Source organism: Bradyrhizobium sp. HKCCYLRH3099 (assembly GCF_051167855.1).
In the GTDB taxonomy this organism is placed as follows: Bacteria; Pseudomonadota; Alphaproteobacteria; order Rhizobiales; family Xanthobacteraceae; genus Bradyrhizobium.
This window is the reverse complement of the sequence record NZ_JBNPTW010000025.1, coordinates 1-50,000: the sequence shown is the minus strand read 5'-3', so window position 1 is coordinate 50,000 and position 50,000 is coordinate 1. Positions and strand designations below refer to the sequence as shown.

Here is a 50,000-nt window from a genome sequence, read left to right as displayed (position 1 = left end):
ACGGCTTTTTGAGATTTGCGAAGGGTCACCCCTTAGCTTCCCACTGTCACCGCCATTGTAGCACGTGTGTAGCCCAGCCCGTAAGGGCCATGAGGACTTGACGTCATCCCCACCTTCCTCGCGGCTTATCACCGGCAGTCTCCTTAGAGTGCTCAACTAAATGGTAGCAACTAAGGACGGGGGTTGCGCTCGTTGCGGGACTTAACCCAACATCTCACGACACGAGCTGACGACAGCCATGCAGCACCTGTGTTTCGGGCTCCGAAGAGAAGGTCACGTCTCTGCGACCGGTCCCAAACATGTCAAGGGCTGGTAAGGTTCTGCGCGTTGCGTCGAATTAAACCACATGCTCCACCGCTTGTGCGGGCCCCCGTCAATTCCTTTGAGTTTTAATCTTGCGACCGTACTCCCCAGGCGGAATGCTTAAAGCGTTAGCTGCGCCACTAGTGAGTAAACCCACTAACGGCTGGCATTCATCGTTTACGGCGTGGACTACCAGGGTATCTAATCCTGTTTGCTCCCCACGCTTTCGTGCCTCAGCGTCAGTATCGGGCCAGTGAGCCGCCTTCGCCACTGGTGTTCTTGCGAATATCTACGAATTTCACCTCTACACTCGCAGTTCCACTCACCTCTCCCGAACTCAAGATCTTCAGTATCAAAGGCAGTTCTGGAGTTGAGCTCCAGGATTTCACCCCTGACTTAAAGACCCGCCTACGCACCCTTTACGCCCAGTGATTCCGAGCAACGCTAGCCCCCTTCGTATTACCGCGGCTGCTGGCACGAAGTTAGCCGGGGCTTATTCTTGCGGTACCGTCATTATCTTCCCGCACAAAAGAGCTTTACAACCCTAGGGCCTTCATCACTCACGCGGCATGGCTGGATCAGGCTTGCGCCCATTGTCCAATATTCCCCACTGCTGCCTCCCGTAGGAGTTTGGGCCGTGTCTCAGTCCCAATGTGGCTGATCATCCTCTCAGACCAGCTACTGATCGTCGCCTTGGTGGGCCATTACCCCACCAACTAGCTAATCAGACGCGGGCCGATCTTTCGGCGATAAATCTTTCCCCGTAAGGGCTTATCCGGTATTAGCACAAGTTTCCCTGTGTTGTTCCGAACCAAAAGGTACGTTCCCACGCGTTACTCACCCGTCTGCCGCTGACATATTGCTATGCCCGCTCGACTTGCATGTGTTAAGCCTGCCGCCAGCGTTCGCTCTGAGCCAGGATCAAACTCTCAAGTTGAACTTGAAGCTTTGAACCGGCTGATCACAACGTTTGACGAGGTCCCACCAATCGATCCCGCGCTTCACAGCGCTAAGACCATGGTGTTACCTTTGAAACATTGTCCGCCGAAGTCTTCTCGTCCGATCTCAGAACCAAAAGCCGAAGCCCTCAATCCCGAGACCCGCAAGGACTCCGCCGTCCACGTTTCTCTTTCTTCATCTTCACTTGTCAAACAGCCCGGGACCTCAGTCCCACCCTCTCTTGGAGGGGTTCCGCAACCTTATTCGACGGCGATGTGCAACCGGGTTCTACCGGTTGTGCACCACTCAACGAAGTGAGGAGCAGTATTGGCGCGAATGCTCGCCTCGGTGTGTCCCGAAGCGGCGCCGCGCTCAGTGATCGGGTGTATAGGGGGAGCCGATCGGGGTGTCAACGACGAATTTCATGAAATCGTCGCATCGGGTGATTTTTTCCGTAGCCACCCGGATGCCCGATTTCTTGCGGACATCGTGCCCCACTTGGGCCACAATCCTGCGACGATTTGTTAAGCATCGACCTGAGCTGATTTGGCTCCAGCGGGGAGCGCCATCGGCTCACGGATGATCCAGATCAAGGAATTGGCGAGCCCTTCGCCCGATTCAGACGACCGAGACGACATCGAGAGATCCTGAAGAACAACAGCGGTTGGCGGTTTGCAGGGTTCGACACCCAAGAGCCTCGAACCGTCAGAGACGCGCCATCATTCCGAGCCGTTTGTCTTAGACGCTAACGCTACGCCAACCGGCAGCTGAGTGATCTCGGTGCTGACTTTGAACTTGGGGGACTGAGGTTGAACCATCGGACGTCACGCGGGGGGTATGGACGCGAGGTCGGCATGATCGATCTCGGTCATGAGCCGCCGCTATCGGTCGATGGCTCCGAAGCCGCGGTGATCGATCGCCGTCGCGTCTCCGTCCAATGGTTTTCCGGCACGATTCTGACGGGTCTGTGCGGCGCGGCTCTCATCGGCGGCGCCGTTTTTGCGTCGCTCGACGGCGAGATGACCTTTGCGCGCATGCCCGAACGGGTGGAGAGCGCGTTGCGCGGCGCGTTCGGCGCCAATGATCGCGTCGCCACCCTGCGCAAGAGCGATCGCCTGCCGCCGCCGAGCGAAGCGGCCGCCGCCCGCAACGTCGTGCGTATCTCCACCGTGACCCGCGCGGGGACGCGCGAGGTGATCCGGGTCCGTCCCTATGTACGGATCTCCGGCAACCTCTCGATGACCACGAGCGATCTGTCGGCGAAGATTCCTCCGTTCAACGCGCAGCGCCTGCTCAGCGACACCGACAACGACAAGACCGGCTCCGGCGAGGATCCCAACAATCCCGAGGCGGTCGAGCCCGACGCCGAGGTGTCATTCGTCACCAAGGACCTCGCGACCGTGCTGCCGAAGGCCAAGATCGCGGCCTCGGTGGCGCTCGACGAGATCGTCATGCGCGTGCGCGATGCGGCCAACTGGCGCGGCAACACCGGCGGCGTCCGCTATGCCTCGCTCGCCAACGCCGCGGCCGATGTCTCCGGCGCTGTCCAAGGTGGCGACATCAAGCTGTCCTATGCCAGCGACGGCAGCGCGCCGGACCCCTATGCCGGGTTCGAGACGCGGGTGGTTCCGGAAAACGTGACCCTGCTGCCCAAGACCAAGGACCAGATCACCGGCGGCAATCCGCTCGGCGAGCGCGTCCATCTGGTGAAAAAGGGCGATACGGTCGCGACGATTCTGCGCGACCAGGGCGCCACGCCCGACGAGGCCAAGGCGATCGCCGCTCAGCTCGGCGCCCGCGGCCGTGACGGCGGGCTGAAGGAAGGCGAGAAGCTGCGCATCCTGATGGCGCCGACCAGCCCTGCTCCCGGCGCCCGCCTGCAGCCCGTCCGCGTCGTCGTCGCCAACGACACCATGATCGAAGCCGTCGCGGCGCTGTCCGACCTCGGCCGCTACGTCGCCGTCGACGTGCAGAGCATGAATACGGTCACCGAGACCGCCGACAATACCAATGACGACGAGGATGACGGCACCGGCGTCCGCCTCTACCAGAGCATCTACGAGACGGCGATGCGCAACAAGGTGCCGGCGCCCGTCATCGAGGACATGATCCGGATCTATTCCTACGACGTCGACTTCCAGCGCAAGGTGCAGCCGGGCGATTCATTCGACGTGTTCTATGCCGGCGACGACGACGACAAGCCGGGCAACAACGACAAGACCGAGGTGCTGTTCGCCTCGCTCACGGTCGGCGGCGAGACCAAGAAATACTACCGGTTCCAGACGCCCGACGACAGCGTCGTCGACTATTACGACGAGACCGGCAAGAGCGCGAAGAAGTTCCTGGTCCGCAAGCCCGTCAACAACGCGATCATGCGCTCCGGCTTCGGCGGCCGCCGCCACCCGATCCTCGGCTATGTGAAGATGCACACCGGCGTCGACTGGGCCACCGCCTACGGCACGCCGATTTTCGCCTCCGGCAACGGCGTGCTCGAGAAGGTCGGCACCGAAGGCGGCTACGGCAAGTATATCCGCATCAAGCACAACAACGGCTACGAGACGGCCTACGGCCATCTGTCGGCGTTCGCCAAGGGCATGGAGCCCGGCAAGCGCGTGCGCCAGGGCCAGGTGATCGGCTTCGTCGGCTCGACCGGCATGTCGACCGGCCCGCACGTCCACTACGAAATCCTGGTCAACGGCCGCTTCGTCGACCCGATGCGCGTGAAGCTGCCGCGCGGCCGCTCGCTCGAAGGCCAGATCATGGCCTCCTTCGAGAAGGAGCGCGACCGCGTCGACCAGATGATGACCACCCGCGGCGCCGGCGCCTCGCGCATCTCCGATGCCGGACCGATCCAGGTGAACCGGTAGCCTCGCTCCCCGGTCGGCCCCGAACGCAAACGGCCCGCGCTGAGCGCGGGCCGTTGCCGTTTCCATGCTGGCCGTTTGAGTGCGGCGATCGCCGGGGTCAGTTCAGCTTGCGCTTCGGGATCGGAGCCTCGAACGTCGCGATCTCCGCGGTGCGATGCGCGCGGCCGTTGAAGGTCAGCACATTGCCTTCCGAGGAGATGGCGACCTTGTCGCCATCCTTGATGTCGCCGGCGAGAATCATCTCGGCGAGCGGATCCTGCACGCTGCGCTGGATCACCCGCTTCAGCGGACGCGCGCCATAGGCCGGGTCCCAGCCCTTGGCGGCGAGCCAATCGCGGGCATCATCGTCCAGCGAGAGCGTGATCTTGCGATCCTCCAAGAGCTTCTGGAGACGAGCGAACTGGATCTCGACGATCCGGCCCATCTCGCTCTTCTGCAAGCGGTGGAACAGGATGATCTCGTCGACGCGGTTGAGGAACTCGGGCCGGAAATGGCTCCGCACCGTGCCCATCACCAGCTCGCGCACCTCCGACGTATCCTCGCCCTCCGGCTGATTGACCAGGAACTCAGAGCCGAGGTTCGAGGTCATGATGATCAGCGTGTTGCGGAAGTCGACGGTGCGGCCCTGGCCATCGGTCAGGCGGCCGTCGTCGAGCACCTGCAAGAGCACGTTGAACACATCCGGATGCGCCTTCTCGATCTCGTCGAACAGCACGACCTGATACGGCCGGCGCCGCACGGCCTCGGTCAGCGCCCCGCCCTCGTCATAGCCGACATAGCCGGGAGGCGCGCCGATCAGCCGCGACACCGAGTGCTTCTCCATGTACTCGGACATGTCGAGGCGGACCATCGCGGTCTCGTCATCGAACAGATAGCCGGCGAGCGCCTTCGTCAGTTCGGTCTTGCCGACGCCGGTCGGGCCTAAGAACATGAACGAGCCCATCGGTCGGTGCGGATCCTGCAGGCCGGCGCGCGAACGGCGGACGGCGGTGGCGACCGCGTGCACGGCCTCGAACTGGCCGACCACGCGCTTGGCCAGGCTCTCCTCCATCTGCAAGAGCTTGTCCTTCTCGCCCTCGAGCATCTTGTCGACGGGCACGCCGGTCCAGCGCGAGACCACCTGCGCGATGTGGTTGGCGGTGACCGCCTCCTCCATCATCTCGCCGGCATTCTCCTTGGCCTCGATGTCGGCCAGCCGCTTCTCCAGCTCGGGGATGCGGCCATAGGCCAGCTCGCCCGCCTTCTGGTACTCGCCGCGGCGCTGCGCATTGGCGAGCTCGATGCGAAGCGCGTCCAGCTCGCTCTTGAGCTTCTGCGCGTTCGACAGCTTGTCCTTCTCGGCGCTCCACTTCGCGGTCAGCGACGCCGACTTCTCCTCGAGATCGGCGAGCTCCTTCTCCAGCGATTGCAGCCTCGTCTTGGAGCCGAGATCGCTCTCCTTCTTCAGTGCCTCCTGCTCGATCTTGAGCCGGATGATCTCGCGGTCGAGCGAGTCGAGCTCCTCGGGCTTGCTATCGACCTGCATCTTCAACCGCGCCGCCGCCTCGTCCATCAGGTCGATGGCCTTATCGGGGAGGAAGCGGTCGGTGATGTAGCGGTTCGACAGGGTGGCCGAGGCCACGAGCGCGGAATCGGTGATGCGCACGCCGTGATGCTGCTCGTATTTGTCCTTCAGCCCGCGCAGGATCGAGATGGTGTCCTCGACGGTCGGCTCGGTGACGTAGACCGGCTGGAACCGGCGGGCGAGGGCTGCGTCCTTCTCGACATGCTTCTGGTACTCGTCGAGCGTGGTCGCGCCGATGCAGTGCAATTCGCCGCGGGCGAGCGCGGGCTTCAAGAGGTTCGACGCATCCATCGCGCCGTCAGCCTTGCCGGCGCCGATCAGGGTGTGCATCTCGTCGATGAACAGCACGAAGGTGCCTTCGGCTGATGTGACCTCCTGCAGCACGGCCTTCAGCCGCTCCTCGAACTCGCCGCGATATTTGGCGCCGGCGATCAGCGCGCCCAGATCGAGCGACAGCAGCCGCTTGTCCTTCAGGCTCTCCGGCACGTCGCCATTGACGATGCGCAGGGCGAGGCCCTCGACGATCGCGGTCTTGCCGACGCCGGGCTCGCCGATCAGCACGGGATTGTTCTTGGTGCGCCGTGACAGAACCTGGATGGTGCGGCGGATTTCCTCGTCGCGCCCGATGACCGGATCGAGCTTGCCGTCGCGCGCCGCCTGGGTCAGGTCGCGGGCATATTTCTTCAGCGCATCATAGGCGTTCTCGGCGGTCGCCGAGTCGGCCGTGCGCCCCTTGCGCAAGCTCTCGATCGCGGCGTTGAGATTCTGTGCGGTCACGCCGCCCTTGGCGAGAATGCTTCCGGTCTCGCTGTTCTTGTCGAGCGCAAGCCCGAGCAGCAGCCGCTCGACCGTGACGAAGCTGTCGCCGGCTTTCTCGGCCGCCTTCTCCGCCGCGTCGAAGGCGCGCGCCAGTTCGGGCGAGAGATAGATCTGCCCGGCGCCGCTGCCTGACACTTTCGGCATCTTGCCGAGCGCGTCTTCCGTCGCCTTGAGGATCGCGCGCGAATTGCCGCCGGCGCGATCGATCAGACCGCCTGCGAGGCCTTCGCCATCGTCGAGCAGGACCTTCAGAAGATGCAGCGGCGAGAACTGCTGATGTCCGTCGCGCACCGCCAGCGACTGCGCCGATTGAATGAAGCCCCGCGCGCGCTCGGTATATTTGTCGATATTCATGATGTTTCCCTCAGCCTGCTGTGACGCCCCGAAGGCACGGTTCCAGCATCTTCATTGGGTTTCGATGGGCACACGTTGACGTCCGTCAACGCCGCAACCCGTGACGTCGCCGGCCTGTGGCCCGGCTTGACACGAAATGTGGGAAGGCCTGCCGAAAACGGAAGAGGTCGTTTCACAAATTCGTGTGCCCTGGCCGGCAGGTAAGGAATCTCCTATGAGGCGGCATGACCCAGATCCCTTCCACGCGCATCACCGGCCTGTACCGCTACCCGGTCAAGGGCCTTACCCCGGAACCGCTCCAGGCGGCGCCCTTGCGGGTCGGCGAGACCCTGCCGGCCGACCGGCGCTACGCGCTGGAGAACGGCCCGACCGGCTTCGATCCGGCGGCGCCGGTGTGGAAGCCGAAGACGGCCTATCTGATGCTGATGCGGAACGAGCGCCTGGCGGGGTTCAAGACCCATTTCGAGGACGCGACCAACATCCTCACCATCCGCAAGGACGGCGCGATCGTCGCGCAAGCCGATCTCGAAAGCGCCGAAGGACGCGCCGCCATCGAGGCGTTCTTCGCGCGCGAGTTCGCCGATGAGCTGCGCGGCCCGGCCAAGCTGCTGTCCGGCGGCGGCTACGCCTTCACCGATCTGGCGCGCAAGGTCGTCTCGATCATCAACCTCGCCTCGGTCACCGAGATCGAAAAGCTGGTCAGCGCGACCGTGCATCCGCTGCGCTTCCGCGCCAACATCTACGTCACCGGCTGGCCGGCCTGGTCCGAGACGTCGCTGCTCGGCGAGACTCTGCGGATCGGATCGGCGCGGCTGAAGGTCGTCAAGACCACCACCCGCTGCGCCGCCGTCAACGTCGATCCCGACACCGCCGCGCGCGACCTCGACATCCCGCCCGCGCTGATGCAGGCCCGCGGCAACAACGAATGTGGCATCTACGCCGAGGTCATCGAAGCCGGCGACATCGCGGTCGGCGATGAGCTCGCGGTCGAGCAGCCGCGGCTGGTGTGAGTTCAGATTTTTCCGCGCGTCATTGCGAGGAGCCGCAGGCGACGAAGCAATCCCGTCATGCGGCCCTGGATTGCTTCGCTTCGCCGCTTCGCTCGCAATGACGGTGTGAGCGAAGCTAGGCGATATCTCACCGCGCTGACGGTGCGCCCCCTCTCCCGCTTGCGGGGGAGGGCTGGGGTGGGGGCGCCCCACGGGAAGTCGTCGTGGGGAGAGAGGCCCCCACCCGCATCGCAACTTCGATGCGATGCGACCTCCCCCGCACGCGGGGGAGGCGCAGACCGGGCGAGCCGTATCAGCTCACCCCATCAGTTTGAGGTCGCTTGCCGAACCTCTCAGTTCGGCATCACATACGCATACACGCGGCCACGCGAGACCGCCGTCTCACGGACGCGGTTGCCGTTGTTGCCGGAGATGACGATCGGATTGCCCTGGGCATCGACGCCCGAGACGACGCCGACGTGACCGCCGCCGCGGCGGCTCATCACGGCGATGGCGCCGACCTGCGGGCCGGAGACGCGCTGGCCATAGCTCGCGAACGAGCGCGCCATGTCCGAGCCGGTGCCGCGATGGCCGGTGCGCTCCAGCACCATGTTCATGAAGCGCGCGCACCACAGGCTGCGCCGTCCCGTCGGATTGCCGCCGCCGATGTAGCTGCGCGCCGCCGAGACGACGCTGCTGCCGCCGCCGAAACCGCCGGACATGCCCTCGGACGCCGTTCCCGGCATCATCAGGCTGGCCTGCGCGTCGGCGACGCCGGTGACCTGCATCCTCGCCACGCCGCGCTCCCAGCGCGACATCCGGGCCGTACGACGGTGATGATGATGTTTCGTGTAGTGATGCCCGCCATGGCTGCGGTGGGCGTGATGCCCCGAGCCGTGATGCGGACGGGCTTGAGCCGGTGTTGCAGTGGCGGCAATCACAGCCGCTCCCATGGTGAGCGCAACGACGTGAAGCGACCGGCGAAGGGTAGACACAACCATACTCGTTCCTTCTGTTACTTCCCCCGAGGACCTGACTTTGGCCCCCTGACCTGCACCCCCGTGTCCTCAGCCCGGCTCCGTTCGAGCCGCCAGCGGGGTCCGTAAAAAGTCGGGATGTGACGAAACCATGACCATGGATGGCGAAAAAGTGGCGACGAAAGGGTGATTCCGCGCTTATTGTGCGGCCAAAATCGCACCAGGATACGCTGCGTTGTCGCGCACAGCGCGATCAGTCATGATCGGGCACGCGACACGGGAGGAGCTGACGATGCCCTACGCCACGGCGAGAGACGGCGTTCGCCTGTATTTTGAAGAGGTCGGCGCCGGCACGCCGCTCATCTTCCTGCATGAGTTCGCAGCCGACCACACCAATTGGGAGCCGCAGCTGCGCTTCTTCGCGCGCCGCCACCGCTGCATCGCCTACTCTGCCCGCGGCTATACGCCCTCGGACGTGCCGGCGTCGCCCGACGTCTACAGCTACGTGCATTTCCATACCGACGCGCTGGCCGTGCTCGATCACCTCGGCCTTGACAGCGCGCACTTCGTCGGCCTGTCGATGGGCTCCTATTCGTCGCTGCAGGTGGCGCTGAACGCGCCGGATCGCATCCGCTCCATGGTGCTGGCTGGGGTCGGCTCCGGTTCGGACCTCGCGCAGCTCGACGCCTTCCGCGCCCAGTGCCGTGCCACCGCCGAGCAGTTCGAGACGCTTGGCTCAGCCGAGACCGCCAAGGTCACGCGCGAGGCCCCCGGCCGCATCCCCTTCCTGGTCAAGGACCCGCGCGGCCACGCCGACTTCTACGCCGCCCTGGCCCGCCATGACGCCAAAGGCTCGGCCAACACCATGCGCGGCTTCCAAGGCGCGAGGCCCTCGATCTACACGATGGCGGACGCCATCCGCCGCGTGACCACGCCGGCCCTGATCATCTGCGGCGACGAGGACGACGCCTGCATCGAACCGAGCCTATTCCTGAAGCGGCACCTGCCGGCGTCGGGTCTGGCGGTCTTTCCGAAGTCGGGGCATGTATTGAACCTGGAGGAGCCGGCGCTGTTCAACGAGGCCGTGGAGCGTTTCATCGCGCTGGTGGAGGCCGGGCGATGGGAGCCGCGCGATCCGCGGTCGGTGGCGGGCTGATCCAAGGAGGTCTCCGTAGGTCGATTGGTGCCACCGTCGCCTGTGGCCGCCTCCTCCGTCATCGCGAGCGTAGCGAAGCGATCCAGGGGCCACACGGAAGGACGTCACGCCTAGCCCCTGGATTGCTTCGTCGCTTGCGCTCCTCGCAATGACGTCCGGGCGAAGCTGGCCGCACCACCACAGCTGTCATCGCCCGGCTTGACCGGGCGATCCAGTATTCCAACATGGCAGCAGCTGACCCGAGAGGCCGCGGCGTACTGGATGCCCGCCTGCGCGGGCATGACGCGAAGGCTGTTGCTCCCTCCTCCGTCATCGCGAGCGCAGCGAAGCGATCCAGGGGCCACACGGAAGGACTTCATGCGGAGCCCTGGATTGCTTCGTCGCTTGCGCTCCTCGCAATGACGACCGTGGCGAAGCTGGCCGCAACACCACAGCTGTCTTCGCCCGGTTTGGCCGGGCGATCCAGTATCCGAGATCGCTGCGTGACGGAATGCCCGCCTGCGAGGCGATGGAGCGGTTCATCGCCCTGGCGGAGGCCGGCCGGTGGGGCCGCACGATCCGCAGTCGATGGCGGGGTAGCGGCGTTGCTCTTCTCTTCGCGCTCTGCGATAAATTATAGGCGACGGCTGCTGAAGCGCGATGCGATTGCTGCGGTTCCTGTTTTCATTCGACGGACGAGTCAGCCGATCAGCGTACTGGCTCGGCTTCGTCCTGCCGCTCGCATTCGCGTTCTTTGTGGTGATCGTGGTTGCGCCGCCGTTCGCATTCAATAATGCCGTCCTTGGCCTCTTTCTGCTGGCCCTGTGGCCGGCCCTTGCGATCGGCGCAAAGCGCTGCCACGATCGAGGTCGCTCGGGTTGGTATCAGCTTATCGGCCTTGTGCCGTTCGTGGGACCGATCCTGCTCCTCATCGAACTCGGATGTCGTCGCGGCACCGATGGGTCCGAGCCTCTTGTCGTCGCACAAGAGGTCGACCGCGGTCGCACACAGTAACCGCCAGACCAGCAACACACGTCTCACCACTGCTCGACATGGGCTTTGACAGCATCCACCATCTGCGCGAGCGAGTGGGTCGCGGTATCGAGCACGAGATGCGCGCGGTCCCATGGCTCATAGTGCCGGTTGACGATCTCATCCCAGGTGGGATGTCGCAGCCCGGAACGATCAGGCGAACGGTTTTCCGCCCGCTGTCGGTGCAGGACCGTATCGCTGCAGACCAGCTCGATCTCGACCAGCCGTGCTGACTGGCTCTCTGCGATCTCTCGCCATCCCTCGCGGCTCGCCCGCACCGGATTGACGCAATCGACGACGGTGGTCCGGCCGAGCTTCAGATTATCTGCGGCCAATTCGGCGGCGATGACGTAGCCAAGTGCGCCCACCTCTCGACCTGCTGCGCGCAACGCCTGCTCGATCGTGTCGATACGGATATGGATTGCCCCGAGCCTGATCGTCAGCTCTCGGGCCACTGTCGTCTTCCCGGTAGCGGGCAGCCCTCCGAACACGATCAAGATTGGCGAAATGCTCTCCATGCGTCATGCTCGAACAAGAGGTCGGGATTTGCAATTCCCTACTCCCCGATGATCTTGATCAGCGCCCGCTTGCGCCGGCCGCCGTCGAACTCGCCGTAGAAGATCTGCTCCCACGGACCGAAGTCGAGCTTGCCTTGCGTGATCGCCACCACGACCTCGCGACCCATCACCTGCCGCTTCATATGCGCATCGGCATTGTCCTCGCCGGTGCGGTTGTGGCGATAACCGGAGACCGGCTCGTGCGGTGCGAGCTTCTCGAGCCACTGCTCGTAGTCGTGATGCAGCCCGCTCTCATCGTCATTGATGAAGACCGACGCGGTGATGTGCATGGCATTGACCAGCACCAGCCCCTCGCGCACGCCGCTTTCCTTCAAGGCCGCCTCGACATCCCCGGTGATGTTGATGAAGGCGCGCCGGCCGGGCGTCTGGAACCAGAGTTCCTTGCGGAAGGATTTCATCGCGATCGATCCTGTCAGTTAGCCATGTCCCCCTGCGACGCGGATGCGGGCGTGACGCCGGGCTGCAAAGTGTAATCCAGCTCACATCTCACACCGCGCGCGGGCGTCTATCTGTAGCCTCAATATGGTGACGTGCACACCGCAAGAACGGGCGATGCAACCGCCCGCCGCAATGCAATCAAAAATTGAACCTGGCGTGATGCAGCAAGACATAACTGCATTGCCAATCTCATTTCGACGATGACGACAATCAACGTGGCGGCTCGCCGTTGGGCGACCACGGTGCGAACCCGCTTGGTCCGAGAGCCGCTCATTCGTATCGCGCGAGGACGCTCGAACTTGATGGACTGAGGCCGATCGACGCGAGTCACCATTCAGAGGAGAGAGACAATGGGCCTGTTGCGTATCAATCTCTTTGGCGGTGTCGAAATCCGGCAGCTCTCCGGCGAGGAGATCGTCATCCCGAGCCGCAAGGCCGCGACGCTGCTGGGCTATCTCGCCCTCACCTCTCCGCACGGCATTTCACGCGGCAAGCTTGCGGCGCTCCTCTGGGAGGGACGCTTCGGGGACAATGCGCGCGCCAATCTGCGGCAGACGCTGCTGACCTTGCGGCGGATGCTGCCGCAATGCACAGCCGTCATCGCCACGGAACGCGACGACCTCCGCGTCCCAGCCAACGCTGTCAGCACCGACGTGCAGGAGTTCGAACACCTCCTCCGATCGGATGATCTGGAGTCGATGGCCCGCGCGGCCGAACTGTTCCGGGGAGAACTGCTCGACGGCATCAGTCCGACCTCATGCGCCTTCGAAGCCTGGCTGTCGGCCGAACGCCAGCGATTGCGAATCCAGGCGACACGGGCCATCGCCGGCCTGCTCGATGTCGGCGGCCGCGAGCACGTCGAGATCGCCACGACCTTTTCGCTGCGCGTCCTCGCCGCGGATCCGCTGCAGGAGGACGTGCACCGCACCTTGATGCGCTGCTACGCGCAACAGGGCCGCCGGGCCGATGCGCTGCGTCAGTATGACTTTTGCCGCAGCATCCTGCGCCGGCAGGTCGGCGCGGTGCCCGAGAGCGAAACCGAAAGCCTGCAGCGCGAGATCAGGCGCATGATGCGCGTGTGAAATCGTGTGCGGCCTCGCGCATCGCGCGACTGATTTTGACGGCACATTCACGCTCCGCTTGACACCTGCATCACGCCTGAACGTGCACCCTCTCTCTCGATCGACGTCGCGCATCATCGGCTCCTGAAGAGGAATGAGCGCGCCGCTCGGGCTCAAGCAACAAGCGAGGAGACACACCATGAGTGGCATGCAGCAGCAGACTGAGGATTTCAGCCAGCTCAATCCCGAAGGCATCTTCGGCTCCGTTCTCGGCAAGATCGCCGGCCAGGTGATCGGACGCGTGATCGGCGGCAAGACCGGCGGCAACATCGGCAGCGTCGCGGGCGGCATCGCCGGCGGGTTCCTTCCGTTCTCGGTCGCACCCGGCACGGAACAGCCGTCCGAGATGGAACTGCAGGGCTTCTGGAGCGTGCTGAAGAAGATCGGCCAGGGCGTCCAGACCGGGCTCAACGTCGGCCACAATCTCGGCATCTTCAGCGCCGATCCGCAGGCCGCAGCGGTGGCGCAGCCGACCGACATGGAGCTGCAGAGCTTCTGGAGCGTGCTGAAGAAGATCGCCCAGGGCGCGCAGACCGGTCTCGATGTCGGCCACAAGCTCGGCATCTTCAGCGCCGATCCGCAGGCGGCCGCTGCGGCGCAGCCGACCGACATGGAGCTGCAGGGCTTCTGGAGCGTGCTCAAGAAGATCGGCCAGGGCGTCCAGACCGGCCTCAATGTCGGCCACACCCTCGGCATCTTCAGCGCCGGTCCGCAGGCGGCTCCCATCGCGCAGCCGACCGACATGGAGCTGCAGAGCTTCTGGAGCGTGCTGAAGAAGATCGGACAGGGCGTGCAGACCGGTCTCAATGTCGGCCACAACCTCGGCATCTTCAGCGCCGGCCCGCAGGCGACCGCTCCGTCGCAGCCGACGGACATGGAGCTGCAGGGCTTCTGGAGCGTGCTGAAGAAGATCGCCCAGGGTGCGCAGACCGGCCTCGATGTCGGCCACAAGCTCGGCATCTTCAGCGCCGGTCCGCAAGCCGCTCCTGCGGCACAGCCGACCGACATGGAGCTGCAGAGCTTCTGGAGCGTGCTGAAGAAGATCGGACAGGGCGTGCAGACCGGCCTCGATGTCGGCCACAGCCTCGGCATCTTCAGCGCTGGTCCGCAAGCCGCTCCCGCGGCGCAGCCGACCGACATGGAGCTGCAGGGCTTCTGGAGCGTACTGAAGAAGATGGGACAGGGCGGCTATGGCGGATACCGCCCCCCCGCCTTCGGGCAGCCGCTCGGCACCTTCAGCAACGGCCAGGCCGGCACGATGCACTAGCGCGACAGATCTGAAGCAGAAGCCCACGGCATCGGCGCGTGGGAGACGAAGCGCGAAGCGGCGGGCGCACGCAACGTCCGCCCGCCGCCGACCTGACACGGAGGAAACGACACATGGCGGATCCCAACGCACCGCAGGAATTCATCGTCCAAGGCGAGCCCGTGAAGTCCGGTCAGCTCGCCGCTCATCTGAGCAGCGAGCCGAGCGTCAAGCGCGTCGGGCAGGTCGCGCCGGATGTCGTGATCCTCTCCATGACCAAGACCCAGGCCGATCATCTTCGATCGACCTTCCGCACGATCGTGGTGGAGCCGAATGCTCCGCTGAAACCCTTTGACGCCGGCTGACTGCCGCTGCGTCGCCGACGATGTGACGAGGATGAGGGAGCCCGCAAATGGCCGCACGAAGCAAACCTGATAGTTCTGATCAGAAGGATCTGGCGGCCATGGCCGTCAATGGAACGGGAGCACAGCCCGCAACGGGCGACCAGCCGGTCGCCGACACGGCTGCTCCGGCGCAAGCCGCGGCAGCGGTGACACCCCAGGCGTCCCCTGCCCCCCAAGCCACGGCTCGAGCGGACAGCGGCAACGCTGCGCCACCGAAGGGCCAGGCGGTCGCGACGGTGGCGCAGCGGCGGGCGCAGTACATCCTGGCGCCGCGGCAGCAGATGGGGCTCGGCACCTTCAGCGCCGACTTCATCGTCCAGCAATTGACGGGCAGTCCCGAGATCGACGTCGTGAAGACGATCCAGCCGCCGCGGCTGTTCGGGTTTCAGAGCGCCGACCCCGGACAGGCGCCGCTCGGTCCGATGGTGCTCGCCCGCATGGCGCCCGACAAGGCCGAGTTGCTGAAGAGCCAGGCCGGTGCGCGGCTTGCCGTCGAGCGCGACGTGCCGCTCACCTACATGCTCGATCCGACGCTGCCGCAGATGCCCGCGCCGCATGCGCTGCCGAACCCCGGCGTTCTCGTTCCGCTTGCCGACGGGTTCTCGACGACGATCGAAGTGATTGGCGAAAGCGGTCCCCTGCCCGAGACGGAAGTGTATGTATTCGGCAGCGTGTGGCCGGTCCAGGGCGTCACCGACGGCAGCGGCCGCGTCACGCTCCGGATCCAGGGCGAAACGCCCGACACCATCCGCTCCATCCTGATCAAGCCGCGCGTGGATTACTGGACGTTCTGGCTCGAGCGTCCGCAACTGGTGCCCGACAGCGTGAACCGCATCGCCGCTAAGACGCTGGGCGCCTATCTGAACGGCTTCCCCGGCCAGCAGATCCTGGGCTGGGGCCAGCGCGCCATGGGGCTCGATCGTCTGCCCCTCACCTATAATGGTGCGGGCATCAAGATCGCGATCATCGACTCCGGCACGGCGCCGACGCATCGCAATCTGCACGGTGTCTCCATCGGGAAGAGCATCGTCGGTACCGATCCCGCCGCCTGGACCGTCGACACCATCGGTCATGGCTCGCATTGTGCCGGCATCATCGCCGGTGGTCCGGTCGGATCCGGCGGCGGCATTCGCGGCTTCGCTCCGGCGGCCGAAATCCACGTCTGCCGGATCTTCCCAGGCGGCCGCTTCAGCGATCTCGTCGAGGCGCTGGACTACTGCATGGAGCATGGCATCGACGTCGCCAATATGAGTCTCGGTGGTGGCGAGCCGTCGCAGATCATCGAGGACCGCATCCTGCGCGCCAAGCAGTTGGGCCTGGCCTGCATCGTCGCCGCAGGCAACTCATCGGGCCCGGTGCAGTTTCCCGGCTCGACGCCGCACTGCCTGTCCGTCGCCGCGATGGGCAAGTGGGGCGAATTCCCCGAGGACAGCTTCCACGCCCAGCAGGCCCTCGACGGCTTCCGCAGCAGCGACGGCTATTTCCCGGCGAAGTTCTCCTGCTTCGGCCCGGAGATCGACGTCTGCGCGCCGGGCGTCGGCATCGTGTCGTCGCTCCCGTCGGACGGCTTCGGCGCGTGGGACGGCACCTCGATGGCGACGCCGCACGTCACCGGCCTCGCCGCGCTGGTGCTCGCGCATCATCCCGACTTCAAGGGGCCGTTCGCAACCCGCGACGCGCGGCGTGTGGAGCGGCTGTTCCAGATCCTGAAGGAGACGGCGACGCCGTTGCAGTTCGGCGATCCCAACCGTTCGGGCGCCGGCCTGCCGAACGCGATGCGCGCGCTCGGACTCGAGAGCAGCGTCACCACGGCACCCTCTGCCGATCCGTCGCTCGACGTGCTGCGCCGCCTGCTCGGACTGACACAGGGCGCGGCGCCGTCGGCGATCCCGCCGCAGGCGCCGAACGGGAAGCTGAACGGATCAAGCCCCGTTGCGAGGGGGCCGGCGACCACGGCCGGCGCGCAGAGCCCGCCGATCGGTGACCCCACCCCGTCCCAGATCCGCGACATGATGCACAAGGTCGGATTGCTGTAGGCCTCGTGACACGCGCCAAGACCTGTGGACTCACCTGATTGCACGACGGGCAGTTTGCGCATGGATCTCATGCATCAACTGCCCGTCGTGTTAGTTTGTCGCAACGTCGAGCCTTGCCTCGTCGGGCAAATCAGCTGCAGATTTCCGTCCGTCCCGCCTCACTGCAAGAGGGGCGTATCGCGGTCGTCACGAACGCTGAGGTGGGATGCGGTGGGCGTGTCGGGTTGCGCGTGAGTTCGCTCGCGCGGACGAACAATTCCGATGCGCACGGTCAAGTCGCGCGGTCCTGACATCCCGACGCTGATGTCAACTCATGGCGAGGCTTTCGCTTCTCATGGGGATGGTGGCCAGAAAGCCCGGCGCACCAGGGAGAACGCGAAGCAGCCGTCAAACCATCGCGCAGGGAAGGCTGGGTGTTCCCGGCTCGTACCTGTGGTACCTGCCGCCTGCATTTTTTCTCGCAGGCGGGCCATGGGTGCGGCCAGCATCCGGCCTTCCCTGCGCCTCTGCGTTTTCCAGAGGCGAGACTGATGCAGAGCCCGGGCGCGGATGCGCGGCGGGAGGTTTATGCCTTGTCTCAACCACATCGGATCTTTGAAAAGTGAAAAACGCCAACCCCAAGCTCGTCATGGCCGGGCTTGTCCCGGCCATCCACGTCGCTCCGCATCCGCGATCTACATTACGATCGTATCGTAGAGATCGTTCCAGTCGGGGTTGCTTGCAACGATCAGCCCAACCTTCCACGCGCGCGACCAATGCTTGATGTTGTGCTCGCGCTGGATGGCGCTTTGGATATCGTCGAAGATCTCGAAGTAGACCAGCCGCCTCAAGCCATATCGCTTGGTGAAGCCGTCGATCAGACCACACCGATGCTGATAGACGCGTTGCACAAGATTGCTGGTCACGCCGACATAGATCGTGCCATTGGGACGATTGGTCATGAAATACACGTAGCCACCCGCCATCGCGGGATACTACGACGAGCCATTGTCACGAGCAATATGGCAACTGATTTGCTCGTCATGCCCGGGCGCAGTCCCGGGCATCCACGCGGTTCTCAGGATGCCGCACGACGCGGATGGCCGGGACAGGCCCGGCCATGACGGTGGAGAGAGGTCGACCATCACCCACTCCGTCCCATGTCGCAATTGGGTTACTCGTCATGCCCGGGCTCCGTCCCGGGCATCCACGTGGTTCTCAGGGTGCCGCACGACGTGGATGGCCGGGACAAGCCCGGCCATGACGGTTGAGAGAGCGGGACACAAACGTCTACAGCATGCTGGGCAGCGGACGGCGCCCCTACCGCCGTTCCCCCCGGCTCAGCAGAAACACGCCCTGCTCGCCGAACATGTTCCAGAACCACCAGGGCATGGCCACGCGCAATGGACGGCCGTAACTATCAAGAGCGACCGCGCGCTCCATCTTCACGTCGATCTCGTCGCAGAGCTGCACGAAATCCTTGATGGTGCAGAAATGAATGTTGGGCGTGTCGTACCAGGTGAAGGGCAGATTGTCGGTGCGCGGCATGTGGCCGCCGACGAGCAGTTGCAGGCGCAGCCGCCAGAAGCCGAAATTCGGGAAAGTGACGATGGCGCGGCGGCCGATGCGCAGCAGATTTTCGAGCACGGCCTTCGGCCGGCGCGTCGCCTGCAGGGTCTGCGACAAGATTACGTAGTCGAAGGCGTCGTCGGGATAGTCGACGAGATCGGTGTCGGCATCGCCCTGCACCACCGCGAGCCCCTTGGCGACGCAATGGTTGACGCCCTCGCGCGACAGCTCGATGCCGCGGCCGTCGATGCCGCGGCTCTCCAAGAGTTGCAACAGATCGCCGTCGCCGCAGCCGATGTCGAGCACCTTGGAGCCGCGCTCGACCATGCCGGCGATCAACAGATGATCGGGGCGATAGGCCAGCACCTCACCGCCGGAAAAGCCGTCCAGCGGCAACACACCTTGCAGGCTCATGGCTCAGCCTCCCGTCGCAGGCTTGAGGCCGCGCGCCTTGCCGGCCGAGTCGAGAAACGCGCTGGCGATCTCGAAGAATTCGGGCACGTCGAGCAGGAACGCGTCATGCCCCTTGTCGGTCTCGATCTCCGCGAACGACACCCGCGCGCTCGACGCGTTCAGCGCATGCACCAGCACCCGCGACTCCGACGTCGGAAACAGCCAGTCGCTGGTGAACGACACCACGCAGAACCGGGTCTGGATGCCGCGGAACGCCGCGGCCAGCACGCCGTCATGGTCGGCGGCGATGTCGAAATAGTCCATCGCCCGCGTCAGATAGAGATAGGAGTTGGCGTCGAAGCGCTCGACGAAGGACGAGCCCTGGTAGCGCAGATAGCTCTCGACCTGGAAATCAGCATCGAACGAGAAGGTCGGCAGCTCGCGGTCCTGCATGCGGCGGCCGAACTTGCGATGCAGCGCGGCGTCCGACAGATAGGTGATGTGCGCCGCCATCCGCGCCACCGCCAGCCCGCGATGCGGATGCGTGGCCTTGTCGGCGTAGCGGCCGTGATCCCATTCCGGATCGGCCATGACAGCCTGGCGGCCGAGCTCGTGGAAGGCGATGTTCTGCGCCGAATGCCGCGTCGCGCAGGCGATCGCGAGATTCGCGAACACGCGGTGAGGATAGGCCACCGTCCATTGCAGCGCCTGCATGCCACCCATCGAGCCGCCGACCACGGCGAACAGGGTGTCGATGCCGAGATGATCGATCAGCATCGCCTGCGCGCGCACCATGTCGGGAATGGTGATGATCGGGAAGTCGAGACCCCACACCTTGCCGGTCGTCGGGTTCAGCGAGGCCGGGCCGGTCGAGCCCATGCAGCCGCCGATCACGTTCGAGCAGATGATGAAGTAGCGCGCGGGATCGAGTGGCCGTCCGGGGCCGACCAAGGTCTCCCACCAGCCGGGCTTGCCGGTCATCGGATGGCGGTTGGCGACATGCTGGTCGCCGGTCAGCGCGTGGCAGATCAGCACGGCATTGGACTTGTCGGCGTTGAGCTCGCCATAGGTCTGGTAGGCGATCTGGAACGGCGAGAGGTCGACGCCGCAATCGAGCTTGAGCGGCTTGTCGGCGCCGAACTGCGCGACCAGCGAACTCGGATGGTCGACTTCGTGCGAACGCTCTTCCGGCGCAACGCTGCGCAGCGCGGAGGTGGATTTCGGCGTCAGGCCTGTCATGTCTCTCACCCCGGCCTTCCGGCAAGGGCTCCCGAACCACGTGACATATCAGGCCATGAAAAACCCGGCCTGAACTGGGGTTCGGCCGGGATCGATAACGTCCCCGGCCTGTTTAGCGAGTTTTTTAACGTGGCTGCAAGCCGGCCGGCTCAAATGACCACGGAACGAGCAGAAACTAGTCCCGCGGGCGCTCCTCGTCAAGGCAAGCTGGGGTTGACCGCCAATCGGACTTTCCACGGCTGCAGACCAGCCAAGCCTAGGCAGCACAAGGTAAACTTGCTGTTGCACAGGCCCGGCGCATCGGACAGAACGGCACTCGTTCCCCCCGCGCAGAGTGATCCGGACATGTCGAACCCGCCGCCCGCACCGCCCTCGCTCGCCGATCTGCGCAAGGAGATCGACGCGATCGACGAGCAGGTGCACCACTTGCTGATGCAGCGGGCCGACATCATCGACCGGCTGATCAAGGTCAAGAAGACCCAGGAGGTCGGCTCGGCGTTCCGCCCGGCGCGCGAGGCCGACATGATGCGCCGCCTGGTGCAGCGCCATCGCGGCATCCTGCCGCTGGACACCGTCGAGGGCATCTGGCGGGTGATCGTCTCGACCTTCACCTATGTCCAGGCGCCGTTCTCGGTGCATGCCGACGTCTCGGTCGGCGAGTCCGCGATGCGTGACTCCGCGAGGTTCCATTTCGGCTTCGTCGTGCCCTACGTCGCCCATTTCAGCGCCCAGGCCGCGGTTGAAGCAGTGGCGCGCTCGAAGGGCGATCTGGCGCTGGTATCGACGACCTCGGGCCATACGCCATGGTGGATCACGCTCGAGCCTGTCGGCGCGCCGAAGATCATCGCGCGGCTGCCCTTCATCGAGCGTGCCGACCATCCGGCCGCGCTGCCGGTGTTCGCGGTGTCGCGCGTCGCCGACGACGCACTGGTGCTGGAGGTCGAGACCTGGAGCATCCGCGTCTCCGGCTGGAATGCGCAGGTGTCGCGGGCGCTGTCGCCGCTGGCGGACGTCGTCGCGGTGCCCGATACCGCCTTCGACAGCGCCGCTCTGCTGGTGTCGATCGAGGCGCCGTCGAACCTCGACAGCATCAAGGCCGCGCTGATCGCGGCGGGCGCCTCTGTGCGCTCGGCGGCGCTCGTCGGCGGCCATGCGAAACGCTATACGGTTCCGAGCTGAGGCCAACCTTGCGCCCGAGATGATTGTCCGGAGTTGATGATGAACCGCCCCGTGCCGAACCCCGGCATTCTCGACATCGCACCCTACACGCCCGGCAAGAGCCCCAAGCCCGAGCCCGGCCGGAAGGTGTTCAAGCTGTCGGCCAACGAGACCCCGTTCGGCCCGTCGCCGAAGGCCATCGAGGCCTTCAAGAGCGCGGCCACGCATCTGGAGGACTATCCGGAAGGCACCTCGCGGGTGCTGCGCGAAGCGATCGGCCGCACCTACGGCCTCGATCCCGACCGCATCGTCTGCGGCGCCGGCTCCGACGAGATCCTCAATCTCCTGGCGCACACGTTCCTGCGCGAGGGTGATGAGGCGATCTCCACGGCGCACGGCTTTCTCGTCTATCCGATCGCCACCATGGCCTGCGGCGCCAAGAACGTCGTGGCCGCGGAGACCGAGTACCGCACCGACGTCGATGCGATCCTCGCCGCGGTGACGCCACGCACCAAGCTCGTCTGGCTCGCCAACCCGAACAATCCGACCGGCACCTACATCCCGTTCGACGAGGTCAGGCGGCTGCGCGCCGGCCTGCCCGCGCATGTCCTGCTGGTGCTCGACGCCGCCTATGCCGACTACGTCTCGCGCAACGATTATGAGTTCGGCCTCGAGCTGGTGGCGACCACCGAGAACACCGTGGTGACCCACACCTTCTCCAAGATCCACGGCCTCGCGGCACTGCGCGTCGGCTGGATGTTCGGACCCGCCCACATCGTCGATGCCATCAACCGCATTCGCGGGCCGTTCAACGTCTCGGCGCCGGCGATGCTCGCGGCCGTCGCGGCGATCGAGGACACCGCGCATCAGCAGATGTCGAAGACGCACACGGAGACGTGGCGCAACCGGCTCACCGAGGAGATCGGCAAGCTCGGGCTCAAGGTGACGCCGAGCGTCACCAACTTCATCCTGATTCACTTCCCGGCCGAACAGGGCAAGACCGCGGTCGAGGCGGACGAATTCCTGACCCGGCACGGCCTCGTGCTGCGCGCGGTCGCCAACTACAAGCTGCCGAACGCCTTGCGCATGACGATCGGCACCGAGGAAGCCAACCGTCTCGTGATCGATGCGCTTCGTGACTTCATGGGGGCGAAGTGAGCGTCGCAGGGCATTTCGAACGTGTAGCGCTGATCGGCTTCGGCCTGATCGGCGGCTCGATCGCGCGCGCGGCCAAGCTGCAAGGCGTCGCCGGCGAGATCATCACCACGGCGCGCTCGGAGAAGACGCGGGCGCGCGTCGCCGAGCTCGGCATCGTCGACCGTGTCGTCGAGAGCAATGCTGAAGCCGTGAAGGACGCCGATCTCGTCATCCTCTGCATTCCCGTCGGCGCTTGCGGCCCGGTCGCGGCGGAGATCGCTCCGCATCTCAAGCCCGGCGCCATCGTCTCCGACGTCGGCTCGGTCAAGGGCGCGATCGTCCGCGACATGGCCCCGCATCTGCCCGCGCACGTTCATTTCGTGCCGGCCCATCCGGTCGCCGGCACAGAGAATTCGGGACCGGACTCCGGCTTCGCCGAGCTGTTCATCAACCGCTGGTGCATCCTGACGCCGCCCGACGGCGTCGATGCCGGCGCGGTCGATCATCTGCGCGCGTTCTGGGCGGCGCTCGGCGCCAAGGTCGAGATCATGACGCCGGATCATCATGACCGCGTGCTCGCGATCACCAGCCATCTGCCGCATCTGATCGCCTACACCATCGTCGGCACCGCCGACGAGCTCGCGCAGGTGACGGAGTCCGAGGTGATCAAGTTCTCCGCCGGCGGCTTCCGCGACTTCACACGCATCGCGGCCTCCGACCCGACGATGTGGCGCGACATCTTCCTGAGCAACAAGGACGCCGTGCTCGACATGCTCGGCACCTTTACCGAGGATCTGTCGAAGCTGACGCGCGCGATCCGGCGCGGAGACGGCGAGGCGCTGTTCGACCACTTTACCCGCACGCGGGCGATCCGCCGCGGCATCGTCGACATCGGCCAGGATTCGGCGGCGCCGGATTTCGGCCGGCCGCTGCCGCAGCTCAAGAAGCCCTGAGATCAGAACAGCGGAGGAACGCGGGCGACCTTGAACGGACCGAGCACGACGACGCCATCGGAGAAGCGCAACGGGAAGGTCCGCGCCTTGCGGCCCTCGAGCGTGGCTTCCTTGCCGAGCGCATTGATGCCGAGCGCGACGCCGACATTGGCGTTCTGCTTGACGACCTTGCCGAGGCCGGGAATGGCGCGGTCGAGCGCGCCCAACAGATTGTTGACGTCCTGCGACTTCACGCCGGGCGCGACGCGGTCGAGCGTCCCCTGCGGCACGCCGTTGTCGAGCATCTTGTCGAGGCCGAGCGCCGGGATGACCTTTTCGATCCCGGCCACTGTCATCTGCACCTCGCCATCGATGTTGCCGTTGGCCGTCAAGGTCAGCGAGCCCGCGGCGATGGCGAGCAGCTCGCCCTGCTGGATGCGCGCCTGGACGATCTCGACATGACCGCCCGCCGCCTGGATCTCGCGAAACCGCTCCGGCCAGGGTTTGGGGCGGAAATCCTTCAGCCCGGTGACGCGGGCCTGGATGTCCGTGTTGAAGGGTTCGGCGAGCAGCGGATGGCCACCCTGGATGCTGCCGTTGGCAATCTGCAGCGCGGTTTCCAGCACCGGATGATCCGACGGCGTACCCTCGGCCAGCCGCCCGTGCAGTTCGGCGTGGTCGGCACGCGCTGTGGGTACGGCGGCGTTGCCCTCGATGCGATCGATGGTCGGCTGTTCGAACACGAGGTCGGCGCGTTGCGGCGGTCCGGGGAGGCCGCGGACGCTGGCCTGGCCGACCTGCCAATTGACGACGAACGAATCCGGGCCGCGGCCATCGGCGATCTTTGCCGGTCCCTTGAACTCGGCGATGACCCGCTTCGGGTCCCACACCTGCGCGACGACCAGGATCTCGTCGAGCTTGGCGTTCATCAACGGTGTGCCCGCCGCCTGCGAGAACAGCGCAACGCTCGGATCAGAACAGCGCACTTCGAGGCGGAACGGGAAGCCGGCAACGGAGCGCTTGGCACAATCATAGACGCGGCCGGACTTCGCCTCACGCGCGCGCCAGGCGTCGGCCTGGACATCGACCTGCGAAGCAGCGAAGAACCAGAAGGCGCTCCAGCCGACGGCGGCGATCAGGAGCAAGACGGGGGCAATGAAGAGCCCCCAGAGCGGGCGCCTGCGGCGCGCTTGTGGCAATCGAGACATGCAGGACACCCTTTGGGCAGCAATTTTGGCGATTCCGCGATCACGGATTGTGTACATAAGTTAACAATTCGCGAGCCCCACACTTAGGCGTCCGCTGTCATGTCCGCAATGACCCTCTCCCCACGCGAGCTTCCCCAAGGTGACCTCTGGGTGTTCGGCTATGGCTCGCTGATGTGGCGTCCCGGTTTCGACTTCGTCGAGCAGGTGCCGGCACGGCTGATCGGCGAGCATCGCGCGTTGTGCGTCTACTCCTTCGTCCATCGCGGCACGCCCGAAAAACCCGGGCTCGTGCTCGGCCTGGATCGCGGCGGGGCCTGTCGCGGGATTGCGTTCCGGGTTGCGGAAACAAAACGCGACGAGACGATCGCGTATTTGCGGGCTCGCGAGCAGGTGACCTCGGTCTACCGCGAGGTGACACGCGCGGTATGGCTCGAAGGCGACGCGCGCGAGCGGGTGAGCGCGCTGGTCTACGTGGTCGATCGCGGCCATGTGCAATATGCCGGCCGGCTGTCGTTGCAGGAGCAGTTGCGTCATGTCCGCCAGGGTCACGGCCAGTCCGGCGCCAATCGCGACTACGTGATCTCGACCGTGCACGCGATCGAAGCGCAGGGTTTTCGCGACACGCAGTTGCATCGGCTGGCGACGATGTTGCACGACGACGGCCACTCGCTGCATCCGCCGTCCGGAGGCGCGGCGTGACGCGCATCAAGCCTGCACTTCGGCCGGCACGCGGCCGAACAGTTGCGCCTGCTCGACCTGCCCTGCGGCGACGAGACGGCCGGTCGCCTCCTCGATCATGGTTTGGAGGCGCGTCATGAACTCGTCGCGCGGCAGGCCCGGCGGCAGCGGATCGAGAAACTCCACCACCAGCGTGCCGGGATAGCGGAGGAACGTGCGGCGCGGCCAGAACAGACCCGAGTTCAGCGCCACCGGCAGGCAAGGCACGCCGCAATCCGTGTAGATCAGGCCGACGCCGCCCTTGTAGTCCGGCGGCGCGCCCGCCGGGCGCCGCGTGCCCTCCGGAAAGATCACGAACTGGCGGCCATGCTTCACCTCTTCCGCAGCCCGCCGCATCACCTGCTTCAAGGCGCGGGCGCCGGAGCTGCGGTCGATGGCGATCATGTTCGCCTTGAGCAGATACTGCCCGAACAAGGGAATCCGCAGCAGCTCGCGCTTCAGCACGAAGAACGGCGCGTCGAAGAAGTGCAGCAGCGAGATCGTCTCCCACATCGACTGATGCTTGGCGGCGACGATCAGCGGCCCCTTCGGGATCTTCTCGACGCCGCGATACTCGACGCGGATGTTGCAGATGGCACGCATCAACAGGATGTTGCTCTGGCCCCACCAGTTCGCCACGCGCAGCAGTGCCTTGCGCGGCATCGCGAGCGTCGGCAGCGCGATCAGCGCCCAGAATACGAAGTTCGGATAGAACAGGATGTTGAACAGGAGCGAACGCAGGAAGATCGAGACCATCAGAAACCCAGTTCAATTGGCTTGCGCCGTCGCCGGCCGGCGCGGCACCGAGCCCGTCGGCGGCTCGGCCTCGGGCACGAGATCGATCCCGAGATCGGCAAGTCGCAGCCGCACCTCTGCGGCGACATATTTGGCATATTCCGACAGCAGCAGCCTGAGCGTCGGCGCGCTGGTCCACCACGGCTCGTCGCGCCATTTCTCGCCGACGACGGCATAGGGAATGAGATCCATGCTCGGCATCGCGTGCGACAGCTCCACGATGGCGCGCGGCATGTGATAGTTCGACGTCACCACGATCAGCGACTTGAAGCCGCGCTCGCCGGCCCAGCGCCGCGTCTGGGCGGCGTTGCTGCGGGTATTGATCGCCGAATAGTCGAGATCGACGCAGCAATTGATGAACGACCGCGCCTCCGGCAGCGACCTGGTGATGTCATTGGCATCATTGGTCGGATGAACGCCGGAGATCAGCAGCCTGCGACCGTAGCCACCGGCGAGAAGTTCCACCGCGTCCGACACGCGGGACGAGCCGCCGGTCAAGACCACGATGCCGTCCGCCTTGCGCTCGGGCTTGATCTCGGCGCCGCGCAGCTGCGACAGGAAGCCGACGAAGCCGACGGCGGCGACGAAGAAACCGAGTCCCAGCGTCGCCACGGCGCCGGCAAGCGCGCGCCCCGCCACCACATAGAGCGGCAGTTTGCGTCTGCTATCGTCGGTCTCTGGCCCCATGCCGTGCCTGGATCGTCCTTGGCTGCTGGCGCGCGACGCCATGCCGTCGCGCGATCCCGTCGTTCAAGTCCGGGAGCGCTGGCAGGTTTCGCCGGTCCCCCGATCACGTTCGCTCGCCGCCATCCTGGCGCACGACCGTGCCCGTGTTCGTGACCCCGCTCACCCCTGTCCTGCCTCACCCGACGCAAACGATTTTAGGCGGTTTTCGGGCGGAGTGAAATCCGCAACCAAACGGCTGGGGACAGACCACCGTCAATCGATGCTCGCCAATGTCGTGAACAGGGTGCGGCGCGCGGCCCAGCCCGTCACCGCCGCGATCACGATCGCCTGCAGCGCGATCACCACATAGCCGATGGGCCGCAGCGAGAACGTTCCGAGCAGCGCGGCGAACTGATCCCCGACCGGCGTGCCGGAGAACCAGTTTGCGATCGACTCCGAGAAGCCGAAGCCGAGCATCGCCAACCCGCCGCCGATCACGCCGCCTTCTAGGCCGAGCTGAAGGAAATGACGCAGGAAATGATTGGCGATGTAGCGGTCGCCGGCGCCGACGAAATGCAGCACCTCGACGATCGGTCGGTTCGCCGCCATGGCGCCGCGGGTCGCGAACGACACCGAGATGATGGTCGCCGCGATCACCAGCAGGAGAATGCCGAAGCCGGCGAACAGCGTGGCGCCGGTCATCGACCGCATCCGCTCGATCCAGGCGCGATGATCATCGACGCTGGCGGTCGGCACGACCTGCGCAACCCGTGTGCGCAGCGCCCCGAGGTCGAATGGCGTGCCCGGCTGGACCCGGGCGATGATGACGCGCGGCACCGGCAGTTCGTCGAACGACAGGCCGCTGCCGAGCCACGGCTCCAGCAGCTTGCTCGACTCGTCCTTGCTGAACGGCCTGACCTCGACGATGCCGGTCTGCGCCCGCATCGCTTCGGTCACCAGCGCCGTGTCGCGCTCCAGATCACGGCCGGTCCGCGGGCGCACCTGCACCGTGATCTCGCTCGCCACCTCCGACTGCCATTCGGCCGCGGACTCGCTGACCAGCAGCACCGCGCCCGTGGTGATCGAGGCCAGGAAGGTCATGATCGCCACCACCGCAACCAGGGCGCGGCCGGCGATCGAGGCACGCGGCACGATGGGGGACACGATGCGGGCCTGCGCCGGCAGCTGCGGGCGGTCATCGCCGAGATCGACCAGAAGGCCGCGATCGTCTACGCTACTCATAGATGTGCAGCCGTCCCTGATGCAGCACCAGCCGGCGGGCCTCGTACTGGTCCATCAGCGTGATGTCGTGGGTTGCGATGATCACCGCCGTGCCCGAGCGGTTCAACTCGATGAACAGCCGCAGCAGCCGGCGTCCGAGCGTCGGATCGACGTTGCCGGTCGGCTCGTCCGCGAGCAGCAGTTGCGGCCGCGAAATGACGGCGCGCGCGATCGCCGCACGCTGCTTCTCGCCGCCCGACAGGATCGGCGGCAGCGCATCCATGCGCTCGCCGAGGCCGACCCATTTGAGGAGATCGATGACCTCCTTGCGATAGCTCGACTCGTCGCGCCCCATCACGCGGAAGGGCAGCGCGACGTTTTCGTAGGTGGTCATGTGGTCGAGCAGCCGGAAGTCCTGCAGCACGATGCCGATCCGCTTACGCAAATCGGCGATCTCCTCCTTGCTGAGCAGCGAGATGTCATAGCCGAACAGGTTGACCAACCCACGGGTCGGCCTCAGCGACAGGAACAAGAGCTTGAGCAGCGACGTCTTGCCGGCGCCCGAAGGGCCGGTGAGAAACTGAAAGGAATGGGCCGGAATCTGGAAAGTGAGGTCGCGGAGGATCTCCGGCCCCAGTCCATAGCGCAGCCCAACATTTTCGAACCGAACCAAAGCGTCAGCTCCGTCGGACGGCGTGCGGAACCGACCCGCGCGCCACAACCCCGGTGGTACGATAGCCCGATTGAGCGCCCGTTATGGTTTCCGGTTCGTTAATGGTTGCCATGTACCATTCGTACGATTGAGTTCCGAAGTTCGTCCACATGGGGGTCCTTGTAGCACGAACTGCCGGAAACAAAGCGGCAATGGCCGTTTGGAGAACAGGCGCGATGTTCATCGTTTGCCCCCATTGTACGACGTCTTATGCCATCGACGTGGCAACCCTGGGTATGGCGGGCCGCAGCGTGCGCTGTGCCCGTTGCAAGGAGGTCTGGCTGGCCCGCCCCGAGGACGCCGTCGAGGCGCCTGCGCCGATGCCGGCGATGGCCGAGGCCGAGGCCGACGCGGCCCCTGCGCCGCGCGATGCGGCCGACGAATGGGAGGCCCTGGCCCGGGAGGAACCCGACGAACAGCCGCCGGAGGTTGACAGCCCGCCGATCGCCGCCGGCTGGCCCGAGGATGTCGCCGCGGAGGAGCCCAGCGATGCATCCGCCGAAACCGAGCCGCAGGGCCGGCTCGCGCGCCTCTCCGGCCTCACCAGACATCTGAAGCGCCCGTCCTTGCCGGATTTTCCCGGCAGGAAGCTGCTCAAACTGCCGGCGCTCACCGCCGCCATGGCGGCGGCCGCGATCGCGCTCGTCTTCTGGCGGGCGGACGTCGTCCGGCTGCTGCCGCAGACGGCATCGTTCTACAGACTCGTCGGGCTCGATGTGAACCTCCGCGGGCTGTCCTTCAAGGACGTGAAGATCGCGACCGAGACCGTGGACGGCAAGCCGGTGCTGGTGATCGAAGGCACCATCGTGAGCATGACCAAAAAGGCCGTAGACCTGCCCCGGCTTCGGTTCAGTGTGCGCGACGCGCAGGGCATGGAGATCTATGCCTGGAACGCGCTGCTCGAGCAGACCGCGCTCAAGCCCGGTGAACGCACGACGTTCAAGTCGCGCTTGGCCTCGCCCCCTCCCGAAGGCCGCAATATCGATATACGGTTCTTCAATCGGCGCGATCTCGCCGCCGGCAGTGCATGATGGTTCCGGTCTCGTGGGGCGCCCGCGGGGCCCACGAGACGGAGACGAAACGACATGTCGCGCGTGCTGATCGCCGACGACGAGGATTCGATGCGGACGCTGGTCGCCCGCGCGATCGCGATGGACGGCCACGAGACGGTCACGGCGCAGGACGGCGCCGAGGCGCTCGACATTCTCACCCGCGAAAACGGCGCCTTCGACCTGCTGCTGACCGACATCCAGATGCCCGTGATGGACGGCATCGCGCTGGCGCTGTCGGCGGCGCGCGATTTCCCCGATCTGACGATCCTCCTGATGACCGGCTTCGCCCACCAGCGCGAGCGCGCCTCCAATCTCAGCGCCATCGCGCATGACGTGATCACCAAGCCGTTCTCGGTTGCCGACATCCGCACCGCGGTCGCCGACGCCCTGGCCTCGAAGGCGGCAAAGGCGTGAGGCGCTGCACTCCCATTTTCCGCCGTCATCCCGGCGAACGACGGGATTCATAGCCACCGGCGGTCGTTGAAACACCACGCTGATCCTCCATCTCGCGCAAGTCACATCTCCCTTGGGTTATGGGGTCTCGGGTCGGCGCCTCGCCGTCGCTTCGTGACGTCGCGGCTTGCTCCGGGACGGCGCCTTTGTCTTGGCGCGCGCAGGCGATCCCCGCGGCATCTCATGCCCGAGCTGTGCTGATCATCGTCACCCTCAAAAGTCGGAGGGCGCAGGGAATGCCGGGTGAAGGCCTCACCCATGGCCCGCCTGCGGAAAGAAATGCAGGCGGCAGATACCACAGGTTCAGCCGACATTCCGGCATTCCCTGCGCGATGGGTTGACGGCTGCTTCGCGATCTCCCCGGTGCGCCGGCTTGTTGGCCACCGTCGTCCACGCCGTGCTCTCCGCAGCAGCGCGCACTTGACCTCAGCGTCGGGAGGCCAGGACCACGCGACTTGACCGTCCGCAAGCGCCCGTTCGTCCGCACATCGATGAAGACATGCTGCGAGCTCTCGCGGCCATCGCATCCCCGCCTCGCGTGTCGTGACGATCGCGCGCAACGCCCCTTCCGAGTGAGGCGGGATGCGCGGAAATGTGCAGGTGATTTGCCCGACGACACAAGGCTTGAGCCGCGCGACAAACTGGCTCGACGGGCAATTGGCACAGGGGTGCCATGAGCAAATTGCCCGTCGGGCGTATCAGCAGCAACGAAACTCAGTGGACGTTCCTCGCAGGCGTCTCACATCGGGTGTCGTCCCGGGCAAGCTCGGCAACGCGCAGCGTTGACGGGCGCTGACCCGGGACCCATACGCTGCGGCGGATGTGGCTGGGCGAAATCGATCTGCCGTCGTGCCTCGAACCTCCCCCCTGGGGATATGGGTCCGGATCTGCGCACGCGTACCGCGCGCTTGTCCGGGACGACACCGAGTTTGTTGCTCGACATTCGCGCCTCATGCACTCAGCGCGCGCATCTCCGCATACAGATCCGACTTGCCTTCGAAGCCGATGCCGGGGAGATCGGGCATGGTGATGTGGCCGTCGACCACCTTCACCCCGTCGGGGAAGCCGCCATAGGGCTGGAACAGGTCGGGATAGCTCTCATTGCCGCCGAGGCCGAGGCCGGCGGCGATGTTGAGCGACATCTGGTGGCCGCCATGCGGGATGCAGCGCGACGGCGACCAGCCGTGGGTCTTGAGCACGTCGAGCGTGCGCAGATATTCGCACAGGCCATAGGACAGCGCGCAGTCGAACTGCAGCCAGTCGCGGTCCGGGCGCATGCCGCCATAGCGGATCAGGTTGCGGGCGTCCTGATGGCTGAACAGGTTCTCGCCGGTGGCCATCGGGCCGGGATAGAAGTCGGCCAGAGTCGCCTGCAGATGATAGTCGAGCGGATCGCCGGCCTCCTCGTACCAGAACAGCTGGTAGTCACTCAACATCTTGGCGTAGGCGATCGCCGTCTCCAGGTCGAAGCGGCCATTGGCGTCGACGGCGAGCTGATTGCTCGGGCCGATCTCCTCGAGCACGGCTTCGATGCGCCGGCGGTCCTCGTCGATCGGCGCGCCGCCGATCTTCATCTTCACGACGTTATAGCCGCGCTCGAGATAGCCGCGCATCTCGCGGCGCAGGGCCGAGAGATCCTTGCCGGGATAGTAGTAGCCGCCGGCGGCGTAGACGAAGACGCGCGGATCGGCCTTGCGGTCGTGACGCTCTGCGAGCAGGCGGAACAGCGGCTTGTCCGCGATCTTGGCGACCGCGTCCCAGATCGCCATGTCGAGCGTGCCGACCGCGACCGAGCGCTCGCCGTGACCGCCGGGCTTCTCGTTGCTCATCATCGCCGCCCAGGCCTTGTCGGGATCGATGTTGTCCCTGGTCGCATCCAGCAGCGAGGCCGGATCGGCCTCCAGCAGGCGTGCGCGAAACCGCTCGCGGATCAGGCCACCTTGGCCGTAGCGGCCGTTGGAGTTGAAGCCGTAGCCGACGACGGGTCGCCCGTTGCGTTCCACGTTGGTGATGACCGCGACCAGGCTCGACGTCATCTTGGTGAAGTCGATATAGGCGTTGCGGATGGGTGATGAGATCGGCTTCGTCACCTCGCGGACGTCGACGATGCGGATGGTCATGGGTCTTCTCCTGGTCGTGGTCGCGCGCTGCCCCTAGAGCGAAGCGCCTGCGCAGATGGTGATGCTCTGTCCGGTGATGGCGCCTGCCTCGCCCGACAGCAGGAAGGCGGTCAGCGCGGCGACTTCCGCGGGATCGACGAAGCGGCCCATCGGCGGCAGCACCGGCGCGGTGCCGGCGCGGCCGGGATCGCGCAGGAACGGCGTGTCGGTGGCGGCCGGCGCGATGACGTTGACGGTGATGCGGCGCGGCGCCAGCTCGATCGCCCAGGAGCGCGCGAGGCCCGTGAGCGCCGCCTTGGTCGCGGCATATTGGCTGCGTCCCGCGGCGCCATTGGCGGTGCGGCTGCCGATCAGCACGATGCGGCCGCCGTCGCTCATGTGGGGAGCCAGCGCATTGGCCAGCGCCTCGGCCGCGCCGACATGGACTCGCCACATGCCCTCGCCATTGTCGGGCGCGAGCTCGCCGAGCCGGCCAACGCGCATGTAGCCGGCGGCGTGAACGAGCGCGGTCACCGAGCCGATGTCGGCAAGTCGCGCAGCCAACGCATGGGAGTCGCCGAGCTCGGCCTGCAAGCCGGCGAAGCCCGCATGCGAGAACGGCGACGGCGCGCGATCGATCCCGGTCACGCGCCAGCCGCTGGCCAGCAGGTGCTCGGCAATGGCGCGGCCGATGCCCGAACTGGTTCCGGTCACCACCGCGTGGCGAACACCGGAGCCGCTGTCGTGATGCTCTGCCGTCATCCCTTGTACGTAGCCGCCTCGGCCTTGACCTTCACCGCATCGAAATTGTTGATCGTCTCGATCAGCTCATTGGTGTAGAGCGCATTGTAGTCCTTGATGTCGAGCCCGTTCATCGCGGCTTCCGTGCGGAACTCCTGCTCGTTGATCGCGCCCATCTTGGTGTCGGCATAGGGCGGCGTATAGAGCTTGATGCGGCGGCTGATCGACTGCAGCACGGCCTTGACCGCGTCGTCCTCGCTGGCGCCCCGCGGCGCCGTCTCGGGATAGAGCTTGAGGAACGCCCTGGCGCCGGCGGCGGGATTGGCGATCAGGAACTGCGAGGCCTTGCACACCGACCGGCCGAAGCCGATCAGGAGATCGCGATCCTTCTCGAACGTTGTGGGCATCGCCATCAGGAACTGGCCGCCGACCATCGGGATGGTGGTCGGTCGTGGCAGATAGGCCAGCTCGATGCCGGCGGCCTCGATCTGGCCGAAGCCGGTGTCGAAATAGGCGAGCGCATCGATGACGCCGCGCTGCAGGGCGACGCCCGCCGGCGTGCCGTTGCCGACGGCGACGAAGCTCACATCCTTCTCCGGATCGAGACCGAGCGCCTTCAGCACGTTCTTGGTCACCGGATATTCGGTGGCGCCGAAATCGGAGACGCCGATCTTCCTGCCCTTCAGATCCGTATAGCTCTTGAGCGCCGAACCGGGCGGAACGGCGATATCCCATTTGTAGGGGTAAGTGTACTGATAGAACATTTTGGCGCCGCTCCATTCGCCCTTGGCGAGCAGCGGCAGCGCCGTCGAGGGCACGCCCACGCCGATCGCCACGGTGCCGCGATCGGTCGCGACCTGGACATTGGCGTTGGTGCCGAGCGCCTGAACGTCGAGCGAAAAACCTTCCTGCGCGTTGTAGCCGAGCGCTTCGCCGATCACGCAATTGATGACGGTGGCGTTGAGCGCCTTGAGCCCGACGCCGAAGCGGAGCTTCTTGGCGTCAGCCGCCATCAGACCGGCCGGCACACTGCTCATCAGCAGCGCCGCGCCGGCGCTGCCCTTCAGGAATGACCTGCGCGATACCATGTTCGTTCCTCCCGTTCTTATTTCTTTCTGTTCGCACCCCAATGCACGACCTTGGACTCGCACCAGCGCACGATCCCGTGCAGTACGATGCCGAGCACACCGAGGATGATCAGCGCGGCGAACACGCCGGCGACATCCGACACCGCTTGCGCCTGGGTGATCACGACGCCCATGCCACGCTGCGCGCCGAGAAACTCGGCGACGATGGCGCCGAGCAGCGCGTACACCACCGCCATGTCGAGGCCGGCGAAAATGAAGGGCGCGGCGTTGGGCAGCTTGACGATGCGATAGGTCTCGAAGCGCGAGGCCGACAGCGAGCGCATCAGGTCGATCCGCTCCGGCTCGACGGCGCGCAAGCCCGTAAAGCTGTTGATCAGTACCGGGAAGAACGACAGCAGCGCCGAGATCGCGATCTTCGAGCCGTCGCCAAAACCGAACCAGATCACGATCAGCGGCGCGATTGCCACCTTCGGCAGGCTCTGCAGTGCGAAGGCATAGGGCATCACGAGGCGCTCGATGGCTTCGACTTCGGCCATCAGCGAGCCGATCACGAGGCCGAGACCGACACCGATGGCGCAGCCAGCGGCGGCGTTGCTCAGCGTGCTCCATAGCGGCAGATAGTAGCCGAGCGGGCTCGCCGGGCTGACGGCAAGGCCGGACCACAACGCACGGATGACGGCCTCGGGCTTCGGCAGGATGTAGGACGGGATGTTCAGCAGCTTGACGGCGGCGATCCAGCTCAGGACCAGCACGGCGAGACCGATCCACGCGATCGGCGAGCCCAGGCTGAGACGGCGGCGTGATTTGGGCGGGTGCTGGGTCATGGCGGGCGCGGCGATGTTGGCGAGATCAGTCATGGCCGTGCTCCTGGGCATTGAGCAGTCCGCGGACCTCCTTGGCGAGCCGCGCGTAGTCCGGATGCAGCACGATGTCGTCGAACGTCCGGGGCCGCGGGATCGGGACGTGAAGATCGGCGAGGATGCGGCCGGGGCGTGCCGACATCACGACGACGCGGTCAGCCAGGAAGATCGCCTCGGAGATCGAGTGCGTGATCAGCAGGATGGTCTTGCGGTTCTCCTGCCAGATCCGCTGCAGTTCGAGGTTCAGCCGCTCGCGCGTCAGCGCATCCAGCGCGCCGAACGGCTCGTCCATCAGCAGGATTTCCGGATCCCGCGCGAGCGCGCGGCAGATGCCGGCGCGCTGCTGCATGCCGCCGGACAGCTCGTAAGGGTATTTGTCGCCGAAATCGCCGAGGCCGGTGACGGCGAGCAGGCGCTCGATGCGCTCGCCGGCTGGCGCATGCTGGCCGCCGACGCGCAGGGGCAGTTCGACATTATCGCGCACCGTCATCCACGGCAGCAAATTGGCGGCCTGGAACACGACGCCGACCTTGCGCGAGGGACCGGCGACCTTCTCGCCATCGAGCAGCAGGCGCCCCTCGCTGTAGCTGTCGAGACCTGCGAGGAGACGCAGCAAGGTGCTCTTGCCGCAGCCGGAGGGGCCGACGACGCAGACGAATTCGCCCGGCTTGATGTCGAGGGAGATGCGGCTCAGCGCATGCACCGCCGCGCCGGAGGCGGAGACGTAGGTCTTCGAGACCTGGTCGATCGCGATCAGCACGTCGTCCGGCGCAGTGCGCCGGGGTGCGGTCTCGACATCCATCATCAGCATGAGCGTCCACCCGGAATCTTGTTCGTTGATTTAGCGACAGCAGCCGGGCCAGGCCCGGCTGTCGCCTCGTCGCAAACTCAGGCCGCAGCCTGCACCGTCAGTCCGGCCGCGGCCACCGCGGCGCGGATCGCGGCCATCTCATCGGCGCTCGGCGCATGCGTCGGCGGACGCACGGTGGCGTCGCGAATGACGCCGGCCACCTGCATCGCGGCTTTCATGCGGCCATGGGCCTCGCCGGTCGGCTCGCCCGCGCCATACACCGCGTCCTTCAGCGGATCGATCATGCTTTGCAGCTTCATGGCGAGCTTGAGATCACCGGCGGTGACGGCGGTGAACAGATCGTGGATCAGGTCCGGAATCAGCGAGGCGAAGCCGACCAGCGCGCCGTCGACGCCCTGCACCATCGAGGCCAGCAGATATTCGTCGTGGCAGGTGAGCAGCGCCTTGTGCGGCGCCGCGGCGCGGATGGCCTTGAGGTCGCGGGCGTATTTGTTCATCTCGCGGGTGCCGATCTTGAACGCCTGCACGTGATCGAGACGCGCGAGCTCGGCAAGCAGCTCCGAGGAGAACGAGGCGCGTGTCCAGGCGGGATAGACATGCACGATCAGCGGCAGCTTCGTCGCCTCGCCGATCGCGCTGAAATAGTCGAGGCAGTGCTCGCGCTTGAAGCCGAAGCGCAGCCAGTGATGCGGCGGCATGATGTCGAGCGCGGCGGCGCCGGCCTCCTTGGCCATCAGCGCATGCTCGATGCCGTCCTTGATGCCTTCGCAGACGACGGAGGAGATGGTCGGGCAGATGCCGGCGAGCGCCTTGGCGACGATGCGCGTGACCTCCGCGCGCTCCCTGGCGGTGAGGCTGAACACCTCGCCAGTATGGCCATTGGTCATGATGCCGACGATGCCGCGGCGCTTGCCGAGCCAGGCCGCGTAGCGCGTCAGCTCCGCCTCGTCGATCGAGTGGTCGGCGTTGAAGGGGACGGCGATCGCCGGGATGATCCCCTTGAAGTTGGTCATGACGCTCATGTCGGGTTCCTCGTGAGTTCTGGTGTCATCGGTTGGAAACGGTGGCGGTGGCGCCGCCCATGGCTTCGAGCGCGCGCGACAGCTGCGCGGCAGCGCGCAGCAGCGGCGCCACGCCCATGCGCTCGAACGCCTCGGCCGAGATGCGCATCGTCGGCGCGGCAACGCTGATTGCAGCGAGCGGAACGCCGTCGCGATCGACGACGGGAGCCGCGAGCACGCACAGCCCCGGCGCGTTCTCCTGATTCGAGAGTGCGTAGCCGGCGGTCTTGACGTGGCGCAGGCGTTGCAGCAGCGCGTCGAGATCGGTGATCGTGGTCTCCGTGCGCTTGATACGCGGCTGCGCCTCGAGCACCTCGATCTGCGTCTCCACCGGCAGCAGCGCCAGCAGCGCCTGACCGACAGCGGTGGAATAGACCGGCGCGCGGCTGCCGATGCGGACGTCGACGCCGAGCCGGACGAGGCCGGCCTGGATGCGCTCGACATAGACGATGTCGCTGCCGTCGAGCACAGCGAGCGAGGCGGCCTCGTTCATCTCGCCGACCAAGCTCCGCAGAATCGGCCGCGCCTGGTCGCGCAGCTCGGAGCGCGCGATCGCGCTGAAGCCGAGGTCGAGGCATTTCAGCGTCAGGCGGAAGCGGCGCGTGTCTCCGACCTTCTCGACGTAACCGAGCATGACGAGCGTGTTGAGAAGGCGGAACGTGGTGCCCTTGTCGAGCCCGGCGCGGCGCGCGACGTCGGCGAGCACCAGTTCGGGCTCCTCGCTGGTGAAGGCATTCAGCACCTGAAAGCCCTTGGCCAGCGACTGCACGACGCTTTTCCCGGCCTTGGTTTCCTCGTCCACGGGAGGCTCCGACGTTTCCTGCTTGACGCCCGTCTCGATGGCGGGCGTTTTCAGCTTGCTAGAGTTCGGATTGCGAACTATAGTTCGTATATTCAAGCCGCCTTGTCGATGTCTGTCAAGGGGCGCGCCGTCGCGTGCGCATAGCGCTCGCCTGCTGCTTGAAATTCGTCTCCGCCGCATGATCTCTCCCCGACGCGCTGCGCATCCGGCGGCGCCTGCAGGAGACCTGCGTGAGCGTTGCATTCACCAAGGAAGAGAGCGCCGAGACGGCTGCGGAGACGATGCTGCCGGACCGGCCGGTCTCGCCGCATCCGAACCTCGTCACCGAGGCGGGGCTGAAGGCGCTCGAGGATCAATTGCGCCAGGCGCAGGCGGCCTACGAGGCGGCGCAAGCGATCGAGGACGTCAACGAGCGCCGGCGTGAGCAGGCGCTGCCGTTGCGCGATGCACGCTATTTCTCGGCGCGGCTGCGCACCGCGCAGGTGATGCCACCGCCCGCCTCCACCGCGACGATCGCGTTCGGCAGCACGGTGACGTTCAGGCGCGGCGACGGCCGCGTGCAGACCTACGCAATCGTCGGCGAGGACGAAGCCGACCCGAAGCTCGGCATGATCTCCCACGTCGCGCCGGTCGCGCGGCTGCTGATGGGCAAGGCGGTCGGCGACGTGATCGAAGCATCAGGCCAGGAGCTGGAAATCCTGAGCATCGCGTGAGGGCTCAACGCATCAGGTGAGCTTCCGCCATGCGCATCGGCATCATCTCGGACACGCACGGCCTGCTCCGCCCGGAGGCGAAGCAACGCCTCGGCGGCGTCGATCACATCATCCACGCCGGCGACATCGGCCGTCCTGAGATCATCGATCATCTCCGCGCCATCGCACCGGTCACCGCGATCCGCGGCAACATCGACAGCGCGGAATGGGCGAAGGCCTATCCTGCGACCCAGACCGTCGAACTTGGCGGCAGACGCTTTCATGTCGTGCATGACGTCCATGATCTCACAATCGATCCGGCTGCCGAGGGCATCGACATGGTCATCTCCGGGCACTCGCATCGAGACCCGCGATGGCGTAGTCTACTTGAATCCCGGCAGTGCGGGACCGCGTCGCTTCAAGCTGCCGATCACGCTGGCGACGCTCGATATCTCCTCGGGCAGTCTGTCGCCAGTGATTCACGATCTCGGCGGCGACTGAATGGCAAGAGGGCGCCCAGGGGCGCCCTCCGCAACTGATTAGGCACACCGCGATCAGAACCGATCGGCGAGCGCCATGCCGGGATCGCTGAACGAGGGACGGCCGGTCTCGATATGGCCGGCGACGCGGCGGTAGAAGCTGTCGTCGGTGTCGCTGGTGACGACGAAGTCGTACCAGAGGCCGGACTTGCGCAGGTGCCAGTACAGCTCGCCGTGGTGGCCGGGCGCCGACGCCTTGACGGTCCACGAGGTCAACGGGCCGCCATGGCTCGGGCCGGGGAAAAAGCTCGGCGCACCGAAGCCGAAGCCCGGAGCATCGAAGTCCGGCGCCGGACGGAAGCCCGGGACGAGGCCGAAGCCGACCGGATGCACGTCGGGCCGCGGACCGAAGCCAGGGCACATCGGCTCCAGCGCGGCCGACACCGACGCCGTGACGGCCTGCAGCGGTCCATAGATCGCGTTGGACTTCACCGCGAAATTCACGCGGCCCTGGCCGTCGTTGCGCAGCTGCATGTGCAGGCCGCCCTCGAACAGGTTGTAGCCGACGAAGATCTCGGGGTTGGCCGCATGTGCCTGCCTGACCTTGCCGACATCGCCCTTGAAGTGACGATGGAAGCCGTTCGGGCCGAGCACCCAGAGATCGTAGAGCCCGTCAGGGCCGACGCTCCATTCGTCATCCAGCATCTTGCCGGCCTCGACGGTGTAGCGGCGCGGAATGAGATCGAGATGCCGCTTGTCGTAGACATGGAAGACGGCGCCGGCGAAGCCGGTGTTGGCAAACAGCAGCTTCACCTTGCCGGAGGCGGCATCGACCTTCGCGGTGGCGTGCAGGATGTAGGGCAGCGGGCGCGAATAGCGCGCGCCGGTCTCCTGGAACAGCGGCTGCGGCGTGGCCGGCGCGACGGGCGCCGGCAACGTCTTCTGGTGCGCGTCCGACGCCTGCCAGTTGCTCTGGTCGGGCAGCTCCGGGAAGCGCGGATCGTTCGGGCTGGCGAAATCGAACGCGGAGGTCAGATCGCCGGAAACAGCGCGGTGCCACGGGCTGATCGCCTCGACCTTGATGCCGAAACGCTTCTCCAGGAAGCGGCCGACCGAGGTGTGATCGAACACCTGCGAGTTGACCCAGCCGCCCTTGCTCCAGGGCGAGACCACATACATCGGCACGCGCGCGGAGAGGCCCCAGGGCCGGATGTTGCCGCTGATCGTGTCCGTCGCGGTGAGGACGTTGCCGACGGTGTTGGAGAAATACTCGCCGTCGAGCGGCAGGGTCGCCTTGCCCATCAGCTTGCCGTTGATGTCGTAGGACGGCACGGCGGGAGCCGGCAGATGATCGAAGAAGCCGTCGTTCTCGTCGAAGGTCAGGAAGAAGACGGTCTGGCTCCAGACCTCGGGATTGGCCGTCAGCGCTTCCAGCACTTGGTCGGTGAAATTGCCGGCGCGGGTCGGGCTGCCGCCGCCGGGATGCTCGGAGTTGGCCTGGGTCGGCAGGATCCACGACACCTGCGGCAGGGTGCCGGCCATCACGTCGGCCTTCAGCCGGTCGAGATAGTCCGGGCCGCCGGTCAGGCCGTGGACGTAGTTCGGATCGTTCGGCTGTGCGTGGCGGAAGCTGGAGAACGCGAGACAGCCGTGCATCGCGCCGGTCCAGTTGTCGTTCATGTCCTGATAGATGTGCCAGCTGACGCCGGCCTTGTTCAGGAGATCCGGCAGTGTGTCCCAGTTGAAATCGCTGCCGACATATTTGTAGCTCGCCTGCGGCTGCGGCTGGCCCGCGACCCAGGTATGCGGATTCGGCCAGCAGCGCAGATTGTTCGGCTCGGCATCGTTGGTGGTGGAGTTGATGCCCTGCGCGCGCAGCGCCGGATTGAAGTTGGAGCCGGACCAGAACACGATGCGGTTGGGATCGGTGCCGGTGGTGATCGAGGCGTGGTAGGCGTCGCAGATCGTGAACGCCTCGGCGAGCGCGAACTGGAACGGGATATCGTCGCGGCCGAAATAGCCCATCGCATAGGGCGTCTTGTACTTCGCCCAATACCCCATCTTGCCCTGATTCCACGCCGCTTGGCTGTCGCCGAAGGAATGCGGCGTGCCGTAGCCGACCAGCGCGTTGGAGGTGGTGGAGTCGCGGTGATAGGGCGGGATCTCGCGGGTGCCGTCGGACTGGAACCAGACCGGCTTGCCGCTCTCCAGCGGGATCGGGAAACGGTCGCCGAAGCCGCGGACGCCGCGCAGCGTGCCGAAGTAATGGTCGAAGGAACGGTTCTCCTGCATCAGGATGACGATGTGCTTGACGTCCTGAATGGTGCCGGTCCGGCGCCGCGCCGGAATGGCCAATGCCTGGCGGATGCTGGCGAAGGTCGCCGCCGCCGTGGCGCCTGCGAGAAAGTCGCGACGTGTTGTCATGATGTTTCGGCCTTCTGAAATCCTGGAGAGGACATCGGCGGCGGCCGGACAACGGCCTCCGCCTGGGAGCGGCCGAAGGGGTAGCAGTGCGACTTGACGTCGCTGTGAAATATTTATTTATGATCTGATTCACGATGAGATTTTCTCAGTCGAACGCATGAGGCTTGCGTGACGGGTTCCACCTTCAGCTCCGGGCCGGCGGCGACCGGCATCCTGTCCCGCGTGCGGGAGCTGCAGACCGAGCTGCCGCCGAAGGCGCGGCAGATTGCGGAGCTGGTGCTGGCCCGGCCGGAGCCGTTCATCCACATGTCGATCACCGAGGTGGCGGAGGCCTGCGGGGTCAGCGAGGGGACGATCGTGTCGTTCTGCCGGCGGGTGGGCGTGCGCGGCTTCCAGGAGCTCAAGATCATGCTGGCGCGCGACCTGATCGAGCCGATCAGGCTGATCCAGGAGGATTTGCATCGCGGCGACGATCCGGCGACGGTCACCGACCACATCTTCGCCGCCCATGCCGCCTCGCTGCAGGAGACGCGGCGGCTGCTGTCGATGGATGCGCTGGCGCAGGCGGCGAAGCTGCTGCGACAGGCGCGGCGGATCGAGATCTACGGCATCGGCAGCGCGGCGCCGGTGGCGCAGGATCTCTCCTATCGGCTGCTGCAGCTCGGCCTCGCCGCGAATGCCATCGTCGACTCCCACGTCCAGGCGGTCAGCGCCGGGATGACCGGGCCCGATGTCGCGACCGTCACCGTGTCGCATTCCGGCAGCACGGTCGAGACCGTGCTGGCGACCCGGCTGGCGCAGGCGGCGGGCGCGCGGACCATCGGCATCACCCGGCTCGGCAAGTCGCCGCTGGCGGCGCATTGCGAGGTGCTGCTCTACACCGTCGCCAACGAGACGCGCTACCGCCCGGAGGCGATGAGCAGCCGCGTCGCGCAGCTCGCGATCATCGACACCCTGGTCAGCTGCTGCGCGCTGACCGACACCGAGCGCTCGGTCGAGAAGCTGCAGCACGCGGCGCGCATCCTCTCGGAGAAGCGCTACTGACATCCGCAGCCCGCGCGCGACCTAATAGTCCTTCAGCAGCCGCTCGATATAGTCGAGCTCGACCTGCGGCCGCGAGGGATCGCCGAGGCGGCGGCGCAGCTCTTCCAGGATGCGGCGGACGCGCTGGACGTCGATCTCGCCCGGGATCTTCTGCGAGAAATCGTCGATGTCGCGTCCCGGATGCATTGGACGGCCCAGCGGATCGGTCTGCTGCGCGCCCTGCTGGCGGCCGGCGCGCTGACCGGGGCCATCGCCCGGCTGGTCGCCGTCGCCCTGCTGCATCGCCTCGGCCAGGCTCTGCGCGCCCTTGCGCAGCGCATCCAGCGCCTTGCCCTGCGATTCCACCGCGCCGTCGGCGTTGCTGTCGCCGAGCTGGCTGCCGGCATCGCCCATCGCGCCATCGGCCTCGTCGAGCCCGTCGCCAGCATCGCCCTGGTCGCCTTGATCACCGGGATCACCCTGCTGTCCGGGCTGCCCCTTCTGGCCTTTCTGACCCTTCTGTCCCTTTTCGCCCTTCTGGCCCATGCCGCGCTTGGCGAGCTGCTCCTGCAGCTGCTTCAGCCGGTCGCGCAGCGCCTGCTGGTCCTGCTGCAGGTCGCCCATGCTCGGGTCCTGGTCGCCCTGCTGACCCTGCTTGCCGCGGTTGCGCCGGGAGTCCTGGCCCTGCTTGAAGGTCTTGTCGCGAAGCTGCTGCTGCTTGCGGATCATGTCGCCGAGCTCGTTGAGCGCCTGCTCCATGTCCTGGTCGCCGCCCTGGCCCGGCTGCGCCATCTGCAGGTTCTCCAGCATCTGCTGCAGCTGTTCGAGCAGCTCGCGCGCGCCCTCCTTGTCGCCCTGGCGCGACAGCCGCTCCATGCGGTCGATCATGTTCTGCAGGTCCTGCTGGCGCAGCACCTTGGTGTTCTGGTCGAGCGGCCGCTGCGCCATCTGCGGGTTGTTGCGCAGCTGCTCGGCGAGCTGGCGCATGTAGTTGTCCATCGCCTTGCGCAAATCCTCGGCGAGCTTCTTGATCTCCTCGTCGCTGGCGCCGCGCTCCAGCGCCTGCTTCAGCGCGTCCTGCGCCGCGCGCAGCGCCTTGTCGACGTCACTGATGTTGCCGTCCTCGATCGTCAGCGCGAGCGCCCACAGGCTGGCCACGACCTCGCGCAGCGCATCGTCGGTGCGCGCGGCCTCGAGCTGGCGCGTCACCGACTGCAGGCCGAGAAACTGGCCGAGCTCCGGCGAGAACATTTCCGGCGCGATCGCCAGCGCATCGAGCGCGGTGAACACGTCGGCATTGCGGTTGCCGTCGAGCGCCAGAATGCGGCGCTGCTCGATCAGCGCCCGCGCCAAGGGTTTCGTGAACAGCCGCTCCGGCAGCTTGGTCTCGAACGGCTCGCTGGTGCCCTCGTTGCCGGCCTCGTCCTTGGCGGTCAGGGTCAGCGTAACGTCGGCGCCGGCATAGGGGTCCTCGCTCAGGTCCTTGACGGTCTGGCCGAGGCCGTTGCGGGTGCGCGCGTTGGGCAGCACCAGCGGAAACTCCGGCGGCTGAAACAGCGGCCGCGCCGCTTGCGCATCCGCCGTCTTGTCAGTCAGCTTCGACTCGGCGGCACGCGCCGCGACCTTGGCGCGGGCTTCGGTGACGCCGTAATCATCCTCGATCTTGTAGGACAGTTTCAGCGAGCCGCGCGCCTGGCGCTCCGGGTCCTTGGCCATGCTGATGACCGGCGGCTTGTCCGGCGTCGCCGCGAACACCCATTGCGGCTGGCCCGAGGGCGCGCGCACATGCACGGTGCCGTCGGACTTGATGACATAGTGCTTCTCGGTCGTGCCCTTCGGCGCGGCTTCGCCGGCGGCGACCTCGTTCGCCGCGGCCTCCGTCACGCCGCCGCCGGTGATGACGTCGAGCGTGCCGCCGCTGGAGCGGATGATCAGGGTCGAGCCCGCGGGCACCACGATCGGGCCATTCGCCGGCACCGCGCCTTCCTTGTTGGCGGCGGAGAGGATGATCGGCGGCTTGGCGGTATAGAGCGGCGGCTTGACCCAGGCATCGACGCGGATCGCGACCGGCGTCATCACGCCGTTCCAGTCGAACGCCGAGGCGATGCGCATCGGCCGCTCGTCGCCGGCGGCAAAATACGTCGCGACCAGGAGCACGACGACCAGCGCGCGCACCGCCCAGGGATCATGCAGCAGCAGCCGCGGCCGCGGCGTGCCGGCGCGGATGCGCTTGACCGAGGCCAGCGTGCGCTCGCGCTGTGCCTGCCACAGCGCCTGCGCGATCGGATCCTTGCTGGTGAGCGTATCGGTGAGCGCGGTGGCCGGGCGATGCGCGATGCCGGAGCCGCGATCGAGCCGCGACAGGCCCTCCTCGCGGCTCGGCCAGCGATACTTCAGGATCGGCACGGCGGCGCCGAGCAGAAGCAGCAGAAACAGCGACACGCCGATCATGCGCGCCGCGAACGGCAGGCCGAGCCACAATCCGGCCCAGGACACGATCAGGAACAAGCCGATGACCATCAAGAGCCGCGCGAGATGCGGCCAGCCACGCTCCCAGGCGATGGCATACCGCGCCCGCTTCAGCGCCTGCGCCAGCTTCAGCCGCGCGAGAGCGTCGCTGGAAAGCCGATCGGGAGTGCTGCTTGCCGGCGAGGCCGGCTCGTTCGTGAGGCCGCTCAACAGTCTCTCCAGGTTGCCCGGATGTTCACCCTACCACAAAGGCATCCATGAGGCACGCACCGTGCCAAGACTTTCCCGCCTGCGCGGGGGGATCACACGGGAGTGTGACCGGAGTGGGTTCCCGGGGAGTTACGGGCGTCTGGGGCCTCATGGTTCGAGACGCGCCGCGCCCGAGGCAGTTTCGCGCACGTCAAACATCGTCCGGCGCGGCGCTCCTCACCATGAGGAGCGGGCATCGAGAGCGCCGCTACAACTCAGGAGACCACTCGCGCCCCTCACCCTGAGGAGCCCGCCGCAGGCGGGCGTCTCGAAGGGCGAGGCCCCCGCTACCAACCAAGCACATCCGTTCTCGCGGCGCCTTTACACCCGAGCTATCCAAGAATTCGTCACCCTCTCCAAACAGAGGGCGCAGGGAAGGCCAGGTGCCGACTGGCACCTGCGGTCCGCGTGCAACAAATAAGCACGCGGCAGAACCACAGGCTCAGCCGGGATCACCCGGCCTTCCCTGCGCGATGGTGTTACGAATTATACGCGCTCTTCCCGGGGACCGGCTTGTTGGCCCCGTCGCGGACGACACGTCATCGCCCACTTGGCATCAGCACCGGGATGCCAGAACCACGCGACTTCCTCGTCGCACCGGGATCGTTCGTCCGCGCGAGCAAGCCCGCGCTGCGTCCCCATGCGCCCACCGCATCCCGCACCCGACGTCCGTGACGATCGCGAAGCGCCCCCTCAGCGGGACGGGATGGGAGAGAGTAGAGCATGATTTCGGATAAAGCGCAAGAGCAATCTTCGCGGCGGGGTTGATTTTTCAGAACGGCGCGCCACAACATGCATCGAGCAGAGGAGCACGCCGAAATGTCGACGATCGTCGTTTGCGCGACCTGGGACCCGGAAGCCAGCTATTGGGTCGCCGAAAGCCCTGATGTGCCGGGCTTTGCTACTGGCGCGGCAGCGCTCAACGAACTGGCCGCCAAGCTGCCCGGCATCATCCAGGACCTGCTCGAAAGTCCTGACAGCCCCGATTTGACGGAGACCGAAATCCCCGTTGAGATCATCGCCTCCATCTCGACAAAGGTTCGCGCCCACGTCGCCGCATGAAGAGCTTCACACAAGAGCTCAAAAAGATCCTGCGCGAAGCGGGCTGCGAATTCGTCAGGCATGGACGCGGCGATCATGAGATCTGGCAAAGCCCGATCAACGGCCGCGCTTCGTCGTCGACAACGCCATTCCGTCGCGCCATCTTGCCAATGCCGTTCTGAAACCAGCCAGATTGCCAAAGGCCCTTTGACGCTCACAGAAGCACACTCCCACTGTAAACCTGCCCGCTGCGGCAGACTGATCAGGTCAACTCGCACCGGAGCTACCAGTGACCCACCATGCCAGCTAAACCACTAAGTGGAACACAATCTCTCATCGTCACGGGTAACCCGTATAGTCCTATCGTTAAAACTACCTTCTACCTCACAACAACTTAACCCGCGCTCTTTCCCTTAAATAACGGCAGATAGGCCTCCAGTAATTCCTTGTCCCAGATCTTCTCGGCAAATATCGGCTCCTGTATAGAAGGCCTCATCGCCATACGCTTCCTCATCAGTTCTTCATCAAGATCAACTTCCGCACAATTGATCCAGTACATCGCCACAGAAGGGCGACCGACATCTACCGGCAACTTCGTCTCACCATTTCCGAACGCTTCCGAGAGCCCCTCTGTAGTGAGGCCCTTGGAATAGGTCAAATCAGCAAAATCAAAACAAGCGGCTGAATACTTGGAGTTCCTAAAGTCAGATCCAGCACAATCAGCCAGAAAAAAGCTAGAACCCTTCAAATTCGCTTTCCTAAACTGCGCGCGCTTGCATTTGGCACTTGTAAAGCTAGCAAACTCGACAATGGCGCCGTCAAAGCTTGATAATTCAAGATTAGCGCGCCCGAACGCAACACCACTACAAAAAGCGGAATTGAAACTCGAAAAGCACGCTACGACATCGTTGAACGACATTCCGCTGCACTGAGATTGAACAAAATTCGCATTAAAGCAATTGGCCTTCGCGAAGTTCGCACCTTGGCAGCACGCCTTTCGAAACTTACCGCCCTGGCACCGGGCCCCGGAAAAATCGGCAAATTGAAGCTGCGCGCCTGTAAAATCCACTGCTTCAAGACATAAGTTTCGCATATCTGCTTTCGGAAGAAATGAGCCCGCGAGATTGAGATGGCTACCAATGTTTGACCGGTGTAGCTCTTTATCGCCTATAACTCTGAGCGCAGCCTGAATATCTTCTCGCAATCTCGGCAACAATGCCGGCAGCCCACCAACCGTTCGCCGAGGAGACACTCTAAATTCAGAGAGCTCCGCACTATTATCACTCATTATCTTCTGAAGCAGTGCCGCCGGGTCTCCTTGCAAACTTTGAGCCTCGAAGCGAGCTGCCTCACGCCGCGCCCACCTGACGGCTTCTTGTTGGCTATTTTCTCGAATGTATGTGCACAGCGTCTGAAGGATCGGCCCTCTATCACGTTCATTATCTTCTGCTAAGCGGCGAAGTAGATAAATAGCCCCTACGCGAATTTCGATATTTGCAACCGTCTCGGACTTCGTTTCCCACTTTTCCCGGCTGTTTTCACTTGAGTTTATAGGAATTTTCTCTTCCCGCACGGCCCCGAGCTGCTCAATCGCTTTTACGAGCAACCCAGTTTGTATTGCTTCAATCTGGTTTGTTGTTTGTCGTTCGCCTATCCGCCATTGCTGGTGCGCAATCCACGTTCGCCAAATTACGAAAGGAGCGGCGATTGCAGCGCCAATAGTCAAGAGGATGTTTTTAGCCGCCTCGGAAGAGGTCTTCTTGTCCGAATTGGAAAGAAGTGAGGCAAGCTCGAACACCGAAGAAAAAAACAACCACCCCGCAAACAAAATCAAAGAAAGAACGATGATGTAGACTCCAGACGAAAACCAAGCAGGCGGACTTAAAAGAAATTTCGTGTCAACAACGTTCCACCCAATGTCATTGTCGGAGTAGTTACTAACGGCTTCGTCACTTTCTTTTTTGAACACTTCTTCCAGCGGAACGTATTCGCCTTTCAACGGCTCCGTTGGCACCAATCGCAGGCGCCCCTTCTTCTGCAGATCATCCATAGTTCTGGCCCATGCTCTGCCGCCCGTTCATCTGACCCATCTTGATACGCCGGCAAGACCCGGTCAAACAACGGCGGCCTTTCACTGCCCTACCTTTTTGAGCAATCGCTTCGACAAGACGGGGGGAGTTACGATGACAGTGCATTTAACTTTGCCGTCCATCCGTCTCTCGTCCGTCTCTATTGAGTGCACTGTCACCGCATTCTTCCTACCATGATTTACCGACGGCCGCGGCTGCTTCTCCTTCCAGTAGCGTCAGATCATCATGCACAGATACGTTCGCGAATTCGACGCTTCCGTTCGACGTCCGCCAAAAAATCAGTCTTAATGCTTCTTTTGACTTGGTGACGTGAGTCCGAAAAGCGAGCGCACCGTCCCGCTTTCTGACCCACTGATCCGAGGATTTCGACCTGGCGCCCTTTACGAATGGATCCAGCGAGTTTTTTGGCGTGGCCAAAACAACTCTTGCACAACTTTCCAGCACATTGTCGCCAAACTTTGAGTTCGGGCCTGCCTGGCAGCCGACCAACGAATTAAAAAACCCGCTACCAACAAAAAAATCTGGCAGATTGCCGATCTGCGCTTCATTGCCCGCTGCCGCTAGAAGTTGGTACATCTTTAGCTTGATCGCGCCATGAACATCCACCGCATCTTTGGCGCTATCCCATAGATCCGATGAACTAAGCGCCTTGCAGACACAGCCTGGCCCGCGCGCAATCGAGACGTCGCCATTCACCGAGAACGGAGCTTCAATTAACAAATCTACCGAATCATTCAGATCAATTTCCTTGACCTCTGCTCTGAACCGGCGCGCGACATCCCCCCCTGGAAAACCCGCTGCGAGAAACATGCCGTTAGTGTTGATACCTGAGCAGATAGTCGCAAAGGCGTTTGCGCTTGCGGCCGCCAGCCGCGGATCTTGGAATTGCTCAACTTCGATATCGGTTGTCTCACAGCTTTGAACCTCGAAACCGGTTATGCTTTTAACGAACGAAGCTCGCTCTATGATCGTATTTATCAACCGAGCTACCTCGTTCGGCGAGTATACTTGATCTAAATTGTACATCTCCAACAACGAACGAACATTCGGTCCGGACGGAAAGCAATTCGTCTCTCCAAGCACTTCTGCAGTCTCAGTCATCTGAGCAATTCTGAGGATGCTGCCCCGCACAGCGTAGGCCGACCAAATCGCCAGTCGATCAACAATCGCCTCAACCTCATCTTCGGAGTTTGCAAGTGGCGGTATTGCCAAAAGAGCGGGCTCAATGACGACTGAAATCATTCTTGATTTCCACCGGAGAGTTTTTCATTACGACGCTTGGCGCGCGCCGCTTGGATAATTTGCTCAGATTCAATTTGCGATTGATCGAAAAAGTCTGTCGGCCACTCTGGAACGGCGCCGTACTTCGTGACTTCTACCGGCCGACACGATGTATCGCCCTCGTGCCTTTCGGTAAAATACAACCTCACCATTTTCGTCATACTGTCGCCCTCCGCCTGAGCTATCCGAAGGCGAAAGCGCTCAACTAAGTATTCGCTGTGCGTTTCTAGTAGACACTGCTTTCCCGAGAGGGCGACAGATAGGAAGAAATCAGCTAAACGAGCCTGAACTTTCGGATGCAAGTGCAATTCAGGCTGCTCGAATATTAAGAGCGTCGGCGGCTCCGCGAGCAAAGCCATTACGATGATTGGCAGAACTTGGCTAACCCCCACGCCCACATTTGTAAGATCGTGGAACTGCGACACGCCTGGCGTTTGAACCTGAATTTCGTGACCGAATTTTCCGCTGTCGGAGGTCTGCACTTCGCTGGCAACACCCATATATCTCAACCAATCGACCACGGCATCGTGCAGAGTAGCCAACCAGGGCTTACGACTATTAGTCTCCAGGAAATTGCTAGGCAAATAGCGCACACGGCGATCTCGATGCAACTCCAACACCGCCGCCGTATGCTCTCCCTTGTAGCCGACCTCTGTTGGATTGGCCAAAGCTTCTAGTGGTGACCTGCCACCGAAGTTTCATCCAGCAGCATCTAGAGTCCGAGTGGGTTTTACGCCGATTGGCGCGGGTGGAGCAA

General features: G+C 64.8%; 41 protein-coding genes, 1 rRNA gene, 2 pseudogenes and 1 riboswitch (1 of these 45 running past the window's edge). Of the genes and pseudogenes, 19 read left to right on the top strand and 25 right to left on the bottom strand.

What is annotated here, in order from left to right; all coding sequences use genetic code 11:
* Positions 1-1,240: ribosomal RNA gene (locus ACQR1Y_RS32100) — 16S ribosomal RNA — on the bottom strand (it extends 249 nt beyond the left edge of the window).
* Positions 1,241-2,051: 811 nt separating this feature from the next.
* Here ACQR1Y_RS32100 and ACQR1Y_RS32095 point away from each other — a divergent pair.
* Positions 2,052-4,109 (top strand): peptidoglycan DD-metalloendopeptidase family protein, encoded by a 2,058-nt coding sequence (locus ACQR1Y_RS32095; protein WP_434859882.1) that lies wholly within the window; start codon positions 2,052-2,054, stop codon positions 4,107-4,109.
* Between the two features lie 97 nt (positions 4,110-4,206).
* Here the strand turns inward: ACQR1Y_RS32095 and clpB are convergent, their stop codons facing one another.
* Positions 4,207-6,846 (bottom strand): ATP-dependent chaperone ClpB, encoded by a 2,640-nt coding sequence (gene clpB, locus ACQR1Y_RS32090; protein WP_434879596.1) that lies wholly within the window; start codon positions 6,844-6,846, stop codon positions 4,207-4,209.
* Between the two features lie 224 nt (positions 6,847-7,070).
* On the opposite strand from clpB, the gene ACQR1Y_RS32085 reads away from it, so the two are divergent.
* Positions 7,071-7,856, top strand: a complete 786-nt coding sequence (locus tag ACQR1Y_RS32085; RefSeq protein ID WP_434879597.1) for an MOSC domain-containing protein — start codon at positions 7,071-7,073, stop codon at positions 7,854-7,856.
* A 332-nt stretch (positions 7,857-8,188) separates the two neighbouring features.
* Here ACQR1Y_RS32085 and ACQR1Y_RS32080 read toward each other — a convergent pair whose 3' ends face one another.
* Positions 8,189-8,836, bottom strand: coding sequence for a TIGR02594 family protein (locus tag ACQR1Y_RS32080; protein WP_434879598.1), 648 nt, complete (start codon positions 8,834-8,836; stop codon positions 8,189-8,191).
* Between the two features lie 268 nt (positions 8,837-9,104).
* Here ACQR1Y_RS32080 and ACQR1Y_RS32075 point away from each other — a divergent pair, with 268 nt between their 5' ends.
* Both ACQR1Y_RS32075 and ACQR1Y_RS32070 read left to right on the top strand, forming a co-directional pair.
* Entirely contained in the window at positions 9,105-9,968 is an 864-nt protein-coding gene (locus tag ACQR1Y_RS32075; protein WP_434879599.1) for an alpha/beta fold hydrolase, read from the top strand.
* Between the two features lie 639 nt (positions 9,969-10,607).
* Complete coding sequence (locus ACQR1Y_RS32070; protein ID WP_434879600.1) at positions 10,608-10,961, top strand: DUF805 domain-containing protein; 354 nt, start codon at positions 10,608-10,610, stop codon at positions 10,959-10,961.
* A 23-nt stretch (positions 10,962-10,984) separates the two neighbouring features.
* On the opposite strand, the gene ACQR1Y_RS32065 is transcribed toward ACQR1Y_RS32070, so the two are convergent.
* A complete protein-coding gene (locus ACQR1Y_RS32065; RefSeq protein ID WP_434879601.1) occupies positions 10,985-11,497 on the bottom strand; it encodes an AAA family ATPase in 513 nt (170 codons plus the stop codon).
* Between the two features lie 38 nt (positions 11,498-11,535).
* Positions 11,536-11,955: a secondary thiamine-phosphate synthase enzyme YjbQ gene (locus ACQR1Y_RS32060; protein WP_434859876.1), complete on the bottom strand. Its 420-nt coding sequence runs from the start codon at positions 11,953-11,955 to the stop codon at positions 11,536-11,538.
* Between the two features lie 390 nt (positions 11,956-12,345).
* Between ACQR1Y_RS32060 and ACQR1Y_RS32055 the strand changes: the two genes are divergently transcribed.
* The 4 genes from ACQR1Y_RS32055 (at position 12,346) to ACQR1Y_RS32040 (ending at position 16,802) form a co-directional block, all read left to right on the top strand.
* A complete protein-coding gene (locus ACQR1Y_RS32055) occupies positions 12,346-13,077 on the top strand; it encodes an AfsR/SARP family transcriptional regulator (protein WP_434859875.1) in 732 nt (243 codons plus the stop codon).
* Between the two features lie 178 nt (positions 13,078-13,255).
* Positions 13,256-14,383 carry a hypothetical protein gene (locus ACQR1Y_RS32050; protein WP_434879602.1) on the top strand — a complete coding sequence of 376 codons (1,128 nt, stop codon included), beginning with the start codon at positions 13,256-13,258 and terminating at the stop codon, positions 14,381-14,383.
* Positions 14,384-14,496: 113 nt separating this feature from the next.
* The gene (locus ACQR1Y_RS32045; protein ID WP_434879603.1) at positions 14,497-14,727 is read left to right on the top strand and encodes a hypothetical protein; all 231 of its coding nucleotides are present in this window, start codon (positions 14,497-14,499) and stop codon (positions 14,725-14,727) included.
* Between the two features lie 98 nt (positions 14,728-14,825).
* Positions 14,826-16,802 carry a S8 family peptidase gene (locus ACQR1Y_RS32040; RefSeq protein WP_434879604.1) on the top strand — a complete coding sequence of 659 codons (1,977 nt, stop codon included), beginning with the start codon at positions 14,826-14,828 and terminating at the stop codon, positions 16,800-16,802.
* A 674-nt stretch (positions 16,803-17,476) separates the two neighbouring features.
* Here the strand turns inward: ACQR1Y_RS32040 and ACQR1Y_RS32035 are convergent.
* The 3 genes from ACQR1Y_RS32035 to metX all read right to left on the bottom strand — a co-directional run bounded on the left by ACQR1Y_RS32035 (position 17,477) and on the right by metX (position 19,982).
* Positions 17,477-17,767 (bottom strand): GIY-YIG nuclease family protein, encoded by a 291-nt coding sequence (locus tag ACQR1Y_RS32035; protein WP_434859871.1) that lies wholly within the window; start codon positions 17,765-17,767, stop codon positions 17,477-17,479.
* A gap of 334 nt (positions 17,768-18,101) precedes the next feature.
* Positions 18,102-18,764 carry a methionine biosynthesis protein MetW gene (gene metW / locus ACQR1Y_RS32030; RefSeq protein WP_434859870.1) on the bottom strand — a complete coding sequence of 221 codons (663 nt, stop codon included), beginning with the start codon at positions 18,762-18,764 and terminating at the stop codon, positions 18,102-18,104.
* 3 nt (positions 18,765-18,767) lie between these two features.
* Entirely contained in the window at positions 18,768-19,982 is a 1,215-nt protein-coding gene (gene metX, locus ACQR1Y_RS32025; RefSeq protein ID WP_434859869.1) for a homoserine O-acetyltransferase MetX, read from the bottom strand.
* A 91-nt stretch (positions 19,983-20,073) separates the two neighbouring features.
* Positions 20,074-20,153: riboswitch (SAM riboswitch) on the bottom strand.
* 174 nt (positions 20,154-20,327) lie between these two features.
* Here metX and ACQR1Y_RS32020 point away from each other — a divergent pair.
* The 3 genes from ACQR1Y_RS32020 to ACQR1Y_RS32010 are packed head-to-tail and all read left to right on the top strand — an operon-like array spanning position 20,328 to position 23,230.
* On the top strand, positions 20,328-21,161 hold the full coding sequence (locus ACQR1Y_RS32020; protein ID WP_434859868.1) for a chorismate mutase: 834 nt from the start codon (positions 20,328-20,330) through the stop codon (positions 21,159-21,161).
* 39 nt (positions 21,162-21,200) lie between these two features.
* Positions 21,201-22,298 carry a histidinol-phosphate transaminase gene (gene hisC, locus ACQR1Y_RS32015; protein WP_434879605.1) on the top strand — a complete coding sequence of 366 codons (1,098 nt, stop codon included), beginning with the start codon at positions 21,201-21,203 and terminating at the stop codon, positions 22,296-22,298.
* The gene (locus ACQR1Y_RS32010; RefSeq protein WP_434879606.1) at positions 22,295-23,230 is read left to right on the top strand and encodes a prephenate/arogenate dehydrogenase family protein; all 936 of its coding nucleotides are present in this window, start codon (positions 22,295-22,297) and stop codon (positions 23,228-23,230) included. Before hisC ends, ACQR1Y_RS32010 begins: the two co-directional genes overlap by 4 nt.
* A 2-nt stretch (positions 23,231-23,232) precedes the next feature.
* Here ACQR1Y_RS32010 and ACQR1Y_RS32005 read toward each other — a convergent pair whose 3' ends face one another.
* A complete protein-coding gene (locus ACQR1Y_RS32005; protein WP_434879607.1) occupies positions 23,233-24,417 on the bottom strand; it encodes a DUF2125 domain-containing protein in 1,185 nt (394 codons plus the stop codon).
* A 99-nt stretch (positions 24,418-24,516) separates the two neighbouring features.
* On the opposite strand from ACQR1Y_RS32005, the gene ACQR1Y_RS32000 reads away from it, so the two are divergent.
* Positions 24,517-25,116 (top strand): gamma-glutamylcyclotransferase, encoded by a 600-nt coding sequence (locus tag ACQR1Y_RS32000; protein WP_434879608.1) that lies wholly within the window; start codon positions 24,517-24,519, stop codon positions 25,114-25,116.
* A 6-nt stretch (positions 25,117-25,122) separates the two neighbouring features.
* Here ACQR1Y_RS32000 and ACQR1Y_RS31995 read toward each other — a convergent pair whose 3' ends face one another.
* The 4 genes from ACQR1Y_RS31995 to ftsE all read right to left on the bottom strand — a co-directional run bounded on the left by ACQR1Y_RS31995 (position 25,123) and on the right by ftsE (position 28,489).
* Entirely contained in the window at positions 25,123-25,890 is a 768-nt protein-coding gene (locus tag ACQR1Y_RS31995) for a lysophospholipid acyltransferase family protein (RefSeq protein ID WP_434879609.1), read from the bottom strand.
* 12 nt (positions 25,891-25,902) lie between these two features.
* Entirely contained in the window at positions 25,903-26,616 is a 714-nt protein-coding gene (locus tag ACQR1Y_RS31990; protein ID WP_434859862.1) for a YdcF family protein, read from the bottom strand.
* Between the two features lie 252 nt (positions 26,617-26,868).
* Positions 26,869-27,837 (bottom strand): cell division protein FtsX, encoded by a 969-nt coding sequence (locus tag ACQR1Y_RS31985; protein ID WP_434879610.1) that lies wholly within the window; start codon positions 27,835-27,837, stop codon positions 26,869-26,871.
* The gene (gene ftsE / locus ACQR1Y_RS31980; RefSeq protein ID WP_008962119.1) at positions 27,830-28,489 is read right to left on the bottom strand and encodes a cell division ATP-binding protein FtsE; all 660 of its coding nucleotides are present in this window, start codon (positions 28,487-28,489) and stop codon (positions 27,830-27,832) included. The genes ACQR1Y_RS31985 and ftsE overlap by 8 nt, the downstream gene beginning before the upstream one ends.
* Positions 28,490-28,704: 215 nt before the next feature.
* Between ftsE and ACQR1Y_RS31975 the strand changes: the two genes are divergently transcribed.
* Together ACQR1Y_RS31975 and ACQR1Y_RS31970 are read left to right on the top strand one after the other, a co-directional pair.
* Positions 28,705-29,559: an MJ0042-type zinc finger domain-containing protein gene (locus tag ACQR1Y_RS31975; protein WP_434879611.1), complete on the top strand. Its 855-nt coding sequence runs from the start codon at positions 28,705-28,707 to the stop codon at positions 29,557-29,559.
* 54 nt (positions 29,560-29,613) lie between these two features.
* Entirely contained in the window at positions 29,614-29,994 is a 381-nt protein-coding gene (locus ACQR1Y_RS31970) for a response regulator (protein WP_434859859.1), read from the top strand.
* A gap of 989 nt (positions 29,995-30,983) precedes the next feature.
* On the opposite strand, the gene ACQR1Y_RS31965 is transcribed toward ACQR1Y_RS31970, so the two are convergent.
* The 7 genes from ACQR1Y_RS31965 to ACQR1Y_RS31935 form a co-directional block, all read right to left on the bottom strand.
* Positions 30,984-32,153, bottom strand: coding sequence for a mandelate racemase/muconate lactonizing enzyme family protein (locus tag ACQR1Y_RS31965; RefSeq protein WP_434879612.1), 1,170 nt, complete (start codon positions 32,151-32,153; stop codon positions 30,984-30,986).
* A 33-nt stretch (positions 32,154-32,186) separates the two neighbouring features.
* Positions 32,187-32,894 (bottom strand): SDR family NAD(P)-dependent oxidoreductase, encoded by a 708-nt coding sequence (locus tag ACQR1Y_RS31960; protein ID WP_434859857.1) that lies wholly within the window; start codon positions 32,892-32,894, stop codon positions 32,187-32,189.
* Complete coding sequence (locus ACQR1Y_RS31955) at positions 32,891-33,961, bottom strand: ABC transporter substrate-binding protein (RefSeq protein WP_434879613.1); 1,071 nt, start codon at positions 33,959-33,961, stop codon at positions 32,891-32,893. The genes ACQR1Y_RS31960 and ACQR1Y_RS31955 overlap by 4 nt, the downstream gene beginning before the upstream one ends.
* A gap of 17 nt (positions 33,962-33,978) precedes the next feature.
* The gene (locus ACQR1Y_RS31950) at positions 33,979-34,818 is read right to left on the bottom strand and encodes an ABC transporter permease (RefSeq protein ID WP_434879614.1); all 840 of its coding nucleotides are present in this window, start codon (positions 34,816-34,818) and stop codon (positions 33,979-33,981) included.
* On the bottom strand, positions 34,811-35,632 hold the full coding sequence (locus ACQR1Y_RS31945; protein WP_434879615.1) for an ABC transporter ATP-binding protein: 822 nt from the start codon (positions 35,630-35,632) through the stop codon (positions 34,811-34,813). Before ACQR1Y_RS31945 ends, ACQR1Y_RS31950 begins: the two co-directional genes overlap by 8 nt.
* A gap of 77 nt (positions 35,633-35,709) precedes the next feature.
* Positions 35,710-36,654, bottom strand: a complete 945-nt coding sequence (locus ACQR1Y_RS31940) for a dihydrodipicolinate synthase family protein (protein WP_434879616.1) — start codon at positions 36,652-36,654, stop codon at positions 35,710-35,712.
* Between the two features lie 25 nt (positions 36,655-36,679).
* On the bottom strand, positions 36,680-37,495 hold the full coding sequence (locus ACQR1Y_RS31935; RefSeq protein WP_434879617.1) for an IclR family transcriptional regulator: 816 nt from the start codon (positions 37,493-37,495) through the stop codon (positions 36,680-36,682).
* 230 nt (positions 37,496-37,725) lie between these two features.
* Here ACQR1Y_RS31935 and greA point away from each other — a divergent pair, with 230 nt between their 5' ends.
* Positions 37,726-38,208 (top strand): transcription elongation factor GreA, encoded by a 483-nt coding sequence (greA, locus tag ACQR1Y_RS31930; protein WP_434879618.1) that lies wholly within the window; start codon positions 37,726-37,728, stop codon positions 38,206-38,208.
* A gap of 29 nt (positions 38,209-38,237) precedes the next feature.
* Positions 38,238-38,688 (top strand): annotated as a pseudogene (locus tag ACQR1Y_RS31925) (metallophosphoesterase family protein).
* Between the two features lie 53 nt (positions 38,689-38,741).
* Here ACQR1Y_RS31925 and ACQR1Y_RS31920 read toward each other — a convergent pair.
* Positions 38,742-41,090: a phosphocholine-specific phospholipase C gene (locus ACQR1Y_RS31920; RefSeq protein WP_434879619.1), complete on the bottom strand. Its 2,349-nt coding sequence runs from the start codon at positions 41,088-41,090 to the stop codon at positions 38,742-38,744.
* Between the two features lie 168 nt (positions 41,091-41,258).
* Between ACQR1Y_RS31920 and ACQR1Y_RS31915 the strand changes: the two genes are divergently transcribed.
* Complete coding sequence (locus ACQR1Y_RS31915; RefSeq protein WP_434879620.1) at positions 41,259-42,134, top strand: MurR/RpiR family transcriptional regulator; 876 nt, start codon at positions 41,259-41,261, stop codon at positions 42,132-42,134.
* Between the two features lie 21 nt (positions 42,135-42,155).
* On the opposite strand, the gene ACQR1Y_RS31910 is transcribed toward ACQR1Y_RS31915, so the two are convergent.
* Complete coding sequence (locus ACQR1Y_RS31910) at positions 42,156-44,792, bottom strand: TIGR02302 family protein (RefSeq protein ID WP_434879621.1); 2,637 nt, start codon at positions 44,790-44,792, stop codon at positions 42,156-42,158.
* A gap of 858 nt (positions 44,793-45,650) precedes the next feature.
* Between ACQR1Y_RS31910 and ACQR1Y_RS31905 the strand changes: the two genes are divergently transcribed.
* Positions 45,651-45,893: a DUF1902 domain-containing protein gene (locus ACQR1Y_RS31905; RefSeq protein ID WP_434879622.1), complete on the top strand. Its 243-nt coding sequence runs from the start codon at positions 45,651-45,653 to the stop codon at positions 45,891-45,893.
* Positions 45,890-46,083: pseudogene (locus ACQR1Y_RS31900) on the top strand (type II toxin-antitoxin system HicA family toxin). The gene ACQR1Y_RS31905 and the pseudogene ACQR1Y_RS31900 overlap by 4 nt, the downstream one beginning before the upstream one ends.
* A gap of 183 nt (positions 46,084-46,266) precedes the next feature.
* On the opposite strand, the gene ACQR1Y_RS31895 reads toward ACQR1Y_RS31900, so the two are convergent.
* The 3 genes from ACQR1Y_RS31895 to ACQR1Y_RS31885 all read right to left on the bottom strand — a co-directional run bounded on the left by ACQR1Y_RS31895 (position 46,267) and on the right by ACQR1Y_RS31885 (position 49,911).
* Positions 46,267-47,922, bottom strand: coding sequence for a pentapeptide repeat-containing protein (locus ACQR1Y_RS31895; protein ID WP_434879623.1), 1,656 nt, complete (start codon positions 47,920-47,922; stop codon positions 46,267-46,269).
* Between the two features lie 208 nt (positions 47,923-48,130).
* Entirely contained in the window at positions 48,131-49,204 is a 1,074-nt protein-coding gene (locus ACQR1Y_RS31890; RefSeq protein ID WP_434879624.1) for a hypothetical protein, read from the bottom strand.
* Positions 49,201-49,911 carry an AAA family ATPase gene (locus ACQR1Y_RS31885; protein WP_434879625.1) on the bottom strand — a complete coding sequence of 237 codons (711 nt, stop codon included), beginning with the start codon at positions 49,909-49,911 and terminating at the stop codon, positions 49,201-49,203. Before ACQR1Y_RS31885 ends, ACQR1Y_RS31890 begins: the two co-directional genes overlap by 4 nt.
* Positions 49,912-50,000: the final 89 nt, after the last annotated feature.

What these genes read in the sequence shown, in the direction of transcription:
- ACQR1Y_RS31920 (WP_434879619.1), bottom strand. Translation starts at nt 41,090, where the DNA reads ATGACAACACGTCGCGACTTTCTCGCAGGCGCCACGGCGGCGGCGACC.
- ACQR1Y_RS32045 (WP_434879603.1), top strand. Translation starts at nt 14,497, where the DNA reads ATGGCGGATCCCAACGCACCGCAGGAATTCATCGTCCAAGGCGAGCCC.
- ACQR1Y_RS32035 (WP_434859871.1), bottom strand. Translation starts at nt 17,767, where the DNA reads ATGGCGGGTGGCTACGTGTATTTCATGACCAATCGTCCCAATGGCACG.
- ACQR1Y_RS31955 (WP_434879613.1), bottom strand. Translation starts at nt 33,961, where the DNA reads ATGGTATCGCGCAGGTCATTCCTGAAGGGCAGCGCCGGCGCGGCGCTG.
- ACQR1Y_RS31975 (WP_434879611.1), top strand. Translation starts at nt 28,705, where the DNA reads ATGTTCATCGTTTGCCCCCATTGTACGACGTCTTATGCCATCGACGTG.
- ACQR1Y_RS31890 (WP_434879624.1), bottom strand. Translation starts at nt 49,204, where the DNA reads ATGATTTCAGTCGTCATTGAGCCCGCTCTTTTGGCAATACCGCCACTT.
- ACQR1Y_RS31970 (WP_434859859.1), top strand. Translation starts at nt 29,614, where the DNA reads ATGTCGCGCGTGCTGATCGCCGACGACGAGGATTCGATGCGGACGCTG.
- ACQR1Y_RS31995 (WP_434879609.1), bottom strand. Translation starts at nt 25,890, where the DNA reads ATGGTCTCGATCTTCCTGCGTTCGCTCCTGTTCAACATCCTGTTCTAT.
- ACQR1Y_RS31990 (WP_434859862.1), bottom strand. Translation starts at nt 26,616, where the DNA reads ATGGGGCCAGAGACCGACGATAGCAGACGCAAACTGCCGCTCTATGTG.
- ACQR1Y_RS32000 (WP_434879608.1), top strand. Translation starts at nt 24,517, where the DNA reads ATGTCCGCAATGACCCTCTCCCCACGCGAGCTTCCCCAAGGTGACCTC.
- ACQR1Y_RS32040 (WP_434879604.1), top strand. Translation starts at nt 14,826, where the DNA reads ATGGCCGTCAATGGAACGGGAGCACAGCCCGCAACGGGCGACCAGCCG.
- ACQR1Y_RS32080 (WP_434879598.1), bottom strand. Translation starts at nt 8,836, where the DNA reads ATGGTTGTGTCTACCCTTCGCCGGTCGCTTCACGTCGTTGCGCTCACC.
- ACQR1Y_RS31905 (WP_434879622.1), top strand. Translation starts at nt 45,651, where the DNA reads ATGTCGACGATCGTCGTTTGCGCGACCTGGGACCCGGAAGCCAGCTAT.
- ACQR1Y_RS32050 (WP_434879602.1), top strand. Translation starts at nt 13,256, where the DNA reads ATGAGTGGCATGCAGCAGCAGACTGAGGATTTCAGCCAGCTCAATCCC.
- ACQR1Y_RS31945 (WP_434879615.1), bottom strand. Translation starts at nt 35,632, where the DNA reads ATGCTGATGATGGATGTCGAGACCGCACCCCGGCGCACTGCGCCGGAC.
- ACQR1Y_RS32075 (WP_434879599.1), top strand. Translation starts at nt 9,105, where the DNA reads ATGCCCTACGCCACGGCGAGAGACGGCGTTCGCCTGTATTTTGAAGAG.
- ACQR1Y_RS31965 (WP_434879612.1), bottom strand. Translation starts at nt 32,153, where the DNA reads ATGACCATCCGCATCGTCGACGTCCGCGAGGTGACGAAGCCGATCTCA.
- ACQR1Y_RS31940 (WP_434879616.1), bottom strand. Translation starts at nt 36,654, where the DNA reads ATGAGCGTCATGACCAACTTCAAGGGGATCATCCCGGCGATCGCCGTC.
- ACQR1Y_RS31960 (WP_434859857.1), bottom strand. Translation starts at nt 32,894, where the DNA reads ATGACGGCAGAGCATCACGACAGCGGCTCCGGTGTTCGCCACGCGGTG.
- hisC (WP_434879605.1), top strand. Translation starts at nt 21,201, where the DNA reads ATGAACCGCCCCGTGCCGAACCCCGGCATTCTCGACATCGCACCCTAC.
- ACQR1Y_RS31950 (WP_434879614.1), bottom strand. Translation starts at nt 34,818, where the DNA reads ATGACTGATCTCGCCAACATCGCCGCGCCCGCCATGACCCAGCACCCG.
- ACQR1Y_RS32055 (WP_434859875.1), top strand. Translation starts at nt 12,346, where the DNA reads ATGGGCCTGTTGCGTATCAATCTCTTTGGCGGTGTCGAAATCCGGCAG.
- ACQR1Y_RS32060 (WP_434859876.1), bottom strand. Translation starts at nt 11,955, where the DNA reads ATGAAATCCTTCCGCAAGGAACTCTGGTTCCAGACGCCCGGCCGGCGC.
- ACQR1Y_RS32070 (WP_434879600.1), top strand. Translation starts at nt 10,608, where the DNA reads ATGCGATTGCTGCGGTTCCTGTTTTCATTCGACGGACGAGTCAGCCGA.
- ACQR1Y_RS32020 (WP_434859868.1), top strand. Translation starts at nt 20,328, where the DNA reads ATGTCGAACCCGCCGCCCGCACCGCCCTCGCTCGCCGATCTGCGCAAG.
- ACQR1Y_RS31985 (WP_434879610.1), bottom strand. Translation starts at nt 27,837, where the DNA reads ATGAGTAGCGTAGACGATCGCGGCCTTCTGGTCGATCTCGGCGATGAC.
- ACQR1Y_RS31895 (WP_434879623.1), bottom strand. Translation starts at nt 47,922, where the DNA reads ATGGATGATCTGCAGAAGAAGGGGCGCCTGCGATTGGTGCCAACGGAG.
- clpB (WP_434879596.1), bottom strand. Translation starts at nt 6,846, where the DNA reads ATGAATATCGACAAATATACCGAGCGCGCGCGGGGCTTCATTCAATCG.
- metW (WP_434859870.1), bottom strand. Translation starts at nt 18,764, where the DNA reads ATGAGCCTGCAAGGTGTGTTGCCGCTGGACGGCTTTTCCGGCGGTGAG.
- ACQR1Y_RS32065 (WP_434879601.1), bottom strand. Translation starts at nt 11,497, where the DNA reads ATGGAGAGCATTTCGCCAATCTTGATCGTGTTCGGAGGGCTGCCCGCT.
- metX (WP_434859869.1), bottom strand. Translation starts at nt 19,982, where the DNA reads ATGACAGGCCTGACGCCGAAATCCACCTCCGCGCTGCGCAGCGTTGCG.
- ACQR1Y_RS32085 (WP_434879597.1), top strand. Translation starts at nt 7,071, where the DNA reads ATGACCCAGATCCCTTCCACGCGCATCACCGGCCTGTACCGCTACCCG.
- ACQR1Y_RS32005 (WP_434879607.1), bottom strand. Translation starts at nt 24,417, where the DNA reads ATGTCTCGATTGCCACAAGCGCGCCGCAGGCGCCCGCTCTGGGGGCTC.